Source organism: Kribbella kalugense (assembly GCF_004365875.1).
GTDB lineage: Bacteria > Actinomycetota > Actinomycetes > Propionibacteriales > Kribbellaceae > Kribbella > Kribbella kalugense.
The window spans coordinates 171,294-226,741 of sequence record NZ_SODF01000004.1 but is presented as its reverse complement, the minus strand read 5'-3'; the positions used below and the strand labels follow the sequence as shown (position 1 = coordinate 226,741).

The window sequence follows — 55,448 nt, the reverse complement described above, 5'->3', positions numbered from 1 at the left end:
ATTCCGCTGGTACAACCGGCAGGCCAACTGGGCCCGTCTCGCCTACCGCAGCCTCGGAGTCATACAGCTCGTCGCCGCCCTGCTGATCGCGATCTCGGTCGCCTTCGACGTACCCAGATGGGCGGCGCCCTCGCTCGGCGGCGTGATCGCGCTGGCCGAAGGAATCCGGACGCTGTTCGGGTTCAAGGACTCTTATCCGACCTACCGACGTACCGCCGAAGACCTGCGCAACGAGGCGTGGCTGTACGTCCAGCGCGCCGGGCAGTACGCGACCGCCGAGGACGCCGGCAAGGTGCTGACCCAGCGGGTGGTCGAGATCAGTTCATCGGAGACCGCGAACTGGGAGGAGGCGCTCAAGGCCCGCAGTATCTGAAACTGTCCCAAGGATCTGACAAGGTGCGTGCATGAGATTTCTGGAGCACGTGAAGGGCGAGAGCGCGCGGCTGGGTGAGGTGGCGCGGATGGGGCTCGACGCGCCCGTGCCCAGCTGTCCGGGCTGGACCGTGGACGACGTCGTCCGCCATGTCGCGCAGGTCTACGACCACAAGGTCGAGGTGCTGAAGCTCGGCGCCCGTCCCGACCCGTGGCCGCCGGAGTCCTCCGGCCGGGAAACCCTCCAGTGGTACGACGAAGCGCGGACCGCACTCGTCGCCGCGCTGGAGGCGGCGGGGACCGAGACGCAGACATGGACGTTCGACCCGCGCGACTCGACCTCCGCGTTCTGGTACCGGCGGATGGCACACGAGAGCCTCGTCCACCGCATCGACGTCGAGCAGGCTCATGACGTGATCACGCCGATCGACCCCGAGCTGGCGCTCGACGGTATCGACGAGGTGCTGTACCCGACCCTCGGCGGCCCGTGGTGGGAGGAGGGCGACACCGAGTTCCCGATCGACGCCACGATCCGCATCACCTCGCTCGGCCGGTCCTGGACGATCCGCGCCGACGCCACGACTGTCGACGTACAGCAGGGCGCCGAGGGCGACACGGCGGCGGAGATCTTCGGTGACCCGGCGCCGATCTACCTGTGGCTGTGGGGCCGGGTGGGCGAGGATTCGATCCAGAGCGTCGGCGACCCGAACGTCGTCCGCGCGTTCCGCGGCCGGATCTCGGAAGCCACCCAATGACGATGTCCTCTGCGGGTCAGGCTGTTCGTTCCCTTCTCGAGAGACCACAGTGGTTTCAGCGAGAAGGAGGATTCCGATGCCGCAGTATCTTGCACTGACCTACACCGCGGATGTGGACTGGTGGGCGCCTGAGCAGGCCGAGGAGCTGGCCGAATACCGGAGGTTCGGCGTGGACTTCGCCGGCCAGGTCAAGGCGAGCGCCGTGCTGCACCCGACCTCGACGGCGACCGTCGTCCGGGTCGAGGGGGCACGTGGCGGGCCGGTGATCACCACCGACGGACCGTACGCCGAGACGAAGGAAGCGCTCACCGGCTACTACCTGATCGAGGCCGAGGACCTCGAGGCAGCGGTGAAGATCGCGGCCGAGATCCCGGCCGCGTGGGGCGGGGCCGTCGAGGTCCGCCCGGTCATCATCGCCAAGTAGGTTCCGTGAGCGGGCGGTATGGCGCGGTTGCCGAGACGATCCGGATCGAGGGGACGCGGATCCTCGCCACCCTGATCCGGACCGTCGGCGACGTCCAGCTCGCCGAGGACGCCGTCCAGGAGGCCGCGCTGGCGGCCCTCGGTGCCTGGCCGGTGACCGGCGTACCGCCCGAACCACGCGCCTGGCTGACCGTGACCGCCCGCCGGAAGGCGATCGACATCATCCGCCGCGAGCGCGCCCGCGGCGACAAAGAACGCGACGGCTCAGAGCTGCTCGAGCTCCGCCTGGATCCGCTAGCTCCGGACGACGTTGTGCAAGACGACCTCCTCCGCCTGATCTTCACCTGCTGCCACCCGTCCCTGTCCCCGCCGACCCGGGTGGCACTCGCCCTCCGCACTCTCTGCGGTCTGTCCGCCGCCCAGATCGCCGAGGTCCTGCTCACCACCGAGGTCGCCACCACGAAGCGGCTCGTCCGCGCCCGCCAGAAGATCAAGGCCGCCCACATCCCGTACCGGGTTCCCGCGGAGGCGGATCTCCCCGATCGACTCCCCGCGGTCTGTGCGGTCATCCACAGCCTCTACACCGCGGGCCACGCTCCCTCCGAGGGCGAAGCGGCGTACGACGTCGATCTCTGCGTGGAGGCGATCCGACTGGCCGAGCTCCTGCACACACTCCTGCCCGGCCAACCCACGCCGACCGCGGTCCTCGCCCTGCTCCTCCTCACCGAGGCCCGGCGACCGGCCCGCGTCGACGAGTCCGGCGAGGTGGTGACGCTCGACCTCCAGGACCGATCACGCTGGGACCAGGACCTGATCGCCCGCGGCGTCGAGCTTCTCAACGACTCTCTTGAGCGATCGGACCGCCAGGCCGACGCGTACCAGCTCCAGGCCGCGATCGCGGCCGAGCACGCGCGCGTTCCGAGCTATACCGCCACCGACTGGCGCGAGATCGTCCGCCTGTACGACCTGCTGGTCCAGGTGTCCCCCAGTCCAGCATCCGAGCTGGCCCGAGTCGTCGCCATCGCCGAAACCGGCGAGATCGACGCCGCCCTCAAGCTCCTCGACACGATCCCACCCAGCTCACGCCGGCACGCGATCCGCGGCGAACTCCTCGCCCGCAAGCACCGCTACGCCGAAGCCGTCCGCGAACTGGACCAAGCGCTCGACACAGCACCGCCGAGCCATCCCGAGCGACAACACCGAGAACGCCGCAGGAACTACTTCCAGCAACTCGCCGACGAGGGTTAGTCGTCGGTCCAGTTGCCTCGTTCGCTGTTGAAGATCGACTTGGTGGCGGAGGGAGACGACGAGGGTCGGGCCTGGGGTGCGGTGGTGGTCGTGATCGGCGCCGTAGTCGTAGCGACCTCTTGGGCCGAGTCCATCCCGATCGGGCCGGTGCCGTCGTCGTCGGAGTCCTCGTCACCCTTGAGTACGTCGACACTCGCCGAGGCACGCAGACCGGTGCGCTGGATGACCCGCTGGATGGTCAGGTCGCGGTCGTCGGGCCGGCTGACCCACTTGATCTCGCGGAAGCCTTGGTCCTGCGCGGCCGATTCGAAGACGAAGTGGCCGTAGCCCAGCATCCGCCCGATGATCGGCTTCTTCAGCGTGATGTCCAGGACCCGGGCGATCGGGGTGGTCGCGACGGTCTGGGAGAAGACGCCGCGGATCCGCATGACGCGCATGTTGGTGACCACGAAGCGGTCTCGATGCTGGGTGAGGAACTGCCAGAAGGCGTGCGCGAGCAGCACCAGCACGATCGCCAGCAGCACCGGCTGCCCGCCGATCTTGGTGGTGGCCATCGTCAGCAACAGGGCCGCCGCGAGCACGACCTCGAGCATCGGCACCGTGAACACGACCCAGTGGTGCCGGACCTCGTCGATGACGACCTCGCCCTCGTCCGAGATCAGATGGCGCCGGACCTTCGGGTCGAAGATCCGGAACAGGCCTATTCCGGCCATCCACTCACTCCCCTGACACGCTGTTGTGTGACCCCGTACAGCCAAGTGTCCCGCACGATTGCTCGCAACGGGACACTCAGACGTCTAGATCAGCTGAACAGCGCGGTCAGGAAGGTGATGACGCTCCCGAACGCGTCACCAACGGCCGAGAACGCGCCTCCCACGGCGTTGGCGGCGTTTGCCGGCTGAGTGAACAGATAGAAGCCGGCAAAGGCGATGAGCGACCAGATCAACAGCTTCTTCGGCATGTCGCCACTCCTCGTTCCTAACCACTCGGTCGACTGTGTTGGAATTTGTATCACGGACCGTCACCAATTGTCACTGACTGAACACAGCCCACCGCACAATGCTCACCAGCTACAAGGTCCATTCTGTAACGGATTCGGGGGCATGGCAGCCACCGGCGCGCCGCCCTGAGACACCGATCGGCCGGCACGGCGGAAATCCTGCGGCATTTGCCCGAATTCGGCACAACTTTCCGTGAACGGAAAGCAAAGACACAATGTGACACTGCGTGTTCGGGTGTTCCACAGCGAGACAGATGTCACAAAGCCGCGATCAACTCGTCCGCCGCAGAATACGGGTCGGTGCCCCCGTCCGCGACCTTGGCCGCCAGTACGTCGAGCCGCGCGTCCCCGTGCAGGTGCGCGAACCGCCGCCGCAGCGCCGTCGTCGCGATCGCCTCGATCTCGTCCCGGGCCCGGGACTGCCGGCGCTCGGTGAGTACGCCGTTGCCGCGCATCCAGGTCAGCCGGTCCTCGATCGCCTGCACCACCTCGGCGACCCCTTCGTTGCGGGAAGCAACCGTCTTGAGGATCGGCGGCACCCAGGCGCCTTCAGCCCGCTCGGCCAGCGCCAGCATCGCCCGCAGATCCCGCGTGACCGACTGGACGCCGTCGCGATCGGCCTTGTTCACCACGTAGATGTCGCCGACCTCGAGGATCCCGGCCTTGGCCGCCTGGATCCCGTCGCCCATCCCCGGCGCCAGCAGGATCAGCGTCGTGTCGGCCATACCGGCGATCTCCACCTCGGACTGCCCGACCCCGACCGTCTCGACCAGCACCACGTCGAACCCGGCAGCATCCAGCACGCGCAACGCCTGCGGAGTCGTCCACGCCAGCCCACCGAGATGACCGCGGGACGCCATCGACCGGATGAACACTCCACGGTCGGTCGCGTGGTCCTGCATCCGCACCCGGTCCCCGAGCAGCGCTCCACCGGAGAACGGCGACGACGGATCCACCGCGAGTACGCCGACCCGCTTCCCGGTCTCGCGGTACGCCGAGACCAGCGCCGACGTCGACGTGGATTTGCCGACGCCGGGCGAGCCTGTGATCCCGACGATGTGCGCATGACCGGCGTACGGCGCCAGCGCGGCCATCACCTCGCGCAGCAGCGGGGATTCGTCCTCGACCAGCGAGATCAGCCGGGCGACTGCCCGGGAGTCACCCTCCCGGGCACGCTCGACCAGCTCACCGACCGGCGCGGTACGTCGTGGCATCAGCTCTTCGGGACTCGGACGATCAGAGCATCGCCCTGACCGCCTCCTCCACACAGAGCCGCAGCGCCGGCGCCGCCGCCACGACGACCGAGCTCCAGCGCGAGGTGCAGCACGAGGCGGGCGCCGGACATGCCGATCGGGTGGCCGACCGCGATCGCGCCGCCGTTCACGTTGACCTTGTCGTCGCCGACCTGCAGCTCGCGTGCGGACGCGATGCCGACCGCCGCGAACGCCTCGTTGATCTCGATCAGATCGAGGTCCGCGGGCTGGATGCCTTCCTTCGCGCAGGCCTTGGCGATCGCGTTGGCCGGCTGGCTCTGCAGCGTCGAGTCCGGCCCGGCGACCGAGCCGTGCGCACCGATCTCGGCGATCCAGCTGAGCCCGAGCTCCTCGGCCTTCGCCTTGCTCATCACGACGACAGCACAGCCGCCGTCGGAGATCTGCGACGCCGAACCGGCCGTGATCGTGCCGTCCTTGCCGAACGCCGGCCGCAATCGGGCCAGCGTCTCCACCGAGGTGTCGCTGCGGACGCCTTCGTCGCTGTCGACCACGATCGGGTCGCCCTTGCGCTGCGGCACCTCGACCGGCACGACCTCGTCGGCGAACAGTCCGTTCTTCCAGGCCTCGGCTGCACGCTGATGCGAACGAGCGCTGAACTCGTCCTGCTCCTCGCGGGTCAGCTTCAAGCCGGTGTTGTTCGCCTGATCGGTCAGCGCACCCATGGCCTGATCGGTGAACGCGTCCCACAACCCGTCGTACGCCATCGAGTCGACCAGCGTGGTGTCGCCGTACTTGAAGCCCTCGCGGGACTTCGGTAGCAGGTGCGGCGCGTTCGTCATCGACTCCATGCCGCCGGCCACGACGATCTCGTACTCGCCGGCGCGGATCAGCTGGTCGGCGAGCGCGATCGCGTTCAGCCCGGACAGGCACACCTTGTTGATGGTGATCGCCGGGACGTCCATCGGAATGCCGCCCTTGACCGCGGCCTGGCGGGCGGTGATCTGACCGCCGCCGGCCTGCAGTACCTGGCCCATGATCACGTACTCGACCTGGTCCGGCGCGACGCCGGCTTTGGCCAGCGCGCCCTTGATCGCGAACCCGCCGAGCTCGGCGCCGGTGAAGCTCTTCAGACCGCCCAGCAGCCGCCCGATCGGGGTCCGCGCGCCGGCGACGATGACGGAGGTGTTCCGCGTGTCAGACATATCGTCACGATACCTGCGGCGGCACTGGTACGCCGCTGCTCGAACACGTCAGACGGATCACACGAATGGTGTCGGCTCGACCACTTTCGTTGGCCTTGCGAACCAGGTTTGCGCCAGGCTGGCGGGATGGATCAGCTGTTCGACGCGATCGACCATGTCGGCATCGCGGTGGCCGACTTCGACGAGGCCGTCCGGTACTACGCGGACGTGTTCGGCATGACCGTTGCGCACGAGGAGATCAACGAGGAGCAGGGCGTCCGGGAGGCGATGCTCTCGGTCGGCGACTCCGGTTCCTCGATCCAGCTGCTCGCGCCATTGTCGGACGCGTCGCCGATCGCGAAGTTCCTCGACCAACGCGGCCCGGGCATCCAGCAGCTCGCCTACCGGGTCAGCGACCTCGACGCCGTCTCCGACGTACTGCGTGAGCGCGGCGCGAAGCTGCTGTACGACGAGCCGCGCCGCGGGACGGCCGGATCGAGAGTGAATTTTGTTCACCCTCGCTCGGCCGGCGGCGTCCTGGTCGAACTCGTTGAGCCACCGCCTACGCACGGATAAGTAGCAGTCAACACGGCGTGACGGCGCGCGCTGAGCCCTCCCGGCTTGGGTTCGGCGGACTAGTCTGTGGGAGTGCTGAGGGACAGCGCCACCGACTCCTTGCACGGTGCGCCGGCCGGGTTCAAGCACGACGGCTTCGTCCACGCCACGGACGAGGAGTTCGTGCTGCGCGCGGCGACGTTCGTACGCGAGGGTCTGGCGGCGGGGGAAAAGGTCGTGGCCGTGCTACCACCAGAGCGGCTCGCGGCACTGCGTGATGCCGTCGGACCGGCGTACGACGAGCTGATCGTCGCCGACGAGACCGTTGCCGGGGGCAACCCTGCGCGGCTGATCCCGTACTGGCGGGCCGTCCTCGAGAAGCACTCCGGCGGACCGGTGCGTGGGCTCGAGGAGCTCGCTTATGCCGGCCGGAGCGCGGCCGAGTACGACGAGGTGCTGCTGCACGAGGGCTTGAGCGACATCGCTTTCGCGGCGGACCAGTCGTTCCGGTTGTGCTGCGCGTACGACGCGTCGATCGGAATCGACCCGACCGCGACCCACTCCGGCGCAGAAGCCCTTGCAGAGAAGACATTCCGGACCGCGCTGGTCGACGTACCGAATCGGGCCGAGCGGTGGGAGTTCGGGCCGGCCGAGTTCGGGGACATCCGGAAATGGGTCGGCGGGCGGGCGTCGTCGCACGGGGTGTCGCGGGACCGGCTCGAAGACCTTTCGCTGGCGTTGCACGAGGTCTGCACGAACAGCATCCGGTTCGGCGGCGGCCAAGGGACGCTGGCGGTGTGGATCGCGGACGGCACGCTGATCTGCGACGTGATCGACCGCGGCCGGATCGACGACCTGCTGGTCGGACGGGTCCTGCCGCCGCTGGACGGACTCGGCGGGCGCGGCGTCTGGCTCGCGAATCAGCTATGCGATCTGGTCCAGCTCCGGTCCGGTGACGACTTCACCCAGGTGCGGCTGCACACCCGCCTGCGCTGATAAGACCACTGACAACGGTGGACTACAAAAGTGACGGTCGTCTCACCGGCCGTCCGCTGTGTTACAGGGCACAGCCAGGCGTGCATACTCGACGGTAAGTTCCGCTCACTGACCGCCGCTGCTGGAGGTACGACGTGAAGCAGATCCTCGAAGCGATTCTCGCCGGTGACAGCGCCGCCGTCGGCAAGCTCGACGTACCGGACCATTACCGCGGGATCACCGTGCATGCCGACGAGGCGACGATGTTCGAGGGTCTGGACAGCAAGGAGAAGGACCCGCGCAAGAGTCTGCACCTCGACGACGTGCCGACGCCCGAGCTCGGGCCTGGCGAGGCGCTGGTCGCGGTGATGGCGAGCGCGATCAACTACAACACCGTGTGGACCTCGATCTTCGAGCCGGTCTCGACGTTCTCCTTCCTGAAGCGGTACGGGAAGCTGTCGCCGCTGACGGCCCGCCACGACCTGCCGTACCACGTGGTCGGCTCGGACCTGGCCGGCGTCGTACTGCGGACCGGGCCCGGAGTGAACGCGTGGAAGCCGGGCGACGAAGTGGTCGCACACTGCCTGTCGGTCGAGCTGGAGTCGCCGGACGGGCACAACGACACGATGCTCGACTCGGAGCAGCGGATCTGGGGATTCGAGACGAACTTCGGCGGGTTGGCCGAGATCGCGCTGGTGAAATCGAACCAGCTGATGCCCAAGCCGGCCCACCTGACGTGGGAGGAAGCTGCATCGCCAGGGTTGGTGAACAGTACGGCGTACCGGCAGCTGGTCTCGGCGAACGGCGCCAACATGAAGCAGGGCGACGTGGTCCTGGTCTGGGGCGCGTCGGGCGGTCTCGGTTCGTACGCGACCCAGTTCGCGCTGAACGGCGGGGCGATCCCGGTGTGCGTGGTGTCGTCGCCGGAGAAGGCGGAGATCTGCCGGGCGATGGGGGCGTCGCTGATCATCGACCGGTCCGCCGAGGGGTACAAGTTCTGGAAGGACGAGCACACCCAGGACCAGAAGGAGTGGAAGCGGTTCGGGGCGCGGATCCGCGAGCTGACCGGCGGCGACGACCCGGACATCGTGTTCGAGCACCCGGGGCGGGAGACGTTCGGGGCGTCGGTGTACGTCGCCCGGCGCGGCGGGACGATCGTGACGTGCGCGTCGACGTCCGGGTTCATGCACGAGTACGACAACCGGTACCTGTGGATGAACTTGAAGCGAATCATCGGCTCTCACTTCGCCAACTACCGCGAGGCCTGGGAGGCGAACCGGCTGATCGCGCGCGGGATGGTGCATCCGACGGTCAGCAAGGTCTACGCGCTCGAGGACACCGCGCAGGCGGCGTACGACGTCCACCGCAACCTGCACCAAGGAAAGGTCGGGGTGCTCACGCTTGCCCCCACCGAAGGCCTCGGCGTCCGCGACCCGGCCCTGCGCGCGCAGCACCTCGACTCGATTAATCGCTTCCGGAACAGGTAGTTGTCCACAGCTCCCGATTGGCTGGTTTGTGGTGGGTTCTGACAGGCTTATGGTGGGGGATTCACCGTGAGCCGCCAGAAGGGAATCTCGGGAGATGCCTGACGAGTCGAGCCTGCCGTTCTTCGATCGCACGGCGACCGCGGCCGGGGGCTTCCCGGTCAGCCGCCGTGGGTACGACAAGCAGGCCGTGGACGATTACGTCCGCGCACTGGAGATGCAACTCGGCGAGGCACGCAATCGCGCCGACGAGCTCCAGCACAGCGTCGCGCCGATGCAGCACCAGCTCGAGGAGACCCGGCGCCAGCTCGAGGCCAGCGCCAACCCGTCGTACGCCGGACTCGGCGACCGGGCCGCGCAGATCCTCCGGCTCGCCCAGGACCAGGCGTCCGAGGCGCTCGAGGAGGCCAAGCGCGAGGCCGAGGAGCTGCGCGCGAACGCGGCCAAGGAAGCGTCCGCCGCGCGGGCGACCGGTGACCGTGAGGCCGAGGACATCCGGACCGTCGCGCTGAACGAGGCCGACAGCATGCGCCGTACGGCCGAGGGTGACGCCGCAGAATCCCGGCGTACGGCCGAGACCGAGGCAGCCGAGGTGCTGCAGGCAGCCCGGCGGAAGTCGGAGCAGCTGCAGCTGACGGCCGAGTCGCAGGCGAGCACGCTGAAGAACGGCGCGCTGCACGAGGCGGAGAAGATCCGGACCGCGATCCAGCGCGAGTCGGCGGCGCTGCGGGCGCGGCTGGCGGACGAGCGTGAGCAGCAGGCCAAGGAGCTCGCCGACAAGCACCAGCAGATCGCGGCCGACACCGACAGCCTGACCACCCAGATGAAGGAGGCCGCCGAGGCGTCCGAGCGCCGGGTGGCCGAGGCGACCGAGCAGGCACGAAAGATCCGGGCCGAGGCCGAGGAGTCGGCCGAGCGGACGATCTCGCGTTCCCGGCGGGAGGCCGAGCAGCTGCTGACCACCGCGCGGACCCGCGCCGAGGCCGAGCTGGCGAACGCGGCCGACGAGGCGGAGCGGTCGCGGACCGTCGTCGCCCGCGAGACCGAGCGACTGGCCAAGCGCCGCGACGGCATCCTGACCCAGATCGCCGGGCTGAACGAGATCGCCAGCAACATCGCGCGGCAGGCCGCCGAGCTCGATTCCGAGACTGCCGCAGGGCCTTACGTCAACCCTTTCGCCCGTCCCACCACCGGTCCCACTGGTGGCAGCGGCACTAGCGCCGCCGACGCGGACAGCCTGTCGGCTGCACCGTCTGGGAGTCCCTTCAGCAGCGCGCCGGGCTCTGGTATCGGTAGCCCGTTCGCCGCGGATCCTTCGGACAGCTCTTACGACACCGCTGCTCCGGCCAGCGCGTTCAGCGCCGACGGTCCGGGTAGCTCGTTCAAGGCCGACGGGCCGGGCAGCTCGTACGACACCGCGGCGCCGGGTGGCGCCTTCAACGCTGACGGGCCTAGCGCGCTCGACTCGGATGAGGCTGGCTCGGCGAGCACGGGTTCGGTTTCGGGCTCGGGCGCTGCGAGCCCGGGTTCGGTTCCGGCCTCGGGCTCGGGCTCTGCGAACGGGAGCGCCTTCGCGGCGGTGCCGGGATCGACGACCGACGACAACCCGTTCCCGGGGGCGACGCCGGCGGCCAGCAAGTACGCGTCGCCGAGTTCTTCCGGTGGGAGCTCTTCCGGTGCGAGTTCGCTCGCGGGTGATTCGGCGTACGACGAGGATGGACCGTTCACCGGTTCGAGCCCGTTCGTCGGCATCGGTGCCGGGGACGCGCGCGTCGACGAGACCCGGATCGACACCGACCTGCGGGTCGACCCGAAGGACGCGCCCGACCTGGCCGGCAAGACCGTGAGCAAGACCGCCGGCGGCCCCGCCGACCCCAAGGCCGACTCCCCCGCATCCGCCTCCGGCTCGAAGACCGACTTCCCCGCATCCGCCTCCGGCTCCAAGGCCGCCGCGAAGAGTTCCTCGTCCGCGGCTTCGGACGAGGAGGACGAGCCGAAGGATTCGACCAAGGTGGACGAGTTCCGGCTCGATGACCTCGTCAGCGAGGAGACTCGGGGCCAGACGCGGCCGGCCGCCTCGGCGAAGTCCTCCGACGGCGGGTCGTCCGCGAAGGACGAGAAGACCGATGCGGCTACCTCGAGCGCACGATCCCCGAAGGACAAGATGTGACGCCAGCCGGCGACGACACCTCCACAGCGACCGACCCGGACCTCGCCGAAGCCACCCGCGCAGCGAAGGACGCCGCCGCCAAGGCCGAAGCTGCAGCCGACAAGGCTGACGATTCGGCCGATGACGCGGAGGACGCCGCCGGGCAGGCAGCGGGTTCGGCCCAGGCTGCCGACTCGTCCGCCGACAAGGCGGAGGAATCCGCCGACGAAGCCGACGATGCTGCCGACAAAGCCGCGGCGGCTGCCAAGGACGCGAAGGACGCCGACGAGGACATCGCCGACGAACTGCTGATCGAGGAGCGCCACCCGGACGTCGGCATGGGCCTGCCCGGTCCGGCGATCCGGCGGTCGAACCCGTTCGTCTTCGGGTTCTTCGCGGCCCTCGGCGTACTGGTCGCCTGGGGACTCTGGAACGCGCTCGGCCAGGCCCGCTCGGTGCTGATCCTGCTGCTGGTCTCGATGTTCATCGCCGTCGGCCTGAACCCGCTGGTCGAGTGGTTCATGCGCCGCGGCCTGAAGCGCGGCCTGGCGGTCGGCGTGGTGTTCCTGCTGATGATCCTCGCGGTCACCGGCGTCGGCTTCGCGATCGTCCCGGTCGTCACCGACCAGATCAACGGCCTGATCAAGAACGCGCCCGACTGGCTCGACCTGCTGCAGAAGTCGAAGACCCTGGACGACCTCGACAACCGTTACCACTACATCGACAAGGCGCAGCAGTACATCCAGGACCCGGCCCTGGCGCAGAAGGCGTTCGGCGGCATCCTCGGCGTCGGCAAGGTGGTCGCGGGCGCGCTGTTCAACACGTTCACGATCCTGGTCCTGACGCTGTACTTCCTGGCCTCGCTCCCGACCGTGAAGCGGGCGGCGTACAGCCTGGTCCCGCGCACCCGCCGTACCCGCGTCTCGATCCTCGGCGACGAGGTCCTGACCCGCGTCGGCGGGTACGTCAGCGGCCAGTTCATGGTGGCCCTGTGCGCCGGCGTCTGCATGTTCATCTTCCTGGAGATCATCGGCCTCGGTAACTACGCCGTGGCGCTGGCGATCGTGGTGATGTTCTGCGACTTCATCCCGATGGTCGGCGGCCTGATCGGCGTCGTCGTAGTCGCCCTGATCGGCTTCACCGACGGGGTGGTGACCGGTCTCGCCTGCCTGATCTACGGCATCATCTACCAGCAGGTCGAGAACTACTTCGTAGCTCCCCGCATCATGCGCCGGGCCGTAGACATCCCCGGCGCCGTCACCGTCATCGCCGCCCTCCTCGGCGGCGCCCTCCTCGGCGTAGTCGGCGCCCTCCTAGCCATCCCCTCCGCCGCCGCCATCCTCCTCATCATCAGAGAAGTCTGGGTCCGCAAAGCCGACGCCTCGTAACACCACGTACCAGCCCGCGCAGAACTACGCGGGCTCCTCCGTCGCCGTGCTACGCCCCGCTCCCACCCACCCACCGGCTACCGCCGGCGCATCCGTTCCGGCTACCGCCGGACGCGCGCTACCGCGCATTCGACCGCCACGTGGTGTCGCGTGCTGTGAATACCTCAGCGAGATGTGCGTCCTGCCGCGCGCAGCAACAGGTGCACGTTGACTCGCCGGGCTGTTTGCGCGAGCGGAAGAAGCCGACAACGGCATCAGCCACGCGCCGCTCCACCAGAGAAGTTGATCAAGAACCAAACGGGATATTCCGAGCTCAGAGGCGACGGCCTCGCTGGCGACCAGCAGTGCGTGCTCCTCTCGAGGAACAAGGAAGCCGAGGTTGACAAGCGCACGATGGACTCTGAGGTCCGGCTTGAGTGCGTCCGCGCCACAACGCATTCGCAGGTATGCAAAGAGCGCGGGGCCGATCCCGCTGACCGAACCGACGTACGGGTCGAGCCGGATTGCGTGCACCAGCTCGTCAACGCCGTCTGCCCAGGCCTTGACCGCATCCTCTTCGGCAAGGCCATAGTCGGTGGCAAAGCGCAGCAAACCAGCGGCGACTGCCTGCATGGTCTCAGGCTCACCATGGCGCAGGGAATGACCCTGTCCCGGCCCATTGGCAGCGAGAGAGCTCAGCGTGGGCATGCTCGCCTCATAGCGCTCGACCATCGGAAGCACCCGTTGCAAGTACCTCCGCTGCCGACTGGCTACGACGTCGAACACCATCGCGGCTCGGCGACCGGCGTACACATTCGCGTAGTCCTTGGCCCGTTCCTCCGCCTCTACGCCGTGTTGATCCAGCACGGCCCGCAGGTTGCTCATCCCCGCGGCCCACCAGGAGTTCCTCGTCAGCGCGTCCATATGCACGGATTAGACCAGAAGTGTGTCGCCGGCCGGCTGGTCGAGCTACACACTCTGGTTTCGGGAGGTCGGGGGATTGGCCGCGCCGCTTCCCCGCTTGGCTCCTTGAGAGCGAGCGCCCTTTCGAGTTGGGTGATCACTCTCCTGCGCGGCCTCTCCGGTCCGTGGCTTGTCGGAACGTGCGGTTTTCGGTGGGACCACCTCGACCAGTTGCAGGACCCGTCCGTTGTCCATTCGGATTGCGAGATCGTGGGCGAACTCCTGGCGTGACCTTTGCATCGCCTTGCCCGAAGCGGCTTCCTTACCTTCGACGCCTGCTTGGACCAACTGCGAGACGCGTTGATGGGAGACGCCGAGGACGCTGCTCACGTCGCGGACTGGGACGTTCGCGTCCGTGAGCGCCGATGCGACCTCGCGGGTGAGCTCACCGACCAACGCCTCGAGATCCTTCGCCCGACCACGCAGCGCGTCGACCAAAGTCTTGGCCTCCAGCAGATCCTGCCCATCTGCCTCGATCCCGGAGACCTCGACCGCGACCTTGGAGAGCGGTACGTCGGTCGTCACCGCAACGAACTCCCGAGCCGCCCGCTCAACCTCGTCAAGCCGCCGAGCCTGCGTCAATCCACCCAGCTCAGGAATCGCGATCATCCACCAGCGTCCGTCCCGCCGGACCGTCACGTCGTACGTCTTCACGCTCTCATTCTGTCTACTACGCTAGACATTATCAAGGCAAGCTGGGTAGCCGACTCAGTTGGTGACGTCGAGGAGGAAGTGTTGGGCGGGGGTTAGGCGGTTGTAGGTGTTGAGGCGAATGTAGGTCTGTTGGTCGAGTTGTTGGGGTTGGTGGCGGCGGGCGAAGTAGGAGTGGAGGGCTCGGCGGGGTTTGTCGGTGCGGTTTTGGGTGCCGCCGTGCCAGAGGTGGCTGTTGAAGATGACGACGGTGCCGGCCTTGCCGGTGAGCTGGATCTGGTCGGGGTGGGCGGCGGTGGGGTCGGGCATTTCGTCGCCGGGTAGGGCGTGGCGGCGGTGGGAGCCGGGTACGACGCGGGTCGCGCCGTTCTCCGGCGTGAAGTCGTCGAGCAGCCAGATCGAGTTGCAGACCTCGTACTGACCGGGCTCGACCGGGAGGCCGAAGTCGGCGTGCAGCCCCTGATGACCCTCGCCTGGCAGTGCCGCGCGGCTGTTCAGCGATGACAGCTTGAACTCGCCGAGTACGTGCTTCATCGCAGCCAGCACCCGCGGGTGGCTGAAGCAGATCTCGAACATCGGATCCTTGTTCACCAGGTCCGCCAGCCGGTCTGTGCCCTTCTCCTGATGCACCTCCAGCCCGGCCCGATCGCCCTCGGCCGCGGTCAGTTCCGCCAGTCGCTTGTTGAGCTCGGACACGTCCTCCAACGTGAGGATCCCCTCCAGCGGGAGGAACCCGTCGCGGTCGAGCTGGGCCTTCTCGGCCTCCGTGAGTACGTCGTCAGTCACGCCAAGATCCCGCAATGCAGTCGCCATATCCATCAACGGACTCCTTCCCAAGATGCACGAATCGATGCCAGCATCAATCCGACGTACCTGAGAAACAATGCAGAAGGCGACAGCGCTTATGCACAAATCGCTACGACTGCTCGGCGCCGGCGTACACACGGCCCCGCCCGGCAAGGACTACCCACTGCACGCCCACACCTCGTGGGAGTTGGTGTACTACGTTCGCGGCCGGATCACCTGTCCCGTCGGCGAGGAGACGTACGCCGCCACGCCCGGCACCGTCCTCCTGACCCCACCGAGTACCTGGCACGCCGAACAGAGCCGCACCGGCTACGCCAACCGCTTCCTCCAGGTCGACGCCGCGTCCGCCCACCCCTGGCCGCGCCTCTGCTACGACGACGCCGACCACACTCTGGGCCGGGTCTTCGACGCGCTGGTACGCGAGAACAACGAGGAGCTCCGCGCGCTCCTCTTGTCCGAGCTGGACCTCCGCCTACGCCAGGCGGCAGCCGCCCCGCCCACCAGCCCTGCCGAGCAACTCGTCATCGAAGCAGAACGGATCTTCGAGGAACGCTTCGCCATCGGCCTCCGGATCACTCAAGTAGCCGCCGACCTAGGCATCTCCCCCTCCGGCCTGCGCGCCGCCTTCACCCGCCTCCGCAGTACCAGCCCGCAAGCCGCACTCCAAGCAGTACGCCTACGCCACGCCCTCTCCCACATCCGCAACTCGACCCTCCCCCTCCAAGCCATCGCCGACCTCACCGGCTACCACTCAGTCAGCCACCTAACCCGCCACATCAAGGCCGCCACCGGCTCCCCTCCCGGCGCTCTCCGCAAGTTCATCCTCGAGCAGTGACCCGATCGACGCCGTCTCAACGGAGAAGCGACTCTCGACCGCCGAGTCGTGGCGAAAGGTTCGTGCCCGAAACCTCGAGTCGTGGATCGGGGCTCTCTGTCGGCAACCGATTCCCACGACTCGGCGGCGTTGGGTGTGAACGAGAAGGCAGTGCGGACGGGTGGCAGGTCGATGGAGCACGCATCGATGGTGGGGTAAGAAAATGTCACGGAGCGCCGACTTCTTTCCCCACCGCGGCAGCCGCAGCAGGGCGGCCGCCGAGTCGTGGCGAAAGGTTCGGACCCGAAACCTTGAGTCGTGGATCGGGGCTCCCACGCCCGGCGTGGGAGGCAACCGATTCCCACAACTCGGAGGCGCTGGGTCAGTCAGTCGAGCGAGAAGGCGGCGCGGACCGTCGTGAGCTCGATGCCGCGTTCCTCGATCGCCTTGCGGATCTCGGGGTCGGTGACGAGCTCCTGATCGGACAGCCGGTACTCCTCGGCCCAGCGGTACGTGTACGAACCGGGCTTGTGCAGCGCACCGAGTTCAGGCTCCGCAGCCGCGCAGTGCGTCACCAGCAGATGCACTCCTGGCGTCAACTTGTCGAGGTACTCGAGCAGCCAAGCCCTCTTCACGTTCGCGTCCCGGTCGCTCAACGTCTCGATCGACCCGAACCGCTGCGACTCCACCGCCCCATAGATGAACGGTTTGCCGGCCGCGCTCGACACCTCGTCGTACGCCGCGGGCGTCGCCGACTGCCCCATGTGTACGTCGAGGTAGTCGATCGCCAGCCCTTCCGCCGCGAACTTCGCAACCTGAGCCGTCAACTCACGCACCGCGTCCTCATAAGTCACCGACGCCTGCGCCTCAGCCACCGACCGCAGGAACGTCCCGTCCTCCCCCACCAACGACGCCCCATCGGTCAACGGCCGCCACCGCAGAAAGTCCCACTCACACGTCAACGTCTGATGCACCCCGAGCGGAATCCCGAACTCCCGCCCCAACGCAGCCGCCTCCGTAAACCAAGGACAAGCCGCCATCGTAGAAACCTGCGTCACGATCCCATCCCGGAACGCCTCCACCGTCCCAACGTTGACCGCATGACACATCCCAAAGTCATCCGCTTGCACAACCAGCTGAACCTCAGCCACGCCAACTCCCATCCATCACCAACAGAGCCCTCCACGACCGTACTTCCTGCACGACGTCACGCGCACCGAACAGCAAGTCGCGCACCCCCAGAGCAGCTCTAGTGCAACGCCGACAGATTTACAGTCTGCTCGACGGCACGCGGCAGCACCCACGCCCGCCCGTCGGGTGAGGGCGGCGCGCAGCACCGCGTGGGACTTACGCACCACATCCCCCTCACCCACCACAGCCCACACGACCACGAGGCGGTCGCATGGGTGGGTGGGAGCGGCGCGTAGCACGGCGAGGAACGAGCGGCGCGTAGTGCGGCGAGGAACGAGCGGCGCGTAGTGCGGCGTGGGACGACTACGGTCCGGCGAGTTTGGTGACCTCCGGAGCTTGGTTGGTGTGGAAGGCGCAGGCTCGGGGGTACGACGCCAAGCAGCCGCGGGTCGTCATCAGCGCCGTGTAGTAATCGATGTAGCGGAAGCCGTAGGTTTCGCCGCGGGCGAAGGCCTGGTGGCGGATGGCGGAGACCCAGCGGTAGAAGGCCTCGTCCGGGATCGGGACGTACAGCGACGGCGTGAAGCCCTCCATGTCCTCCCAGTTCTCGGCATGGAGGAAGGAACGTACGCCGTGCCGCGGCAAAGCAGCGAGCTTGGCGACCAGCTCCGGGTACGGCGTGGCGAAATCGTCGGTCGGATCGATGGGCAGCCCGGCCAGGAAACGGGCACGTTCCGACAGAGCGGCGGCGTTCTCGTGGTCGCTGTGGATGGAGTGTTTCCAGTGGGTGATGATCGTGTCGGGCTGCTTCTCGCGGATGATCCGGGCCAGCTCCAGCGCCACGTCGTCGCTGGAGGGCAGGAAGCCGTCGCTCTGGTCGAGGACCATGAAGTCGGCGCCGATCGCCTCCGCGAACGCCGTACCCTCGGCGATCTTCTGCTTCTTGTACTCCGCAGGCGTGAGTCGCGGGTGACCGCGTTCTCCCGGCGTCAGTGCGACGATCGTGGCGGTCGCGCCTTCCAGGATCAGTTTGGCCAGCGTCGGGCCGGCGGTCAGGTCCATGTCGCCGATGTGCGCTCCGATGGCGAGCACTGTTCTGTTCACAACGGTCTCCTCATTTCAGGCCACTGAGTACGACGCCGCGCACGTAGTACTTCTGGAACAGCAGGAACACGACCAGCACCGGCAGCGTGCTGATCACCAGGCCGGCCATCACGATCGGCATCGTGCGATCCGGGTCGAGGAAGCTCTGCAACAACTGGATCCCGACAGGCAACGTCTGCAGGTCGGGATCGGAGGACGAGATCAGCAGCGTCCAGATGTACTCGTTCCAGGCCCCGATGAACGTGATCAGTCCGAGCGTGATCGCCACCGGCTTGGTCTGCGGGAGCACGATCAGCCGCCAGGTCTGCCATTGGTTCGCGCCGTCGATCTTGGCCGCCTCGAGCATCTCGTCCGGCAGCGAGACCATGAACTGCCGCATCAGGAAGATGCCGAACCCGCTGACCGCGAACGGCAGGATCAGCGAGATCAGACTCGTCGTCAGCCCGCCGTCACCGCCGCGGCCGAGGATGTCGTTGCCGCCGGCAAGCGGCCAGTTGAGCATGATCAGGAAGGTCGGGATCAGGAGCAGGAACGGCGGCAGCATCATTGTGGCGAGGATGAACCGGAAGATCACCGCCCGGCCCCGGAACCGAAGCTTCGCCAAGGCGTACCCGGCCATCGACGACGTCACCAACACGGACACGGTCACCGACACCGTGACAATCACGCTGTTCCGGAACAGCCGTCCGAGCTCCAACTGCGAGAAGGCGTCGCGGTAGTTGTCCAAGTTGAACGACGAGGGGAGGAGCTTGTACGGGATCACGCCGTACTCCCCCGGCCCCTTGAACGAGCTCATCACCATGTCGAGGAACGGCATCACCATCGCCACCCCGCCGAGGATCACCACCAGGTACGCGAACCACGGGAACTTGCCGCGCCGCTTCACGAGGTCTCCTCTCCGCGCCGCCGGGCGATCCACAACTGCAGCAACGTGATCGCGAGGATGATCACGAACAGCACCATCGCCATCGCGCTGGCCGTCCCCCAAGCGCCGAACTTGAACGCCCGTTGGTACATCTCGAACGCGGCCACGTTGGTCGCGTTCACCGGCCCGCCGTCACCGGTCATCACGATGATCAGCGCGAACGACTGCAACCCGCCGATGAACTGCGTGATCAGCACGAACAGCAACGCCGGCCGCAGCAACGGCAACGTGATCGACCAGAACATGTGCCACGAGTTCGCCCCGTCCACCTCGGCGGCCTCGTAGTACATCTCCGGGATCGCCTTCAGGCCGGCGGTCAGGATGAGTACGGCGCCACCGATCGAGGCCCACGCGTGTACGACGGTCACCGACGGCAGCGCGTACGACGAATCGGACAGGAAGCCGACGCTGTTCACGCCGAGCTTGTTCAGAACCGCGTTGATCAGGCCGGCGGGCTGGTACATCATCTTCCACACGTTGCCGATGGCCACCACTGTGGCGACCACCGGCAGGAAGTACAGCACCCGCCAGAACCCCTGGAACGACAGCCGATCGATGCAGTAGGCAACCAGCACCGACCCGAACGTTGCCAGGAACACCGATCCGAACGCGAACAGCAACGTGTTCACCAGGATCGGCTTGACGAACGTCCCGTCGAAGCTCAGCACGTCGCCGAAGTTCGAGAAGCCCGCCCATTTCAGCGTGCTCAGGTCGAACCCGCCCCAGTCCGAGAACGCGAGCACGATGGCGAAGATGAACGGCAGGATCAGGAACACGCAGAAGAACAGCAGCGCCGGCGACAGGAACAGGTACGCCGCGGGTCCCTCGCGATGCAGCTTGCCGACCCGCCGGGCCGGTGCCGCGACGGCACCGACCCTGCTGACCGCGGTCGTCATTGCGGCTTGACGGCCTTCGCCGCCTGTGCGAGCGCGTCGTCCGGATTCTTGCCGTCGGCAAGCACGGTCATGATCGCGTTGTGCAGCGCGGTCTTCGCCTCGTACGCACCCGGCTGGTTCGGCTCCGGCATCGCGTACGTCGCCGCCTCGTAGATCGGCGCCAGGTTCGGGTCGGGCAGCGCCTTCTTGTACTCCGCCTGGTCAGCGGTACGCGGCGGGATCAGGCCCTGGTCGGCGAGCCACTTGCCGGTCTCGGTGACCTTGCCGTCCTCGGTCTTGTGCTCGTTCATCCAGGTCAGGAACTTCCAGGCTTCGTCGGCGTGCTTGCTGCGCTGGTTCACGCCCATGAAGAACCCGTACGCCAGCGAACCCTTGCTACCCGCGGTGGGTCCCGGGATCGCGGTCACCCCGACGTCGGAGTACTTGTCCTTCATCTGGGTCTTCAGGCTGCCGATCCACCAGCCGGCCTGGATCGCCATCGCGACGCCGCCGCTGCGGAACTGCTTGGTCGGCGAGATCGAGGTGTTGGTCGCCTTCGCGGCCGCGAGGTCACCCTCGAACTTCAGCGCCGCCTTGCCCTGCTCGTTGTCGAACTGCGCCGTACCGTCCGGAGCCAGGAACTTCCCGCCGGCCGAGTCGAGCAGCGACAGGAATGGGTGCACCGACTTGTTGTCGCCGTCCTGGATCAGGCTCAGCCCCTCGACCTGAATGTTGCCCTTGGCATCGCGCTTGACCGTCTTCTTGGCCGCGTCGGCGAGCTCGGCCCAGGTGGTCGGCGGCTTGTTGATGCCGGCTGCGGCAAGGATCTTCTTGTTGTAGAACAGCACGTAGGTGTTCAGCTCGGTCGGGTAGCCCAGCAGCGTGTCGCCGGTGGTCACCGCGCCGAGCGCCGCCGGGCTGTACTCCGCCTTGATCTTGGTCGCGATGTCGTCCGGCACCTTCGCCACGACGTTGGCCTTCATCAACTGGCCGCCCCACAGGCCGTACGCGCTGACGATATCCGCGCCGCGGCCGCCGGTCTGCCGGACCGTCAGCGTGGTCAGCAGGTCGTCGAACTTGACCACCTGCGCCTTCACCTGGATCTTCGGGTTCTCCTTGTTCCACTCCGAGATCATCTTGTCCAGCCCGTCCTTCGACGGGCCGTCGCTGTAGTGGCTCAGCAGCGTCAGCTCGACCTTGCCGCCGCCGCTACCCGAGTCGCTGCCACCGCCACAGGCAGCGCCGGTGGCGAGCAGTCCCAGCACAACGGCCAGCCGCAAACCCTTGGCAATCCTCATGTCACTCCTTCGCCCCAGCCGGGAGCAACGGCGCCCGGAGGATGGTGAACGTGCGGGTGATCTCAAACCCCGTCTTCAGATACAGCTGTCCGGCGGCAGACTTCTCGCCGGTCCACAGGAACCAGGCGCTGTGGGCGCCGACGGCAACCATCCGCTCGAGCGTCAGGTGCAGCAGCACCTTCCCGAGCCCGGTGCCGCGCGACGCCGGCAGCACACCGAACGGCCCGAAGCGGTCGATCACCCCTTCGTACGTCCCGTGCATCGCCCAGCCGAGGATCGCCCGGCTCGACGGTGTTGGACCAGGACGGCGAGCCACCACGATGCGATCCAATGGCATACCGGAGACGACGCCCTCGCGGATCGCGCGCGCCCAGTCCGGGTTGAACTCCGCGCCGGCGATCGCGATCAGCGCGGTCAGCTCGTCGTCGGTTGGTATACCAAAGCTGTAGCCCTCGGCCGTCAGCGCGTCGATCCGCTTCCGAATCTCGTCGGGAATGGCATACCCGACCAGACCGCGGTCCATCGCCACCGCGTCGTACTGCCGCTCGAAGCCCAGCGCAGCCGTCAACCGAGCCGCCTCGGGATAGCGAGCCGAGTCGAGACCGGGAAGGAAGTAGTTCGGCGTGTACGACGAGAAGAACACCTCGGACCGTCCGTGGGACCGGAGCCAGTCCATCGCCGCCGTGAGCAGGTCCCGGCCGAGACCGCGACCGCGGTACTCCGGATGCACGAAGAAGAACGGGATCCAGCCCGACCCGGGCTCGAGGTCGTCGGCGTCGACCGCGATCAGCCGACGGACCGCGTACGCCGCGCCGACGATCTGATCATTGATCACGGCTACCTGGAGACCGGCCGGGTCGAAGTTGCGATCGAGCAGGAACAGGTCGCGGAAGCGCGGGTAGCTGATCGGGTCGGCCGGCGCGGCGGCCGTCCACACCGCGGCCAGCGCCGGCCCGTCGCCGACCTGGAACGAACGGATCATCAGACAGCCCCTTCGTAGAGCAGTACGCCAGGCCGCACCCACCCGGCGGGAGTGGTTGCCGCCGGCAAGAGTTCGACAGGGTCGTCGCCGGCCTCGAGTGCCTTCCGCAACGAGTCCGAGCCCCACAACTTGTCCAGCGACGGCAGCAGACCGAAGTCATCGGGGTACAGCTCGTTCAGCACCCGAAGCATCACCAGAGCCGTGCGCACCGGCTCGAACGCATCCCGATCAACGACATGCAGTTGTACGCCGGACACCGCCTGGCCCGCGTACTTGCTGAAGACCGGCTCGAACCAGGTCCGCCGGAAGATCACGCCTGGCAGCTCGCAGTCCCGCAACGCCGGCACGAGCCGGTCGTCGACGTACGGCGCCCCGATCGTCTCGAACGGTCGCGTGGTACCGCGTCCCTCGCTCAGGTTGGTGCCTTCGAACAGCCCGGTCCCGGGGTATACCAAAGCTGTCTCCGGCGTCGGCATGTTCGGCGACGGCGGCACCCATGGCATACCAGTCCCCCGCGACGAGCGCGTCCAGCCCTCGACCGGGATAACTGTTGCCTCGCCCAACTGTCGCCCGAGCTCGCCGACGGTGAGCCCGTGTCGCAGCGGGATTGGCGCCCGCCCGACGAAACTCTCGAACCCCGGCTGCAGCATCGGCCCCTCGACCCGGACACCGCCGAGCGGGTTCGGCCGATCCAGCACGACAAATGGCATACCAAGCCGCGCGGCCGCCTGCTGGCAGTCGTACATCGTCCAGACGTAGGTGTAGAACCGCGTCCCGATGTCCTGGATGTCGAAGAGCAGGACGTCGACACCGGAGAACAGATCGTCGAGCTCGCGACCCTTCCGCCGATAGGTGTCGAAGACCGGGAGTCCCGTGTCGGGATCGATGCCTTCACCTTCGCTCGCGCCAGCTTGCGCCGTACCCCGGAGGCCGTGCTCGGGACCGAACAACGCCGTCAGTGGCAGACCGGCCGCACGCAACGCGACCGACGTCGGCGTGAGATCCGGCAGCACGCCGGTGAAGTTCGTGACTAGCCCCAGGCGCCCGTCGGGCACCAACCCCGGGTCCTCGGCCAGACGCTGCGCGCCGGTCCGGACCACCATCGCCACCACCAACCCAGATCATGGATCCTGCAGGAACTGGGTTGAAAACTTACCGATACTAGCCAGCGGAGGTCAATGGATTACGGACAACCGTTTGCCAACGTCAACCAATGAACGGTGTGAGCGCCGCCAGGAAGTCGTCGAGCCGCTCGGCGTGTACCCAATGGCCGGCCTCCGGAACCTCGGCGTACTGGACCTGCGGGAAGTACGCCGCGATGGTGGTGCGATGATCCTGCTGGACGTAATCGGACTTGCCGCCGTAGATGAACAGCGTCGGCCCGTCGTACACCAGACCCTCAGCCTCGGCAGGCCAGCCGGAGATCGCCGGCAGCGCGGCCTCGATTACCGGAAGGTTGGGCCGCCACCGCGCGCCCGCCTCGTCGAGGATCAGATTCTGCAGGAGGAACGCGCGGGTCCCCGGCGTCGGCACCGCCTCGACCAGTTGGGCATCGACGTCCGCGCGACGCTGCACCGCGGACAGGTCAGCGGCCCGCATCGCCTGCGCATATTCGACGAAGGCCGGCGGGTACGCGACCGGCGCCGCGTCCACCACCACGAGCCGCTCGACGACCGAAGGGTGCTGCAGCGCGGTGAGCATCGCGGTCTTGCCACCCATCGAATGCCCGACCAGCGCGACCGGCCCGACCCCGAGCGAGTCGATCGTCTCGCGGACGTCCTCGGCCATCTCGGGGTAGCTCATCGTCTCGACGTGCGGTGAGGTCCCGTGGTTGCGCAGGTCGAACGCGAACACCCGGTGCCGGTCGGCGAGCCGACGGGCGGCGGTCATCCAGTTCCGCCCCGAGCCGAACAGCCCGTGCATCACCACAACCGGCGTACCGGATTCGCCGTACGACGTGACAGGCAGTTTCATCCGAGACCTTTCAGAACGAGACCACTCAGAACGAGACCCTCAGGACGAGACCCTCAGGAGTGCCGCTGCCAGCACGCGGTGTGCCAGTGACGCCGCTCGTCGAGGGACTGGGCACCGCCGATCGCGCCGAGCAGGCTGGGGTTCTCCGGCCAGACCACGACGTGTGGCGTGACGGGCGGGATCAGCTGGTCGCAGCCCGGGCAGCGGTACGACTTCGCCGACGCGGACCCGGACACCCGGCGGACGTTCCAGTCGCCGTCGGACTTCGGCTCGCGGCTCTGGGTACCGCCGAGCAGCGGCCGGTCGCTGACCGGCCGCTGCCACTTGGAAGGCCTTCTGCGCGACATAGCTCTTCAAGGCTAGCGGTATGAGCCAGGTCACTCGGTCAGTTAGCGGCGCGAAGCTCCTGGCCGACCTCGTGCATGTGGCGCAACCCCAGCCGATACGACTCGAGCAGAGTCGTTGACACATAGGGCATTCCGACCCGTTCGCAGTACTCGCGCACCATCGGCTGGGCGAAGCGGAGGTTGGCCCGCGGCATGCTCGGGAAGAGGTGGTGCTCGATCTGGTAGTTGAGCCCGCCCATCATCCAGTCGGTGACCAGACCGCCGTTGACGTTGCGCGAGGTCAGCACCTGCTTCTCCAGGTGACCCCAGTTGGTGTCGTCATCGGGCATCTCCATGCCCTTGTGGTTCGGCGCGAACACGCTGCCGAGGTGCAGCCCGAAGATCATGTGGTGCACCAGCGCGAACACCACCGCCTGCCCCGGCGCCATGATCAGGAACAGCGCGGTGAAGTACAGCACCAGGTGCGCCGCCATCAGGCCGAGCTCGATCTGGTGCGTACGGCGACGAGCCCACAGGAAGCGGATGCTCGAAACCTTGAGGTTGAAGCCCTCCAGGGTGAGCAGCGGGAAGAAGATCCGCGCCTGGTTGCGGCTCAGCCAGCCCTCCAGGCCCTTGCGGCCCTCGGCCTGCTCGAGCGTCCAGACCAGCACGCCGGCACCGACGTCCGGGTCCTTGTCGGTGTGGTTCGGGTTGGCGTGGTGGCGGTTGTGCTTGTCGTTCCACCAGGCGTAGCTCATGCCGAGCACGATGTTGCCGTGCAGCATGCCGATCCAGTCGTGGAGCTTGCGCGAGCTGGCGATCTGCTGGTGACCGGCGTCATGCCCGAAGAACGCCGAGCGGGTGGTCAGAATGCCGAGCGGCAAGGCCAGCAGCAGCACCCACCACGTGGCGCCGACAGTGGCGATTGCCGCCCAAGTGAGGGCCATCAGCCCGACGTTGATCCCGATCGCCATCGCGTAGGCCGCAGTACGGCGCTCCAGCAGGCCGGCGGCCTTGACCTCCCGCAAAAGCGGGGAGAAATCGGAGCCGCGGGTGGCAATAGGTAGCACAGGTGGCTGAGCCATCAGGTCCTCGTCTCGGGTGCGGTTGGGGGCCTAGGCGTACAGCCGCGGCCAGCGTACGGCATCAAGCCTTGCCGCCCTAACGATCGAACACACGAGTGCTACTACCCGGAGTGACCGGGGGTTTGTGCCCCTCGACAGTGGGGGGTTAACTCCACTGAACCGGGTCCTACGCTGCGTCATGATGGGTGCATGACAACCGTGGCTACCACCGAGGCACCGCCGATGCGGTACCCGAAGCTTGCACAGCCGTGGATCGCGCTGTTCCTCGCGATCCTGGCCGAGCTGGGGATCGCCCTGTTCGTGCTCAGCGTGGTATCCGTGCCGCTGATCGCGGTCTGGGTCGGGATCCCGCTACTGCTTGTCGTGGTGCCGTCCGCCCGGTGGTTCGCGAACTGCCACCGGACGATCATGGCCGGCTTCCTCGGTGAGCGAATCCCGCGGCCGTACAAGAAGCCACCGATGCCCGGCATGCTGATGCGGCTGCGGACGATCCTCACCGATCCGCAGACCTGGCGGGACATCATCTGGCTGCTGGTGAACGCAGTGATCGGGTTCACCCTCTGTCTGCTGAGCGCGGTGCTGTTCCTGGCCACTCTCTTCTACCTCGTCTACCCGCTGCTCGTCGGTGTCACGCCGGAGGGCGTGTTCACCGAGCCGTTCGGCGGGCTGGTGACGGTGAACTTCTGGACCAGCTTCCTGGTCATGCCGGTTGCGCTGATCGCCTTCCTGATCTGGCAGGCCGCCGGCGAGCGGCTGCTCAAGGCGAACGCCTTCCTGGCCCGCTCGCTGCTCGGCCCGACCGAGAGCGCCAAGCTGGCGATGCGGGTCCGCGAGCTGGCCGAGTCCCGCGCCGAGACCGTCGACACCCAGGCGGCCGAGCTGCGTCGGATCGAGCGCGACCTGCACGACGGAGCCCAAGCCCGGCTGGCCGCGCTCAGCATGAACCTCGGTATGGCCGAGGAGATGGTCGCCCGCGACCCGGCCCAGGCAGCCGCCCTGCTCACCGAGGCACGCGAGTCCGCGAGTACGGCGCTGTCCGAGCTGCGGGACCTGGTCCGCGGGATCCACCCGCCGGTGCTCGCCGACCGCGGTCTGGACGGCGCGATCAAGGCTCTCGCGATGTCCTGCCCATTCAAGGTCGACGTCACCTACGACGTACCGGGCCGGCCGGCCGCGCCGGTCGAGTCGGCGGCGTACTTCGCAGTGGCCGAGTGCCTCGCGAACGCGGTCAAGTACTCGGCCGCGACCACAGCCTGGATCCAGATCACTCATGAGGACGAGAAGCTGCACATGATCGTCGGCGACGACGGCGTCGGCGGTGCCGTGGTCAGGCCCGGTGGGGGTCTGTACGGTATCGAGCGGCGACTGGCCGCCTTCGACGGTACGTTGACCGTGGTGAGCCCGAGCGCCGGGCCGACCACTGTGATCATGGAGCTACCTTGCGAGTCCTCATCGCTGAAGACCATGCCCTCCTCCGGGACGGCCTGATCCGCCTGCTGGAGGCGCACGACTTCGAGGTCGTGGAGGCGGTCGACAACGGACCCCGGCTGGTGCCCGCTCTGGTGGAGCACCGGCCGGACGTCGCCGTGGTCGACGTCCGGCTGCCACCGACGTTCACCGACGAGGGCCTGAAGGCCGCGATCGAGGCCCGCCGGCAGGTCCCCGGCCTGCCGATCCTGGTCCTCTCGCAGTACGTCGAGCAGCTGTACGCGCGGGAGCTCCTCACCGGCGGTGGCGGCGGGGTCGGGTACCTGCTCAAGGACCGGGTGTCGAACGTCGCCGAGTTCCTGGACGCGGTACGCCGGGTTGCCGCCGGCGGTACTGCGATGGACCCGGACGTGATCGGTCAGCTGCTGGCCCGCAACACCCGGGACGAACCGATCGGCCGGCTCACGCCGCGTGAGTCCGAAGTACTCGGTCTGATGGCCGAGGGTCGCTCGAACGCCGCGATCGCCAGCGCCCTCTTCGTCACCGAGAAGGCGGTCAGCAAACACACCAACAACATCTTCGCCAAGCTCGACCTGCCGCCGTCCGAGGACGACAACCGCCGCGTGATCGCGGTCCTTACCTACCTGTCGTCCCGCTGACCCGGCGGAGGAACTCCCGGGTCCGAGGCTCCTGCGGATCGTCCAGGACCTGAGCGGGCGGGCCGACCTCGAGTGGGCGACCTTGGTGGAGGAAGCAGACCCGGTCGGCGACCTCGCGGGCGAAGGCCATCTCGTGCGTGCAGACGAGCATCGTCATGCCTTCGGACTTGAGTTCGCGCAGCAGATCGAGCACCTCGCCGACGAGCTCGGGATCGAGTGCCGAGGTGACCTCGTCGAGCAGCATCAGCTGGGGTGAGTTCACCATCGCCCGCGCGATCGCGGCGCGCTGTTGCTGACCGCCGGACAGCTCGTCCGGTTTGGCCGACGCTTTGTCGCCCAGTCCGACCCGCTCCAGCATCTCCACAGCACGCGCTCGCGCAACATCCCGCGGCACCCGATGAACGCGGATCGGCGCCAGCGTGATGTTGTCCAGCACGCTCAGATGCGGGAACAGGTTGTACGACTGGAAGACGATCCCGATCCGCGACCGGATCCGGTCCGCGTCCACCCGCGGATCGGTGATGTCGACGCCGTCCAGCTCGATCACGCCGTCGTCCACGACCTCGAGCAGGTTGACGCACCGCAACAACGTGGACTTCCCCGATCCGGAAGCGCCGATGAGTACGACGCACTCCCCCGGCTCGACGTCCAGACCGAAATCGTTCAGTACGACGTTGTCGCCGTACACCTTCCGTATCCCGCGCAACGACAGCAGGCTCATACCGGCCCACCTCCCGCGCCGTACCAGCCCTGCCGGCGAGCGACGTAATCGGTCAGCCGGGTCAGCGGGATCGTCAGCGCGACGAACAGCAGCCCAGCCACGACGTACGGCGTGAAGTTGAAGTCCTCGGCCGTCTCGAGCTGAGCGGCCCGGATCGCGTCGATGACACCGAGGACCGCGATCAGGCCGGAGTCCTTCTGCAGGCTGACGAAGTCGTTCAGCAACGGCGGCAGCACGCGGCGTACGGCCTGGGGAAGTACGACGAAGCGCAGTGTCTGGCGATAGTTCAGCCCGAGCGACCGCGCGGCCGCTCGCTGGGATGGATGCACCGACTCGATGCCGGCCCGGAACACCTCGGCGACGTACGACGAATACGTCAGCACGAGCGCGGCGCCACCCCAGATCACCGCCTGGTTCGGCAGCCCGCGCAACTGCAGAGCCGGTACGCCGAAGCCGAGTAGGAAGATCACCAACAGCAACGGCAGACCACGGAACACGTCGGTGTAGGCAGCCGCGAACACGCGCAACGGAAAGAAGATCGGGCCGCGCAACGTCCGCATGATCGCCAGCGTCATACCGAAGATCACGATCAGCACGGCGCAGATCAGCATCACCCGGACGTTCAGCCAGAGGCCCTGGGCAACGACCGGGAGCGCCTGCCAGCCGCGGTGGACGTCGAAGAACGTCGACCGGACCCGCGGCCAGCCCGGCGTCGAACCGATGCCGACGGCAACCAGCGCGAGCAGCACCACCGAGCTGACCACGGCGATCAGCGTCGACCGCCGGGCCCGCCTGCGCCGGTACGCGATCCGCTCCAGTTGGAGCGGCGATGGTTGCCAGTCGGTCACGAGAGTTCGGGAGCCCCTGACTCGGTCAGGTACTGCTTCTGCAGGTTCGCCAGCGTGCCGTCCGACTTGAGCGCGTCGACCGCCTGGGTGACGCAGCCGGTCAGCTTCGAACCCTTCGCGAGCACGAACCCGAACTGCTCGGTGGTCCCGCTCGACGGCAGCTGACCGACGATCTTGCCGTTGTCGAGCTGCGCCGCGGTCATGTAGAAGGCCGTCGGCAGGTCCACCACGATGCCGTCGATCTGCTTGTTCTTCAGTGCCTGCACGGCCAGGTCGTTGGTGTCGAAGACGGCCGGGGTCTGCTTCGGCTTCACCTGATCGCGCAGGGCGGTGTAGCTCGTCGTACCGACCTGAGCTCCGAGCTTGGCGTCGGCCAGCTCCGCGACCGACTTGGCGTTCGCGATCTTGCTGCCCGCGGTGGTGATCACGGTCTGCCGCACGTCGTAGTACCCGGACGAGAAGTCGACGGCCTTACGCCGCTCCTCGGAGATCGACACCTGGTTCACGTCCAGGTCGAACGCCTTTGTGCCGGGCGCGAAGGCCGTGTTGAACTGCACCGTCAGCCACTTCACCTGTGCCTGGTCGAACCCGAGCTTCTTCGCCACCGCGTAAGTGACGGCCGACTCGTACCCCTTGCCGTTACTCGGGTTGTTGTCGCTGAACCACGGTTCGTACGCCGGTTTGTCGGTGCCGACCGTCAGCGTTCCGGTGGTCTTCACCGCCAGCTTGTCCTTGGCACAGGCATCCGCCCCGGACGGCGTCGAGGACCCTGACGGGCTGTCCTCCGGCGCACACGCCCCCAGCCCCATGGCGACCAGCGCCGCCAGACCCACCACTACACCGGTTCTCATGCGGAGAAGCCTAAGGTCTCCGGCGGTACGCGGTGGGGCTTAATCCGGTGTGTAGACGGAAGCGGGTCGCGAAGTACAGCGGATCGGCGTAGCCGACCTGGGTGGCGACCGAGGCGACGGAGCGGCTTGTCAGTTCCAGGAGCCGGGCCGCGGCGTCGAGGCGGCGGCGTTCGACGAACTGTTGGGGGCTGACGCCGAGTTGGTCGCGGAACAGGTGGGCGAAGCGCGACACCGACAGGTTCACCGCTCGCGCGAGCCGCGGTACGTCGAGGGTCGCGGTCAGGTCCTGGTCGATGAGTTCGATGGCGCGAAGCAGGCGGTCGTCGATCTGGACGGCCTTCGGGTTCTGGGTGTCGCACCAGAGCAGCGCGGCCTCCAGCGAGTTCGCGCTGAGCTGCTCGGCCTGCGGGAGGACGCTGTGCTGATGCCGTACGGCGTCTCGCAGGTGGTCGGCGATCCGATCGAAAGTAGTGCGCGCTGGGGTGAGTTGAACGATGCCGGGTGCAACTTCCGGCCAGTCGAGCAGGGGCAGCCAGTCGGGCTTCGGGTGCACGTGCGCATAGAGGAACTGCCAGCGGTCGCCGACGGTGGCGTAGTCGTGCAGAGTGCCCGGACGGACCAGGGTCACGCTGCCGGGCTCGGCCGGGACATGACCGAATCGTCCCCTGCCGTCGAGCGTCTGCACCAGCAGCCAGTCCGTCGTACCGTGCCGCCGATACGTCGCGTACTCAGGGCCTTCGTCGAACTCACCGGTGATCAGCCGGCGAACCACCGGATGCGGCGACTCAGCAGGATCTCGAAGGTTCACAGCTCAATAGACTATCGCTGGCCAACGCCCCGCCGCAGCATCCTGGACGTATGACAGTCGTGGATGTCTACGAACGGGACGGCATCGTCCAGGTCCCCCAGCTGATCGATTCCGCCGAGGTCGAGCGGATCAAGACCGTGTTCATGGAGCAGGTTGCCGTTGACCACTCGCTCGCGATCGACGACGGCGTACCCGACGACGATCCGCTGTCGCGGTTCCCGCGCTTCGTGCACCCGCACCGCCGCGACGACCTGGCGGTCGGGCAGCTCTCGATGGAGTTGATGCTGGACAGCCGGATCCTCGATGTCGTCCAGGCGCTGATCGGTCCGGCGCTGGGCGCTCAGTCGATGTTCTACTTCAAGCCGCCGGGCGCCCGCGGACAGGCGCTGCACCAGGACAACATGTCTTTGCGGACACATCCCGAGACCTGCCTGGCCGCCTGGATCGCGATCGACGACGTGGACGCGGAGAACGGCGGGCTGGCCGTCGTCCCCGGCTCACACCAGATCGAGCTGCTCTGCCCCGAACCGGCCGACCTGGCCGAGTCCTTCACCGGTGCCGAGGTGCCGATTCCGGACGGGCTGAGCAAGGTGCAGACGAAGATGCGCGCCGGCGACGCTCTGTTCTTCAACGGCAGCGTTGTGCACGGATCGCGGCCCAACACCAGCGCCGACCGCTTCCGCCGTTCGCTGATCTTCCACTACATCCCGGAGGAGAGCGTCGAGATCGCCGCCTTCTACAACCCCCTCGTCAAGCCGGACCGCCGCGAGACAGTCCTCCCCGAAGCCATCGGCGGCGGCCCCTGCGGCGACTACGCAGCCGAAACCTGAGATCAACGCTCTCGCGACTGCCCCGGCGCCGGCCGTCCGCCCGGTCGTCGAGCGTCGTCAGCCGAGTCGGGCGGCGCGATGCCACCGGGTGCGGCCACACCGGAGCCGGTCACGTGCTGGAGCGCCGCCAGCCGGGCGTCGAGTCGTGTCCCGGGCACGGGTTCGCTGCTCGCCGACTGAGCCACCGGGCGCCGGATCTGCCTGCGCATCGCTGCCCGGACCATGTCGCCGACCGGCTCCTCCAGTTGGTCACCACGCGCACGCAGCGAGCGCGCCGTCTCGACGAAGTGCTGGTGCTCCTCGGGTGTCGGCGGGCGGTCGCGCTCGGCAATGAGGGCCGCCTTGGCCCCGAGTGGTGCCTGCATGGTGCCGTCGGCGTTGCGATGGTTCTCGTACAGCACGTTGCCCGCCCGGTCCACGACGTAGATGTCGTCGGCGTATCCTCCTGCCTCGACCGCATGCGCCGCGTCCGGTATGCCCGGGTAGACCCGGTCATGCAGTTCGCGGTCCACCCATCGGCCGCTGCCGGTGGCGTCCTTCGACTGCTGGTAGCGGTTCGCGATCGCCAGCAGGCTGTCGGCCTCGTTCGTGGCGACGTAGACCATCACGGTCCGATGGCCGGCATTGTGGAAGATGTCCGCGGCCTGCTTGGCGCGATCCCCGGTCTCCAGCCACGCGCTGGTCACCACGTCGTACGGCGGGTCGGCGGACAGCAGGCTGTCCAGGCAGCGTTCGCTCAGGTCCGGCGGGAGGTTCCGCACCACGTTGCTGAGGGCATCGATACCGCCGGCCCGCATCGCGGCGTCGTAGCGCGGATGTGCCCCGGCATCGTCGTCGGCCTCGTACGACGCGGCGGTGTCAGGTCCGAGTGCGGCCTGGACGAGGTCCTGGACGGTCGACTTGGCGGCACCCGGCTGACCGCCGATCACGACCGCGATCGGCTGCACACCTGAGCGGCGGTCCGGCCGCCGTGGTGGCGTGATTTCGGTGATCCGCTGGGTGACGACTTCCTCGGACTCGGCCGGGGACAGCGTCAGCGCGGTCATCCGTCGAGGTCGGCGCGCAGGCGTACCAGCAGGTCGGGGTAGGTGTCCAGAATCTCGCGTCGCTCCGCGTCCGACAGCGTCAGCCGGCCACGGAACCGCTCCGTCTGGACGGCGCGTTGCGCCTCGAGCTCGGTACGGCGGACCGGGTCCGTCTCCTCGCTGACGAGCGAGTTGTAGCACGCCAGCACCGCGCGGATCAGGTTGCGAATGCGCTCCTGCTCCGCACGCTGCTCATGCGTCAGCGGCTCGACCAACCGCCCACCGACTGCTTCGGTGAGATGCTTCCTCGGCTCGTCCGGCATGGAGCCAGACTAGCGATCAGCTGGAGTAGTCGCGGAAGCCTCGGCCGGTTTTGCGGCCGAGGTAGCCGGCCGTGACCAGGTGCTCGAGCAGCGGGGCCGGGGCGAAGCCGGGCTCGCGGAACTCCAGGTACAAGGTCCGCTGGATCGCCAGCGACACGTCCAGGCCGACCACGTCGAGCAGTGCGAACGGGCCCATCGGCAGGCGGCAGCCGAGCTTCATCGCGGCGTCGATGTCGTCGACGCCCGCGTAGTGCGCCTCGAGCATCCGGACCGCGTCGTTCAGGTACGGGAACAGCAGCGCGTTGACGATGAAGCCGGCCCGGTCACCGCACCGCACCGGATGCTTGCCAGCGGCAACAGCCACGGCCGCCACGGTGTCGGCGACCTCAAGCGACGTGCTGACAGTGCTGACGATCTCGACCAGCTGCATCACCGGCGCCGGGTTGAAGAAGTGCAGCCCGACCACGTCGGACGGCCGCTTGGTCGCCATCGCCAGATCGATCACCGGCAGCGACGAGGTCGTGGTCGCCAGGATCGCGCCCGGCTTGCAGATCTCGTCGAACGTCTCGAACAGCGCCTGCTTGACGCTCAGCTCCTCGACCACGGCCTCGATCACCAGGTCGACGGACGCCAGGTCGTCGAGTTTCGCCGTACCCGTCACTCGGCGCAGCGCGGAGTCGCGCTCGTCCGAGGAGAGCTTGCCGCGCTGGACGCCCTTCTCCAGTGAGCGTTCCAGGGTGGCGCGGACCTGGTCCACCTTCTCCGTACCGCGGGCGACGTACAACACGTCGTACCCGGCCTTCGCGCAGACCTCGACGATGCCGACCGCCATCGTGCCCGATCCGACCACGCCGACCTGCTTGATCGGGCGGATGGCCGGCGGCTCTCCCGAGGTCGAAGGGGTGTTCTCGTCGTCGACGACGACCGGCGAGTCCGGTCCCTCGTAGGTGTAGAAGCCGCGCCCGGTCTTCCGGCCGAGCAGTCCGGCGGTGACCATCTGCTTCAGGATCGGAGCCGGCGCGTGCAGCCGGTTGCGGCCCTGCTTGTACATCGTGTCGAGGATCTCGTACGCCGTGTCGAGGCCGATCAGGTCGAGCAGCGCCAGCGGTCCCATCGGGTACCCGCAGCCGAGCCGCATCGCCGCGTCGACGTCCTCACGGGTGGCGTAGCGAGACTCGACCATGGACACTGCGTGGTTCAGGTACCCGAACAGCAGTGCGTTGGCGATGAAGCCGGCCCGGTCGGCCGCGACCACCGGGACCTTGTCGAGCCGACGGGCCAGCGCCTGTACGTCGTCCACCACGTCGGGCTCGGTGACGACGGTCTTGATCACCTCGACGAATTCCTGCACCGGCGCCGGGTTGAAGAAGTGCATGCCGACGACGCGCCGCGGGCGCTGGGTGGCGACGGAGATCTCGGTGACCGACAACGACGAGGTGTTGGTCGCCAGGATCGCGTCCTCGCCGACGATCTTGTCCAGCGCGGCGAAGATCTCGCGCTTCAGCTCGAGCCGCTCGACGACGGCCTCGATGACCAGATCGCAGTCGGCCAGCGCCTCCATCGAGGTGGCGAACGTGACCCGGTCGAACAGCGCCTGCTGGTCCTCGACCGACAGCTTGCCGCGCTTCACGGCCCGGTCGGTCGAATGCTGGATGTGGCCGCGGCCGCGCTCGGCGGCCTCGTCATCGCGCTCGACGCCGACCACCGTCAGCCCGTGCCGCGCGAACACCTCGGCGATCCCGGCGCCCATCGTGCCAAGACCCACCACACCCACAGTCGTCAGTTCCCGAGCCATGCTCTGCACTATGCCAGTCCAGGCACTGGTCCGCCCATGAGTTGCGTCACCGGCGAGGCCAAGCTCACACGGTCTCCTCAAACGCAACCGGAGCCGCCAGCCACGCCTGCAACAGACGTCCGGGATCGGGTACGCCGGCCAGCGCAGCCGCGATCGGCTTCGGCCGGATATCCCCGAACCGCTCCGGCGGCAACCACACCGACCGATAAGAACCAGCCTCCGACTCGGCAGGGCTGTCCATCTCCGGCCCGCTTCCGGTGCCGAACTCGCCTCCGACCGATTCGGCGAGGAAGTAGTGCTGCGTGTGCTGGTTGAAGTTCACGACGGCGATCAACCCGTGGATGCGGACCAGGAGTCCGAGCTCCTCGTGCGTCTCGCGGCGCGCGGCCTCGGCCACGGTCTCCCCGTCCTCGACCTGACCGCCGGGCAGAACGTAGTACGTCATCCCGTCCCGCACCCGCTCGATCGCGGCGATCCCTTCATCGGTCAGCAGTACGACGCCGGCCCGGATCATCCGCGGGTCGCCAGCACGTTGAACCACATCCCGAGCTTGCCCTCGCCGCGTTGCAAGCCTTGGACCGCCCAACCGGTGCTCGCGAGCAGTTCACGCAATGCGTCCTCCTGCCAGAGGACGAAGTACCGCGGCAGATCCAGGTGCCGATCGGACCATTCCTCGCCCTTACCTTCGCGCGTCGAGAACGCCAGTACCGGCGCCGATCGCGCAGCCTTCCGCAGAACCTGGGCCAGACCGGTCCTCTCGAAGTGCAGGAACACCGCGTCGGCGAACACCGCGTCGTACGGTCCGCCGAAGTCGTCGGTGAGCGCGTTCAACCGGTCAGCGGCGTACCCGTCGGCCCGCATCATCTCGATGAAGGCCTTCGTCGCGTCGGTACGGCGTACGACGAAGCCGCGGCGTTCCAGCTCGAGCGCATCGCGTCCGGTCCCACTGCCGATCTCCAGCACCCGCGCGCCCGGGCCGACGCGTTCGGCGAGCAGATCGATCAGCGTGTTGTTGGGCTCTGTCGGGATCGAGTCGCGGAACTTGGCAGCGGCCTGCTCGTACGCCGACAACGTCACCTCGTTGTCGCTCGGCAGCCGCGTCCACCCGTCGCCGGTGTGCTCGACGGTCGCCGGCAACTTGAATCCGAGATCGACGCCGAGCACGACGACCGTCTCGCCGCGATGCAGGTCCGCGATCGACTGCAGTTCCTCGTCCGGCCGCTGCGTGAGCTCCGGTACGACGGTCAGCCGAACGCCGAGCCGCTCCGCCAGCCGAGATCCCGCCGCGGCCTCGAACGTCCCGGCGTACACCTGAGCAACCCGATCCCCGACCGCAGCCTCCCCGACATCACCGGGCAGCAGCAGAATGCGGGCGGGACACATGAGGTTCACCCATCCACCCTCCCACTCCGGACGCCCGGTGCACTACGGTGCTTTCTCGTGCGCTTGGTGATTGCTACGTGTTCTGTGGACTACTCGGGGCGGCTGACGGCTCATCTGCCGATGGCGCCGCGGTTGCTGATGGTCAAGGCCGACGGGTCGGTGCTGATCCACGCCGACGGCGGGTCGTACAAACCGCTGAACTGGATGTCGCCGCCGTGCAAGCTGACGGAGGACGAGGGGGTCTGGAGCGTCACCAACAAGGCTGGTGAGGAGCTCCGGATCACGCTCGAGGAGGTGCATAGCGACACCTCGTACGAGCTCGGGGTCGACCCCGGCCTGATCAAGGACGGCGTCGAGGCGCACCTGCAGGAGCTGCTCGCCGAGCACGTCCAGACCTTCGGCGACGGCTGGACGCTGGTACGCCGCGAGTACCCGACCGCGATCGGCCCGGTCGACCTGCTCTGCCGCGACGCCGACGGCAAGCACGTCGCGGTCGAGATCAAGCGCCGCGGCGAGATCGACGGCGTCGAGCAGCTGACCAGGTACGTCGAACTCCTCAACCGCGACCCCCTGCTGGCCCCGGTCCGCGGCATCTTCGCCGCCCAGCTGATCAAGCCGCAGGCCCAGTTCCTCGCCACCGACCGCGGGCTGGAGTGCGTCACGGTCGACTACGACGCCCTCCGCGGGATGGAATCCGACGTACTGCGCCTCTTCTAGCTCCTGACATATCAGGGAATTTGCCCGATTTCGGGCAGATGCTTGGCGTTGACCTCGGAAAGACTGCATTGTGGACGGGTGATCAGTGAGGCGGCGGTGGAGCCTGTCGACGAGCTGGCCGATCAGGTCAGCCGGACGACCGGGCTGTCGGCGGACGTCGCGCGGCGGGTAGTCGCGGACGTGCTGGCCTATTTCACCGAGACGACCGAGGAGTACGTCCGGCGCAGGCACCGTGAGTTGCAGACCTACGGGGCCCGCAACGACGAGATCTTCGCCCGCCTCGGCACCGAGCTCCGGCAGTGGCCGGTCCGCTCACCCGAACTCTCCGCCCGCCAGCTACGACGGATCGTCTACGGCTGACCGGGTCGCTCAACCGAACCTACGAAGGGGCACCACTACATGTGCGGAATCGTCGGGTACGTCGGCACCAAGCCGGCCGCGCCCATCCTGGTGGACGGACTGGCCCGGCTGGAGTACCGCGGGTACGACTCGGCGGGTGTCGCCGTACTCGGGTCCAGCGAGCTGAAGGTGCACAAGGACGCCGGCCGGGTCCGTGAGCTGGAGGCGTCGCTGCCCAAGCGGTTCGGCGGCAAGCTCGGCATCGGCCACACCCGCTGGGCGACCCACGGTGGCCCGAGCAAGGACAACGCGCACCCGCACGCCAGCGGCAACGAGCGGATCGCCGTCGTTCACAACGGCATCTTCGACAACGCCGGCGCGCTCCGCACCCAGCTCGAGGACGCCGGCGTCAAGCTGCGCTCCGAGACCGACACCGAGGTGCTCGCGCACCTGATCGAGCAGTCCGACGGCGCCACCCTCGAGGAGAAGGTGATGGCCGCCCTGCGCCGGATCGAGGGCACCTACGGCATCGCCGTGATCGACCTGGACTTCCCGGACCGGATCGTGGTGGCCCGCAACGGCAGCCCGCTGATCCTCGGCATCGGCGACGGCGAGATGCACGTCGCCTCCGACGCGGCCGCGCTGATCCGCTACACCCGTCAGGTCGTCTACTTGGACGACGGCGAGCTGGCGACCGTGCGCGCCGACGGCTACCGGACCTTCACCCAGGACGCGTCGCCGACCACGAAGACCGCGAAGACGGTCGAGTGGGAGGCCGAGGAGTTCGAGCGCGGCCTGCACGAGCACTTCATGATGAAGGAGATCCACGAGCAGCCGGACGCGGTCGGCCGGGTCATCCGCGGCCGCCTGGACGAGCGTTTCCACACCGTGCACCTCGGCGGCCTGAACATGGACGCCCGCGAGGCGCGGGAGATCAAGCGGGTCAAGATCCTCGGCTGCGGATCGGCGTACTACGCCGGTCAGATGGGCGCCCAGTTCATCGAGGAAGTCGCGCGGATTCCCGCCGACGCCGAGCCGGCCTCGGAGTTCCGGTACCGCAACCCGGTGGTCGAGCGGGACACGCTGTACGTCGCCGTGTCGCAGTCCGGTGAAACCCTGGACACGCTGGTCGCGGTGCAGGAGCTGAAGCGCAAGGGCGGTCGCGTGATCGGCCTGGTGAACGCGGTCGGCTCGAGCATCGCCCGCGAGGTCGACGGCGGCGTGTACCTGCACGCCGGCCCTGAGGTCTCGGTGGCGTCGACCAAGGCGCTGACCAACATGGCGGTCGGGTTCGCGATGCTCGGCATCCACCTCGGCCGGATCCGGGACGTCTCCCCCGCCGACGGCCGGCGGCTGATCGACGGCCTGAAGAAGCTGCCCGAGGACATCGCCTCGATCGTCGCGCAGGAGGAGGAGCTGGCCAAGATCGCCGGCCGGCTCGCCAAGCACGAGAGCCTGTTCTTCGTCGGCCGGTCCCGCGGGTACCCGGTCGCTCGCGAGGGCGCGCAGAAGCTGAAGGAGATCTCCTACCGGCACGCCGAGGCGTACCAGACCTCCGAGCTGAAGCACGGCCCGCTCGCACTGATCTCGCCGGACGTGCCGACGGTCGCGATCGTCCCCGACGACGAGCTGCTCGACCGCAACATCGGCGCGCTGCACGAGATCGGCGCCCGCTCCGGCCCGCTGTACGTCGTCACGCACGCGGGCGTCGAGGTCCCGGACGGGGTCGCCGCGAAGATCGTCGTACCGAAGAACGAGCACGAGCTGGACCCGATCCTGCTGACGATCCCGCTGCAGATCATCGCGTACTACGCAGCCGTTGCCCTCGGCCACGATGTCGACAAGCCGCGCAACCTGGCCAAGTCGGTCACGGTCGAGTAGGCGGATCGCCAGGCCATCACAATCGCAGCACAGCGGCCCCCGTCACGCTCGGCGTGACGGGGGCCGCTGCATTGTGATGGCCTGGGGATCCGGCCCTCAGAGCTGGTGGCCTTGCTGCGGACCTTTGCGCACCGTGGCGGCAGCGTCCTGTGTGCCGCCGAGCGCGGCTGCGGTGCCGGAGCCTGGTCTGGCCATGCCGTCGAAGGCCCGGCTGATCAACTGCGCCATATCGGCCTTGCGGTCCGCCTCGTTCCCTCCGGCCAACTGGGCCGCGCGGCTCCGGCCGGCGCCGAGGTTGCGGTACGGGTTCAGGCCGAAGCGGTCGACCATCTGCTCGCAGACCCTGACACCCCGCACCGAGTTGCCCGCCGGGTCGAGCCGCGGCGAGAACGTCACGATCGCGAACCGGCCCGGCACGACCGCGACCACGTTGCCCGAGACACCGCTCTTGGCCGGCAGACCGACTCTGTTGCGGAAACTGCCGGACCCGTTGTACATGCCGCTGTGATCCATCATCGACAGCACCAGCGCGTTGTTCGCTTCGGTGAACACCTGCTTGCCGGTGAACGGCGACAGTCCCCCGTTCGCCAGCGTCGCGCCGGCCCCGGACAGCCCGTGTGCGTCCATCTCGAGCCCACAGACGATGAAGTACAGCTCGGCCGCTTCCTGTGGCGAGACGAGGCCCCCGCGGCCCGGGTGCAACATGCCCTTGCCGGCCATCTGGTTGGCCAGGCCGATATTGCCGAAGCCGGTTTCGCGCTCCCCCAGGAAGGTCGTCGTGTCGGAGCCGGGGGGCAGCCCCATCATCGAGGTCCACATGTCCTTGACCTTTTCGAACCGGGCATCGATGCGCAGCTCCGGCTCGACCAGAGCGAGCGTCGCGATCGCGCCGGCGTTGATCATCGGGTTCTGCGGTTTGCCGTCGATGGTCAGCGACAGCCTCGGGTCGTTGAACACCCCGCCGCTCTGCTCCTCGCCGACCCAGCCATGCACCGACCGCGGATCCGATCCTTCGAGCGCCAGTCCGTAGGTGAACGGCTTGGACGTCGACTGCACGCTGAAGGGGATGTTCGAGTCGCCGATCGAGTACCGCTGACCGTCGACCGTGCAGATCACGATGCCGAAGGCGTCCGGATGAGGCACGTCCGCCAGGCTCGGGATGTAGTCGGCGACCTCGCCGCCGTGCTCGTCGAGCAGTCCGGCGTAGATCTCCTGGGTCCCCGCGACGAGCTCACGAAACTCGTCCGGCGAGACCGCGAGATCGCCTTGCAGGGCTCGCTGGACGATCCCGTCGCCGTGCTCCGCAACCTCGACGAACTGCGAGTAGTCGATCTGGATCGGCTGCCCGTACGGATCCTGCAGACCCGCCATCGCCGACCGGATCCGCGGGTCGTCGGGCTGGATCCCGTTCTGTCCCAGGGTGCTGAGCAGCTGCCAGGTCCAGATGCCGCGGTCCGAGTCCCCGCCGAGCTGCTCGAACATCCGGCGATGCGCCAACTCCGACACAGCCATCGCTGAACCCCTTCCAGATAACCGGCGAAAGAGCAGCTTCTCCGGCTTGTGTTTCCGTGCCGGTTCTGTGGTGTTACGGCAGCGTCAAACGCCCGTTGGCCGACGCGTGGACAGTTGTTGTCGGACAAGTTGAGCACTTGTACGATGACTGGATGGATCGCATCCGGCAGGTGAAGCTCTCGTCCGTCGTGCTTCCGCTCGACCAGCCGATCAGCGATGCCAAGGTGCTGACCGGGCGGCAGCGGCCGATGACCGAGATCGTCTTCCTGTTCGCGGAGATCGCAACGACGGACGACCAGCACGGGATCGGGTTCAGCTACTCGAAGCGGGCCGGCGGTCCGGCGCAGTACGCGCACGCTCGAGAGGTCGCGGCCGGGGTGATCGGCGAGGACCCGTCGGACATCGGGAAGGTGTACGACAAGCTGCTCTGGGCGGGTGCGTCGGTTGGGCGGTCCGGGGTCGCGACGCAGGCGATCGCGGCGATCGACATCGCGCTGTGGGACCTGAAGGCCAAGCGGGCCGGGCTTCCATTGGCCAAGTTGCTCGGGTCCTATCGCGACTCGGTGCGTGCGTACAACACCTCCGGCGGCTTCCTGCACGCGCCGATCGAGGAGGTCAAGGAACGCGCCTCGAAGTCGCTGGCCGACGGGATCGGCGGGATCAAGATCAAGGTCGGGCAGCCGGACACGCGGATCGACCTCGAGCGGGTCCGCGCGGTCCGCGAGTACCTCGGCGACGACGTACCGCTGATGGTCGACGCTAACCAGCAGTGGGACCGCCCGACGGCGTTGCGGTTCGGCCGGGTGCTCGAGGAGTTCGACCTGGTCTGGATCGAGGAGCCGCTGGACGCGTACGACGCTCTGGGACATGCGGAGCTGGCTGCGGCATTGGATACGCCGATCGCGACCGGCGAGATGCTGTCTAGCGTCGGCGAACATGTCCGGCTGATCGAGGCTCGGGCGGCCGACATCATTCAGCCCGACGCGCCACGCATCGGCGGCATCACGCCGTTCCTCAAGCTGGCAACGCTTGCCGACCACAACGGTCTTCAGTTGGCGCCGCACTTCGCTATGGAGATCCACCTGCATCTCGCGGCCGCTTATCCACGCGAACCTTGGGTCGAGCACTTCGAGTGGCTGAATCCCTTGTTCAACGAGCGTCTGGAGACGGTGGACGGCCGCATGCTCGTCCCGGATCGCCCCGGTCTCGGCTTCACGCCCAGCGAGCAGTGCGCGCGGTGGACCGTCGACAGCTGCGAGTTCCCGTGACCGAGCGGAGCGAGAGCACCAAAACAACACAGTGCGCTCGTGCCTCATCGGCGCCCGGAGCGAAGTGAGGACGCCGATGAGTGGTTTGGCATACCAATTGGTGGAGGACTTGAAGCAGCGGATCCTCAGTGGAGAGATCGCGCCGGGCGAGAAGCTGCCTGGCGAGAACAGTCTGGTCGAGGAGTTCGGTGTCAGCCGGACCGTGGTGCGCGAGGCGGTCTCGCGGCTGCAGGCGGCCGGGCTGGTGGAGACGTTCCAGGGCCGTGGTTCCTTCGTGCTGGAAGTGCCGGAACGTACGTCGGGACTGCGTGAGGTCCGCTCGCACCGCGACGTGCTGGACCTGATGGACTTCCGGATCGGGGTCGAGAGTGAGGCGGCCGGTCTGGCTGCGGGGCGTCGTACGGATCATCAGCTGAAGGGCATCGAACGGGCGCTGGACGACTTCCGTCGGGTCGGTGACGATCCGAGTCGCTCGGTGGAGGCCGACTTCGCCTTCCACCTCAAGGTTGCTGTTGCTTCCGGCAACCGGTTCTACAGTGACCTGATCGCGGAACTCGGGCCGATGATGATCATGCTGCCGCGTACTCGGCTCGATCCGGCGTACGAGATGTCGGACCCGGAGCACTTGACCCGCGTGGTGCACGAGCACGAGAACATCCATGCCGCGATCGCACGCTCTGACAGCGAGGCGGCTCGCGCGGCGGTGCGGGTGCATTTGGCCAACACTCGCGACCGGCTCCGGTGATGTTCTCGCTCGAGCAGTTGAACGTGTTCGTCGCGGTCGCCGAGGAGTTGCATTTCCGGCGCGCGGCCGAGCGGCTGAACATGACGCAGCCGCCGTTGAGCCGGCAAGTGCAGAAGCTGGAGCAGGCGGTCGGCGCGCGGCTGTTGGAGCGGGACAACCGACGCGTTGAACTGACTGCCGCCGGGCGGGCGTTCCTGACCGAGGCTCGGCGGCTGCTGGCGTTGGCCGAGACCGCGGGTGATCTTGCCCGTCGGATCGACCAAGGCGCCGCGGGCACGCTGCGGCTCGGGTTCACCGCCGCTTCGGCGATCCGCACTCTCGGGCCGCTGCTCCAGCGGCTCGCGACCGAGCTGCCGGACGTCGACGTGATCCTGCATGAGCGCGTCACGCCTTCGCAGCTGGACGGGCTGCTGCGAGGCGAGCTGGATCTCGGCCTCGGCCGGCCTCCGTTCGACACCGACGTACTGGACTCCCGGGTCGTGTTCCGCGAACCGCTGTGTGCCGTTGTCCCTGGCAACCATCGGCTCGGGGCGCTCGGCCGGCCGCTGCGGGCGGCTGACTTTGTCGGCGAGCGAGTGATCAGCTACGACCCGGATCGGGCGCGCTACTTCCACGAGCTGACGGTTCGGTTCCTCGCCGAGTCGCATCCCCGGATCGAGCAGCGGGTTCATCAAATCCTCACCGTGGTCCTGCTGGTCGCAGCCGGCCGCGGCGTCGCACTCGTCCCGGCGTCGGCCCGCGGCCTCGGCCTCGAAGGCGTGCAGTACTGCGAACTCGAAGGTGCCGGTGACTCGGTCGAACTGCACGCGATCTGGCGGCGGAACGCGGCCGGCCCTGTTCTCCAGCGCGTCCTCACGATGCTCCCAGAGCATCGTTAGATCCAAAAACGATCTTGGACAGGTATCCCTCGACCTTCTTACGCTGGCCAACGTGACCCACTATTCCCCCGCCGAGCTCGCCGCTCAGCTCAAGACCGGTCTGCTCTCGTTTCCCGTCACGCATTTCCACCCGGACCTGAGCTTCAACGAGACCGCGTACCGCGAGCACCTCTCCTGGCTCAGCCAGTACGACGTCGCGGGCCTGTTCGCCGCGGGCGGGACCGGCGAGGGGTTCTCGCTCACCACGGCCGAGATCGACACCGTCGTACGGGCGGCTGTTTCGGAGGTCGACGGCCGCGTTCCGGTGATCGCGCCGGCGACCGGTGGGACCGCGACTGCTGTCGCCGGAGCGCAGGCGGCCGAGGCGGCTGGTGCTGATGGGGTGTTGCTGCTTCCGCCGTACCTGACCGAGGCTGGGCAGCGTGGGCTGATCGAGCATGTGTCGGCGGTATGCCGGAGTACGAGCCTCGGCGTGACCGTGTACAGCCGGGCGAACGCGATCCTGACCGATGTCAGTGTCGCCGAGCTCGCCGACCGGAACCCGAACCTGGTCTGCCTGAAGGACGGCGTCGGGAACGTCGAGATGATGACGCGGACGTACGCACGGGTGGGCGAACGGCTCACGTACATCGGTGGGCTGCCGACGGCCGAGACCTTCGCGCTGCCGTTGCTGCAGCTCGGGTACAGCACCTACTCGTCGGCGATCTTCAACTTCGTCCCCGAGTTCGCGCTCGACTTCTACGCGGACGTGGTCGCGCAGGACCGCACTTCGGTATACCAAAAGCTGAACGAGTTCGTGCTGCCGTACCTGGACATCCGCGACCGGACGAAAGGGTATGCCGTTTCGATCGTCAAGGCCGGCGTGAAGGCGATCGGGCGGTCGGCCGGGCCGGTGCGGCCGCCGTTGCAGGACTTGACGGATGACGAACTGGCGCAGCTGACCGAGTTGATCGGGAAGATTAAGTGAGGCCGACCGTCGCGTCCGTCGAGGTCGTACCTGTCGCCGGGTACGACAGCATGCTGCTCAACCTGAGCGGCGCACACGGTCCGTTCTTCACCCGCAACGTCGTGATCGTCACCGACAGCTCGGGCAATACCGGGTTGGGCGAGGTCCCCGGCGGCGAGAAAATCGCCGCCACGATCCGCGAGGCCGCGGGGCTCCTGATCGGCCGGAACCTCGCAGAGCATCGGAGCCTCCTCCGCTCGATCTCTTCGACCTTCTCCGACCGCGATGCGGGTGGCCGCGGCCTGCAGACCTTCGACCTCCGGACCACGGTCCACGCCGTGACCGGGCTCGAGTCCGCACTCCTTGACCTCCTCGGCCAACACCTTGGTATACCAATCGCTGAGCTGCTGGGTGATGGACAGGAACGCACGACCGTCCCGGTGCTCGGCTACCTCTTCTACGTCGGCGACACCTCAAGCACCGATTTGCCTTATGCGACGGATCAGGGTGACGATCGGTGGTCGCAGTTGCGGCGGCAGCCGGCGATGACAGGCGAGGCGGTCGTGGCGTTGGCGGAGGCCGCGCAGGAGCGGTACGGGTTCGCGGACTTCAAGCTCAAGGGCGGGGTCTTCGATCCGCACGTGGAGATCGACGCGGTCCGCGCGCTGCACGAACGCTTCCCGGCCGCCCGCATCACGGTCGACCCGAACGGCGCCTGGCTGGTCCGCGAAGCGATCGCGGTCTGCTCGGGGCTGGACGACGTACTCGCGTATGTCGAGGATCCGTGCGGCGCCGAGTCCGGGTTCTCCGGGCGGGAGACGATGGCCGAGTTCAAGCGGTATACCGGCCTGCGGACGGCGACCAACATGATCGCGACCGACTGGCGCGAACTGGCGCACGCGATCCGGATGAACGCGGTCGACATCCCGCTCGCCGACCCGCACTTCTGGACGATGGCCGGCTCGGTGCGGGTCGCGCAGCTGTGCAACGACTTCGGGCTGACCTGGGGTTCGCACTCGAACAATCACTTCGACATCTCGCTGGCGATGTTCACCCAGGTCGCGGCGGCCGCGCCCGGTGACATCACCGCGCTCGACACGCACTGGATCTGGCAGGACGGTCAGGCGCTCACCAAGGAGCCACTCCAGATCGCCGGCGGCCAGATCGCCGTACCCACGCATCCCGGTCTGGGTGTCGAACTCGACCGCGAAGCTCTGGCCGCGGCACACGAGCTCTACCTAGAGCACGGTCTCGGCGCGCGCAACGACGCGATCGCGATGCAGTACCTGATCGAGGACTGGGAGTTCGACCCGAAACGGCCATGTATGGTGCGCTAGATGAAGGTCTTCTTGTCAACAGACATGGAGGGTACGGCGGGGGTCGTCGACTGGAGTCAGTGTCGCGGGCCTGGCCAGGAGTACGAGTACTACCGCGGGCAGCTGCAGGCCGAAGTGAACGCCGCGATCGACGGCGCGCTGGCCGCGGGCGGGACCGAGTTCCTGGTCAACGACTCGCACTCGACGATGCAGAACCTCCGCCCCGACGAGCTGCACGGTCGCGCGAGCTATCTGTCCGGCAAGCACAAGCCGCTGTACATGATGCAAGGTCTGGACGACTCGTTCGACGCAGCCTTCTTCGTCTCGTACCACGGGTCGGCAGGGTCGACCGGGTCCGTGCTGCATCACACGTACAACATGCGGGCGATCGCCGAGGTCCGCCTGAACGGCACGATCACCGGTGAGGCCGGCGTCAATGCGCTCGTCGCGCTGGCTCATGGCGTTCCCGTCGTACTGATCTCGGGCGATCGGGTCACGATCGACGAAGCGCAGCCGTTCTGCCCGGAGATCGAGTCGATCGTCGTGAAGGACTCGGTATCCCATAACGCCGCGTTGTCGGTGCATCCGGAGCGCGCCCGCGAGCTCATCCACGACGGTGCCCGGCGGGCGCTGGCGAGGCTGAGTGACATCAACGTGCCAAGCATCGCGCTGCCGGCCGAGCTGACCGTACGGTTCCACAGTCGGGCGTTCGCCGAGCTGGCCTGCGAGCTCCGCACCGTCGAGCGGCGCGAGGAGAAGGTCGTTGCCCTGCGCAATGATGACCCGCTGCAGTTGTTCCGTACCTTCATCGCGATCGTGCTGCTGAGTCGCGGCGTGAGCGAGTAACCGGGCGTTCAACTGCTGTTGTGCGGGATGGGTTTTGATCGGAGCCGTCGTCTCTTGCTAGGAGCCTGAAATGCGTTGGCAGAAGCCGTTCGCCGCTGCAGTAGTTCTGACCGCTCTCACCACGACGCTGACGGCGTCGGCCACGACCCCCAAGCACGGCAGCGGAAGCGCGTGCTCGCCGGACGCGTCGTTCCTCGGATTCAGCGACGCGCTGGACAAGACGACGTTCGACGGCCAGCCGGTGGCCGGCTTGTCGGCACTCAACGTCACCGGACCGCACAGCGCGCTCGCACTCGTCGACAACGTCGCGACCACGCCGGCCCGGGTGTTCGACCTCAAGGTGAACAGCAAGCCGACCTCGGTCCGCGTCGACGGGATGACGATCCTCAAGCGCCCGGACGGTACGCCGTACAACGGTGGCGACTTCGACGGTGAGGGACTCGTCGTCGAGCGCGGCGACCGGACCATCCTCGCGACCTCCGAGCGGGAGCCGTCGATCCGGCGCTTCCGGCTGTCGGACGGCAAGCAGATCGGCGAACTGCCGGTGCCGGCCCGCTTCCAGGTCGCGCCCGCCGGTGAGGCGACCAGCAACGCGACCTTCGAGTCGCTGGCGGTCAGCCGGGACGGCTTGTCACTGTTCGCCGGGATGGAGGGCCCGCTCGCCCCGGACGGCACCGACGCCGACGGCCGCACCCGGAACCGCATCATCCGGTACTTCGGTCTGCCCGGCCACGCGTACCGGCCGATCGCGCAGTACGCCTACAAGCCGGACCCGGGACTCGCCCTCGTCGAGCTTGCGTGGGTAAGCCCGACGGAACTGGTGTCGATGGAGCGGACCTTCACAGCCGGCGTCGGCAACACGATCCGGGTCTTCACCGTCTCGGTACGCCGACCGACGGACGTGACCAAGCTGGCCTCGCTGGCGGACGCCCCGGACAAGGCGTTCCTGCAGAAGAAGCTGCTGTTCGACCTGGTCAACTGCCCGCCGTCCGGTGCCGTTGCCAAGCAGCCGCAGCCGAATCCGCTGCTGGACAACGTCGAGGCGCTCGCGCTCGGTGGCTACCTGCCCGGTGGCCGGCGGCAGCTCTACCTGATGTCGGACGACAACAACGGCGCCACGCAGATCACCCGCTTCTACTCGCTGGCAGTCCGCCTGGCGTGATCACAGTGGTTGCGTAACACTGTGTGAATGCGCGTGATCGTGGTCGGTGCCGGCGTGATCGGGCTGAGCTGTGCCATCCGGCTCGCCGAGGGCGGGTACGAGGTGGCCGTGTTCGCCCGGGACCTGCCGTTGGAGACGACGTCGTCGGTGGCGGCCGCGATCTGGTACCCGTACCTGTCGGCACCGGAGGACCGGGTCGCCGACTGGTCCCGGACGTCGTACGAGGAGTTCTCGAAGCTGGCGGAGATCGAGCCGTCGGTGCGGCTGCGGCACGGGCGCGAGTTCCTGACCGAACGGACGCCGGATCCACGATGGGCCGACGTACTGCCTGATCTCACCCGGCTGGGGTCGCCGCCGGCCGGGTTCGTGGACGGGTGGTCGTTCACGGCGCCGGTGATCGACATGCCGGCGTACCTGCCCGCGTTGGTGAAGCGGCTCGAGCAGGCCGGCGGGACGTTGACGCGGGCGGCGTTGTCCGCGCTGCCGACCGGCGCCGATCTGGTCGTGAACTGCACCGGGCTCGGTGCGCGGCTGACGGCGAGCGACCCGACGGTGACGCCGGTCCGCGGTCAGGTGATGACGGTCGAGCCGTGCGGTCTGACCGACTGGCTGCTCGCGGATCGCACGCCCGAGGAGCTGACGTACGTGATCCCGCGGGAGAACGACGTGGTCGTTGGCGGCACCAAGCAATCGGACGACTGGAACCTGGCTGTCGACCCCAAGACCTCGGAGCAGATCCTCGCCCGTGCCTCCGAGCTGGTTCCCCAACTCCGCAAGGCGAAGATCATCCGCCAGCGCGTTGGCCTCCGCCCGGCTCGGCCGACGATCCGTTGCGAACTCGTCCGTACCCGGACCGGCGAACCAGTCATCCATTGCTACGGCCACGGCGGCTCCGGCGTCACCCTCTCCTGGGGCTGCGCCGACGAGGTCTTCGAACTCGTCCAGAACCTCTAAACGCCGAGGACCTGGCAGAGCAGGTCCAGTGCGCCGGGGTAGGCGTGGTCGGGTGGAGTGCCGTAGCCGACGATGACTGCCTGGCGGGTCGCTGGCGTCGGGTTGAAGTGATAGGTGGAGAGGCTGGCCAGGCCGAGTCCCTGGCGGGCGGCGCGGGCGACCATGTCCTCGGCGTCGCCTGGTACGTCGAGCAGGACGTGCAGGCCGGCCGAGATGCCGGCGACCTCGACGTTTGGGGCGCGGACAGCGAGGAGTTCGACCAGGCGGTCGCGGCGGCGCCGGTAGTGCAGGCGGGAGCGACGGACGTGCCGGTCATAGTGGCCGGAGGCAATGAATTCCGCGAGTACCAGCTGGTCCAGCGTCGCAGTCTGGAAGTCCGCGGTCCGCTTCGCTGCGACGACCGCCTCGATCAGCCTTTGCGGCAACACCATCCAGGCCAGCCGGAGACCGGGCGCCAGACTCTTGCTCGCCGTCCCTGTGTACACGACACGCTCCGGATCGAGCGCCTGCAACGCCCCCACCGCCTGCCGGTCGTACCGGAACTCGCCGTCGTAGTCGTCCTCGATCAGCACCGCCCCCGACTCCCGCGCCCACTCGACGGCAGCGGTGCGACGCTCTGGCGCCAACGGCACGCCCGTCGGCATCTGGTGCGCCGGCGTCAAGAGCACCCCCTGCCCGGTGAGCTTGGAAGTCTCCGCGCCCAACTCGTCCACCGGCACGGCGACCGCTTCCAGCCCACGCGCCCGGATCACGTCCCGGTGCAGGTCGTACCCGAACTCCTCCACCGCCATCGTCGTACCGCCGAGCGACTTGATCGCCTCGCTCAGCAGACTCAACGCCTGCACGTACCCCGAGCAGATCAGGATCCGCTCCGGATCCGCGCGTACGCCGCGAGCCCGGGCCAGGTAGTCCGCGAGCACCCGCCGCAGCTCGATCCGGCCGCGTGGATCGCCGAGCCCGAACGCCTCGTTCGGTGCCGCGAGCAACGCCTTCCGGGCCGCGGCCAGCCACTCACCCCGCGGGAACGTCGACACATCGGGCGACCCCGGCATCAGGTCGTACCGAAAATTCCTTGCCTCAGGCAACGCCGGTACGGCGGTCGCCGGTGTGTTGACCCGGTTGGCGACGACCGTGCCGGACCCCTGTCGAGCGGTCAGCCAGCCCTCGGCGACCAACTGCCCATAGGCGTCCGCGACCGTGTTCCGGGCGATGCCCAGGTCCTTCGCCAGCGACCGCGACGACGGCAATCGCGTCCCGGCCGGCAACCGGCCGGTCCGGATCGAGTCGTGCAAGGCCTCGACCAGCTCGTTCCGTCCCCGCGCCGCGGCCAGATCGAGATGAAGATCCGCCCCGACCGCATCGGAATCCTCCATAAGACCGGACTTTATCGCGGGCCTGCAACCAGTTCGTCGCTGATCTCCCAGAGCCGCCTCGCGTCGCCCTCGTCGTAGCTGCGCGCCGAGGACGCCCTGGGCTTGCCGTTGACGAAGTACTGTCCGGACACCCGAGCGAGACTCGGCCCCGACGCGAGCTGGATCGAGGTGACGGCACCCCTACCCGGCGACTTCAGGAAAGGCCGCAGTACCGGCACGATCACTCGTTGCACGCCACTCGGGTCCTCGGCGCCGAAGGACGTGCGCACCACGCCGGGATGCAGCGCGTTGGCGGTGACGGAGGTTCCCTTCAACCGCCTGGCCAGCTCGTTGCTGAACAGAACGTTGGCGAGCTTGGACTGGCTGTAAGCGCGTTCACCGGAGTAGGACCGCTCCCCCTGCAGATCCTCGAAGTCGATGCGGCCGGCGGTGTGTGCGTTCGAGGACACCGTCACCACGCGAGCCGGCCCGCTTTCGCCGAGCCGATCGAGCAGGAGCCGGGTGAGCAGGAACGGCGCCAGATGGTTGACCGCGAAGGTCCGCTCGAAGCCGTCGGCGGTGAGGTGCCGAGTGTTCCAGTAGCCGCCGACGTTGTTGATCAGTACGTCGATCCGGGGCAGGAGCGCGAGTACGTCGGCGGCCAATCGCCGTACCGCTGCCTGTGAGGACAGGTCCGCGACGAACACGTCCACCTGGCCGCCGGTCGTCGCACGGATCTCGGCTGCGGCAGCTTCGGCCCGCCCGCGGTCGCGACCGGTGATCGCGACACGGGCGCCGAGGACAGCGAGGCCGGCGGCGGTCGCCTTGCCGATGCCGCCGGTGCCGCCCGTGACCAGCACGGTCCGGGCGGCCATCGCACCTTTGTGTTTGGGAGTCACTTGACCTCTGCCCGCATCACCATTCGGAGCCCGATCAGCAGTGGGATGACGAGCCAGACGATCCCGGTGACGCCGATGTTGGCCCACTGCTCGCCGGTCAGCGACTTGTCGAAGACGAACAGGCCGCTCTGCGCGAACTGGATGTCGACCCAGGGCTGTACGTCGTGGAACCAATGCGATCCGGCCGCCAGCAGGCTGAAGATCGTGGGCAGCAGGAAGGTGAGGACGAAGTACGTCACCACCGCGCCGATCGAGGCCCGGATCAGGACGCCCAGCATGAACCCGATCAGCAGACTCAGGACCATGCCGAGGACGTAGTACAGACATTGGGTGATCGTCACGTCCCACACCAGCGGGCTGCTGGTGACGGCGGCGCCGAGAAGGTTGCCGAGGGCACCGACCGCGAAGGTCAGCGCCATCGCCGCGATCGCGATGACGACCGACGAGATCGCCTTGGCGGTGATGATCCGGCCGCGGTGTGGGATCAGCGTGAACGTGGTCAGGCCGGTGCGCTGGCTCCATTCGCTGGTGACAGCCAGGATCGCGACCAGCGGCAGGATGATCACCACCGGGAAGCGGATCGCGGTCGCGAAGGTGGAGTAGGTGAGTTGGCCGTCCGCGGCGAACAGGATCACGCCGACGGCGGCGAGTACGGCGGTGATCGCGATGCTGGCGATCAGCCAGAAGCCCGATCGAGTGTCGAACATCTTGCGCAGCTCGACGGCAATGATCCGGGTCATCGGGACCGGGCGTACGCCGACTCGTCGAGGCTGGACTGCTTCTACTGCGACGGCGGTCATGCCGGTGCTCCTTCGCGCTGGGTCGTGGAGGTGAGCTCGAGGAACATCTCCTCCAGGCCGGCGCCTTCTGCGGCCCGCAGTTCGGTGAGGGCAATACCCGATTCGAGCGCCACCGTCCCGACGAGTGCGGCGTCGGCGTCGGTCCACAGCGCGCCGTCGCCGGTGGGGCTGACAGTCAGACCCCAATCCGTCAACGCTTGCTCGAGCCGGGCCAGGTCCACGGCGCGAACGAGGGTGCCCGCCGCGTGCAAGAGCTCGGTCTTGGCGCCTTGGGAGACGATCCGGCCGTGGCCGATCATCACGATGTCGTCGGCGATGACCTCGATCTCATGCAGCAGATGCGAGGACAGCAGGACGGTTCCGCCACGATCAGCGTACCCGCGGAGCAGGTCGCGCATCCAGCGGATGCCGGCCGGGTCCAGCCCGTTCGCGGGCTCGTCGAGGATCAGTACCTCCGGGTCGCCGATGAGGGCGGTGGCGATGCCGAGCCGCTGACGCATGCCGAGCGAGTACTCCCCCACTCGCCTCGAAGCTTCGTCCGGAGTGAGGCTGACGGCTTCCAGCATCTCCTCGACCCTGGCCTTCGGCAGACCCATCAGGCGCTGCGCCAGAGTCAGGATCTCGCGGCCGGACCGGCCGGCATGTTGTGCGGACGCGTCGAGCAGGACGCCGACTTCGAGTCCCGGGTTGGGCAGGTCGGCGAACTTCCGCCCGGAGATCGTGACGGTTCCGGCGGTGGCCCGGGTGAGGCCGACCATGATCCGCATCGTGGTCGACTTGCCGGCCCCGTTCGGCCCGAGGAATCCGGTCACCCGGCCCGCGGCGGCGGTGAAGGTGATGTCGTCGACCGCGAGCGTGTTGCCGTACTTCTTCGTGAGTCTCTCAACGGTGATCATGCGGTGATCGCGATCTTGCCGCGAGCCTGGCCGCTGGTCAGGTGGCGCATCGCGTCCGGGACCTGGTCCAGCGAGTAGGTGCGATCGATGCTCGGGGCAACCTTGCCGGTCTCGATCAGCGTGGTGAGTCGTTCGAGGTCGGCGGCGCGTTCCTTGTTGATGAAGAACGTGAACCGCTGGCCGACGAACAGCGAGAGGATCAGTCCGCGGAACTGCCGGTTCATGCCGCCGCTGAAGCTGCCGCCGTCCTCGCCGCCGGTGATGACGGCCGTCCCCTTGGGCGTGAGCGCGCGCCGCAGCCGGGCCAGCGTGGGCCGGCCGGCGATGTCGATGATGAGGTCGTAGCGAGTGCCGGTCTGCGCGAAATCCTCGTGCGTGTAGTCGACGACGTGATCGGCACCAAGCGCCCGTACGAGATCGAGCTTGGGAGTGCTTGCGACTCCGGTCACCTCAGCCCCGAAGGCTTTGGCCAGTTGTACGGCGTAACTGCCGACGCCACCCGATGCGCCGATGATCAGAACGTGCTGGCCGGACTCGACCCGGCCGGTGGTCAACGCATCCAGTGCGGTGAGCGCCGAGACCGGGACAACGGCAGCCTGCTCGAAGGAGAGGTTGGCCGGCTTGTGGGCAAGCTTGTCCTCACCAGTCACGGCGTACTCGGCGAACGATCCGGGCGCGACGCCGTACACCTCGTCGCCGACGGCGAACTTGGTCACCGCAGACCCGACGGCCTCGACGGTGCCGGCGACATCTCGTCCGGGCACAGGGTTCTTCGGGCCGCGCAGTCCGAACGCGAGGCGGAGCAGGTACGGCGTACCCGTCATCACGTGCCAGGTGCCGCGATCGAGACCGGCTGCGTGCACGTGGACGAGTACTTCGTTCGCGGCCGGCTCGGGCCGGGCGATCTGACGGAGTTGCAGGACGTCGGCCTCGCCGTACCTGTCCTGCACGATCGCCCGCATGGTGGTCGTGGTGGTGATGGCCATTGGTGTTCCCCCCTGTTGATGCTGGAGCGTCTGCTGGATCTCGGAGCCCCCAGCGCCGATGGCCTTTCACACTTTCGCACTTTCGTACTAAGTACGGCCAAGGTAACGTACTTTGTACGAAAGTGCTACGGTCCGGGAGTGCGAATGGTTGAGCCCACCAACGGACGCCCACGGCTGAGCCGCGAGCGAGTGCTGACCGCCGCGGTCGAAGTGGCCGATGCGGGCGGGATCGGGGCACTCACGATCCGCTCGCTCGCCCAGGAGCTCGGCGCGAAGCCGATGTCGGTCTACTACCACGTGGCCGGCAAGGAGGCGATCCTCGACGGCATCGTCGATGTGGTCTTCAGCGAGATCGACCTGCCGTCACCCGACGGCGACTGGCGCATTGAGTTGCGCCGGCGCGCTGCCTCGGCCCGGCAAGTACTGCGGCAACACCGCTGGGCGATCGGGCTGATGGAGTCGCGCACCAGTCCCGGCCCGGCGACCTTGCGCCACCACGACGCAGTACTCGCGACCTTGCGAGCAGCCGGCTTCTCGCTCGAGATGACCGCCCACGCCTACGCCCTGATCGACAGCTATACGTACGGGTTCGCACTCCAGGAAGCCGGACTCCCGTTCGATGGCCCGGACACAGTAGCGCCGGTCGCGGAGTCGATCATGGAGCAGTTCACCACCGGCGACTACCCGCATCTCGCCGAGATGACCACCGACTTCTACTCCAAATCCGGCTACGACTTCGGCGACGAATTCGACTTCGGCCTCAACCTCATCCTCGATGCCCTCAGCGCATCCCTGACCTAGTCGGACGGCGCTTTCCGGTCCAGACAGGCGTACTGTGGCCGTAGCTCCGGAAACGACGACATCCCACCTCGTGGTGCAGCCAAACCGGCCCTCCCAATAGGGAAACGTCATGTCCGTACCTGAGACTCCTGTCGAGCCGCCGTCGCCCGTCGACGAGCTGATGAAGCCGCTGAAGAAGCGGGCGCCGCGCACGATGCGCAGCACCTGGACCCAGCTGCGCAATCTGGTACGCCGCAACCGGGCCTGATCGCATTGGCCCACGGATCTCTGTGGGAAGTGGACCAGGTGGCTGGGCCGATCCGGTCATAGCGTAGAGGCATGAGTTCAACGACGCGGCGAGTGAAGCTCGCCACCCTGGTCCCGGATTTCTACAAGGCGATGATCGAGCTGGACCGGGTGTCCGACGAGGGGCTGGACCCCAAGTTGGCGCACCTGGTGCGGATCCGGGCCTCACAGATCAACGGCTGTGCGTACTGCACCGACATGCACTCGCTCGACCTGCTGCAGTTCGGCACCGACCAGCAGCAGCGCATCACCTTGCTCCCGGTCTGGCGCGAGGCGAAGAACTTCTACACCGACCAGGAGAAGGCGGCGCTGCAGCTCGCCGAGGCGATCACGCTGGTGAGCGTCGACCACGTGCCGGACGACGTGTACGAGGTCGCGGCGCAGGCTTTCGAGGAGAAGGAGCTGGCGCAGCTCATCGCCCTGATCATCACCATCAACATGTGGACCCGGGTCGGGGTCAGCGGAAAGATGGAACCCGGCCACTACAAGCCGTGAGGTCACAGCGATGACTGCCGAACTGTTCAGAGCGCTGCACC

Annotated in this window: 60 protein-coding genes (2 of these 60 cut by a window edge); 28 read left to right on the top strand and 32 right to left on the bottom strand. The window is 67.7% G+C overall.

The genetic code is table 11. The features are described from left to right. The 4 genes from EV650_RS38425 to EV650_RS38410 form a co-directional block, all read left to right on the top strand. Positions 1–373: the 3' portion of a DUF4231 domain-containing protein gene (locus EV650_RS38425; RefSeq protein ID WP_134124158.1), read on the top strand. 74 nt of this gene lie to the left of the window's left edge; only the last 373 of its 447 coding nucleotides appear in the window; its start codon lies off the left edge, out of view; the stop codon is at positions 371–373. A gap of 31 nt (positions 374–404) precedes the next feature. Then, positions 405–1,127 (top strand): maleylpyruvate isomerase family mycothiol-dependent enzyme, encoded by a 723-nt coding sequence (locus tag EV650_RS38420; RefSeq protein ID WP_134124157.1) that lies wholly within the window; start codon positions 405–407, stop codon positions 1,125–1,127. 76 nt (positions 1,128–1,203) lie between these two features. Next, positions 1,204–1,551, top strand: a complete 348-nt coding sequence (locus tag EV650_RS38415) for a YciI family protein (RefSeq protein WP_134124156.1) — start codon at positions 1,204–1,206, stop codon at positions 1,549–1,551. Positions 1,552–1,556: 5 nt separating this feature from the next. Continuing rightward, positions 1,557–2,798 carry an RNA polymerase sigma factor gene (locus EV650_RS38410; RefSeq protein WP_238174752.1) on the top strand — a complete coding sequence of 414 codons (1,242 nt, stop codon included), beginning with the start codon at positions 1,557–1,559 and terminating at the stop codon, positions 2,796–2,798. Here the strand turns inward: EV650_RS38410 and EV650_RS38405 are convergent. The 4 genes from EV650_RS38405 to EV650_RS38395 all read right to left on the bottom strand — a co-directional run bounded on the left by EV650_RS38405 (position 2,795) and on the right by EV650_RS38395 (position 6,214). Then, on the bottom strand, positions 2,795–3,511 hold the full coding sequence (locus EV650_RS38405; RefSeq protein ID WP_134124155.1) for a PH domain-containing protein: 717 nt from the start codon (positions 3,509–3,511) through the stop codon (positions 2,795–2,797). The two genes, EV650_RS38410 and EV650_RS38405, sit on opposite strands and share 4 nt — an antisense overlap. Before the next feature lie 89 nt (positions 3,512–3,600). Further along, positions 3,601–3,759: a hypothetical protein gene (locus EV650_RS40590; RefSeq protein ID WP_166678426.1), complete on the bottom strand. Its 159-nt coding sequence runs from the start codon at positions 3,757–3,759 to the stop codon at positions 3,601–3,603. A gap of 296 nt (positions 3,760–4,055) precedes the next feature. Then, the gene (gene meaB / locus EV650_RS38400) at positions 4,056–5,012 is read right to left on the bottom strand and encodes a methylmalonyl Co-A mutase-associated GTPase MeaB (protein ID WP_134124154.1); all 957 of its coding nucleotides are present in this window, start codon (positions 5,010–5,012) and stop codon (positions 4,056–4,058) included. Continuing rightward, positions 5,012–6,214: an acetyl-CoA C-acetyltransferase gene (locus EV650_RS38395; protein ID WP_134124153.1), complete on the bottom strand. Its 1,203-nt coding sequence runs from the start codon at positions 6,212–6,214 to the stop codon at positions 5,012–5,014. The genes meaB and EV650_RS38395 overlap by 1 nt, the downstream gene beginning before the upstream one ends. A 126-nt stretch (positions 6,215–6,340) precedes the next feature. On the opposite strand from EV650_RS38395, the gene mce reads away from it, so the two are divergent. From mce to EV650_RS38375, 5 genes are all read left to right on the top strand, one after another. Further along, positions 6,341–6,769, top strand: coding sequence for a methylmalonyl-CoA epimerase (gene mce, locus EV650_RS38390; RefSeq protein WP_134124152.1), 429 nt, complete (start codon positions 6,341–6,343; stop codon positions 6,767–6,769). A 72-nt stretch (positions 6,770–6,841) separates the two neighbouring features. Continuing rightward, positions 6,842–7,744, top strand: coding sequence for a sensor histidine kinase (locus EV650_RS38385; RefSeq protein ID WP_134124151.1), 903 nt, complete (start codon positions 6,842–6,844; stop codon positions 7,742–7,744). Positions 7,745–7,878: 134 nt separating this feature from the next. Next, entirely contained in the window at positions 7,879–9,210 is a 1,332-nt protein-coding gene (gene ccrA, locus EV650_RS38380) for a crotonyl-CoA carboxylase/reductase (protein ID WP_134124150.1), read from the top strand. 94 nt (positions 9,211–9,304) lie between these two features. Continuing rightward, complete coding sequence (locus tag EV650_RS40585; RefSeq protein ID WP_166678412.1) at positions 9,305–11,377, top strand: coiled-coil domain-containing protein; 2,073 nt, start codon at positions 9,305–9,307, stop codon at positions 11,375–11,377. Then, positions 11,374–12,744 (top strand): AI-2E family transporter, encoded by a 1,371-nt coding sequence (locus EV650_RS38375; RefSeq protein WP_134124149.1) that lies wholly within the window; start codon positions 11,374–11,376, stop codon positions 12,742–12,744. Before EV650_RS40585 ends, EV650_RS38375 begins: the two co-directional genes overlap by 4 nt. Before the next feature lie 24 nt (positions 12,745–12,768). On the opposite strand, the gene EV650_RS38370 is transcribed toward EV650_RS38375, so the two are convergent. From EV650_RS38370 to EV650_RS38360, 3 genes are all read right to left on the bottom strand, one after another. After that, positions 12,769–13,608, bottom strand: coding sequence for a hypothetical protein (locus tag EV650_RS38370; RefSeq protein ID WP_134124148.1), 840 nt, complete (start codon positions 13,606–13,608; stop codon positions 12,769–12,771). An 84-nt stretch (positions 13,609–13,692) separates the two neighbouring features. Further along, entirely contained in the window at positions 13,693–14,340 is a 648-nt protein-coding gene (locus EV650_RS40815) for a hypothetical protein (protein ID WP_202875307.1), read from the bottom strand. A gap of 54 nt (positions 14,341–14,394) precedes the next feature. Beyond that, entirely contained in the window at positions 14,395–15,156 is a 762-nt protein-coding gene (locus tag EV650_RS38360; protein WP_134124147.1) for a phytanoyl-CoA dioxygenase family protein, read from the bottom strand. Between the two features lie 85 nt (positions 15,157–15,241). Here EV650_RS38360 and EV650_RS38355 point away from each other — a divergent pair, with 85 nt between their 5' ends. Then, on the top strand, positions 15,242–15,979 hold the full coding sequence (locus tag EV650_RS38355) for an AraC family transcriptional regulator (RefSeq protein WP_166678425.1): 738 nt from the start codon (positions 15,242–15,244) through the stop codon (positions 15,977–15,979). Between the two features lie 365 nt (positions 15,980–16,344). On the opposite strand, the gene EV650_RS38350 is transcribed toward EV650_RS38355, so the two are convergent. The 10 genes from EV650_RS38350 to EV650_RS38305 form a co-directional block, all read right to left on the bottom strand. Beyond that, positions 16,345–17,121 carry a carbohydrate deacetylase gene (locus EV650_RS38350; protein ID WP_134124145.1) on the bottom strand — a complete coding sequence of 259 codons (777 nt, stop codon included), beginning with the start codon at positions 17,119–17,121 and terminating at the stop codon, positions 16,345–16,347. Positions 17,122–17,452: 331 nt separating this feature from the next. After that, positions 17,453–18,193 carry a PIG-L deacetylase family protein gene (locus EV650_RS38345; protein ID WP_134124144.1) on the bottom strand — a complete coding sequence of 247 codons (741 nt, stop codon included), beginning with the start codon at positions 18,191–18,193 and terminating at the stop codon, positions 17,453–17,455. A gap of 10 nt (positions 18,194–18,203) precedes the next feature. Next, the gene (locus EV650_RS38340) at positions 18,204–19,079 is read right to left on the bottom strand and encodes a carbohydrate ABC transporter permease (protein ID WP_202875306.1); all 876 of its coding nucleotides are present in this window, start codon (positions 19,077–19,079) and stop codon (positions 18,204–18,206) included. After that, positions 19,076–20,014, bottom strand: coding sequence for a carbohydrate ABC transporter permease (locus EV650_RS38335; RefSeq protein WP_134124143.1), 939 nt, complete (start codon positions 20,012–20,014; stop codon positions 19,076–19,078). The genes EV650_RS38340 and EV650_RS38335 overlap by 4 nt, the downstream gene beginning before the upstream one ends. Further along, positions 20,011–21,291: an ABC transporter substrate-binding protein gene (locus tag EV650_RS38330; protein ID WP_134124142.1), complete on the bottom strand. Its 1,281-nt coding sequence runs from the start codon at positions 21,289–21,291 to the stop codon at positions 20,011–20,013. Before EV650_RS38330 ends, EV650_RS38335 begins: the two co-directional genes overlap by 4 nt. Before the next feature lies 1 nt (position 21,292). Continuing rightward, on the bottom strand, positions 21,293–22,273 hold the full coding sequence (locus EV650_RS38325; RefSeq protein ID WP_134124141.1) for a GNAT family N-acetyltransferase: 981 nt from the start codon (positions 22,271–22,273) through the stop codon (positions 21,293–21,295). After that, a complete protein-coding gene (locus EV650_RS38320) occupies positions 22,273–23,376 on the bottom strand; it encodes an exo-beta-N-acetylmuramidase NamZ family protein (protein ID WP_134124140.1) in 1,104 nt (367 codons plus the stop codon). The genes EV650_RS38325 and EV650_RS38320 overlap by 1 nt, the downstream gene beginning before the upstream one ends. 103 nt (positions 23,377–23,479) lie before the next feature. Continuing rightward, positions 23,480–24,247 (bottom strand): alpha/beta fold hydrolase, encoded by a 768-nt coding sequence (locus tag EV650_RS38315; protein WP_134124139.1) that lies wholly within the window; start codon positions 24,245–24,247, stop codon positions 23,480–23,482. A 53-nt stretch (positions 24,248–24,300) separates the two neighbouring features. Beyond that, positions 24,301–24,594, bottom strand: coding sequence for an Rv1322 family protein (locus EV650_RS38310; protein ID WP_134124138.1), 294 nt, complete (start codon positions 24,592–24,594; stop codon positions 24,301–24,303). A gap of 38 nt (positions 24,595–24,632) precedes the next feature. Beyond that, a complete protein-coding gene (locus EV650_RS38305; RefSeq protein WP_134124137.1) occupies positions 24,633–25,658 on the bottom strand; it encodes a fatty acid desaturase family protein in 1,026 nt (341 codons plus the stop codon). A gap of 189 nt (positions 25,659–25,847) precedes the next feature. On the opposite strand from EV650_RS38305, the gene EV650_RS38300 reads away from it, so the two are divergent. Both EV650_RS38300 and EV650_RS38295 read left to right on the top strand, forming a co-directional pair. Next, a complete protein-coding gene (locus EV650_RS38300; protein ID WP_134124136.1) occupies positions 25,848–27,146 on the top strand; it encodes a sensor histidine kinase in 1,299 nt (432 codons plus the stop codon). Beyond that, positions 27,098–27,745, top strand: coding sequence for a response regulator (locus tag EV650_RS38295; RefSeq protein ID WP_134124135.1), 648 nt, complete (start codon positions 27,098–27,100; stop codon positions 27,743–27,745). Before EV650_RS38300 ends, EV650_RS38295 begins: the two co-directional genes overlap by 49 nt. Here EV650_RS38295 and EV650_RS38290 read toward each other — a convergent pair. Genes EV650_RS38290 through EV650_RS38275 form a run of 4 tightly spaced genes read right to left on the bottom strand, consistent with a single transcriptional unit; the run spans position 27,723 to position 30,973 of the window. Next, entirely contained in the window at positions 27,723–28,466 is a 744-nt protein-coding gene (locus EV650_RS38290; RefSeq protein WP_134124134.1) for an amino acid ABC transporter ATP-binding protein, read from the bottom strand. The genes EV650_RS38295 and EV650_RS38290 overlap by 23 nt on opposite strands. Then, complete coding sequence (locus EV650_RS38285; protein ID WP_134124133.1) at positions 28,463–29,314, bottom strand: amino acid ABC transporter permease; 852 nt, start codon at positions 29,312–29,314, stop codon at positions 28,463–28,465. Before EV650_RS38285 ends, EV650_RS38290 begins: the two co-directional genes overlap by 4 nt. Then, positions 29,311–30,165, bottom strand: a complete 855-nt coding sequence (locus EV650_RS38280; RefSeq protein WP_134124132.1) for an ABC transporter substrate-binding protein — start codon at positions 30,163–30,165, stop codon at positions 29,311–29,313. The genes EV650_RS38285 and EV650_RS38280 overlap by 4 nt, the downstream gene beginning before the upstream one ends. A gap of 10 nt (positions 30,166–30,175) precedes the next feature. Continuing rightward, positions 30,176–30,973, bottom strand: coding sequence for a helix-turn-helix domain-containing protein (locus tag EV650_RS38275; protein WP_238174751.1), 798 nt, complete (start codon positions 30,971–30,973; stop codon positions 30,176–30,178). A gap of 50 nt (positions 30,974–31,023) precedes the next feature. On the opposite strand from EV650_RS38275, the gene EV650_RS38270 reads away from it, so the two are divergent. Next, positions 31,024–31,803, top strand: a complete 780-nt coding sequence (locus EV650_RS38270) for a phytanoyl-CoA dioxygenase family protein (RefSeq protein WP_134124131.1) — start codon at positions 31,024–31,026, stop codon at positions 31,801–31,803. A 2-nt stretch (positions 31,804–31,805) separates the two neighbouring features. Here EV650_RS38270 and EV650_RS38265 read toward each other — a convergent pair whose 3' ends face one another. The 5 genes from EV650_RS38265 to EV650_RS38245 form a co-directional block, all read right to left on the bottom strand. Beyond that, on the bottom strand, positions 31,806–32,849 hold the full coding sequence (locus EV650_RS38265; protein WP_134124130.1) for a zeta toxin family protein: 1,044 nt from the start codon (positions 32,847–32,849) through the stop codon (positions 31,806–31,808). Next, on the bottom strand, positions 32,846–33,151 hold the full coding sequence (locus tag EV650_RS38260; RefSeq protein WP_134124129.1) for a hypothetical protein: 306 nt from the start codon (positions 33,149–33,151) through the stop codon (positions 32,846–32,848). Before EV650_RS38260 ends, EV650_RS38265 begins: the two co-directional genes overlap by 4 nt. A 16-nt stretch (positions 33,152–33,167) precedes the next feature. Continuing rightward, positions 33,168–34,946, bottom strand: coding sequence for a 3-hydroxyacyl-CoA dehydrogenase family protein (locus EV650_RS38255; RefSeq protein ID WP_134124128.1), 1,779 nt, complete (start codon positions 34,944–34,946; stop codon positions 33,168–33,170). Between the two features lie 64 nt (positions 34,947–35,010). Continuing rightward, entirely contained in the window at positions 35,011–35,487 is a 477-nt protein-coding gene (locus EV650_RS38250) for an NUDIX domain-containing protein (RefSeq protein ID WP_134124127.1), read from the bottom strand. Next, entirely contained in the window at positions 35,457–36,329 is an 873-nt protein-coding gene (locus EV650_RS38245) for a class I SAM-dependent methyltransferase (protein WP_238174781.1), read from the bottom strand. Before EV650_RS38245 ends, EV650_RS38250 begins: the two co-directional genes overlap by 31 nt. Positions 36,330–36,386: 57 nt before the next feature. Here EV650_RS38245 and nucS point away from each other — a divergent pair, with 57 nt between their 5' ends. From nucS to glmS, 3 genes are all read left to right on the top strand, one after another. Then, positions 36,387–37,046: an endonuclease NucS gene (gene nucS / locus EV650_RS38240; protein ID WP_134124125.1), complete on the top strand. Its 660-nt coding sequence runs from the start codon at positions 36,387–36,389 to the stop codon at positions 37,044–37,046. Between the two features lie 78 nt (positions 37,047–37,124). Beyond that, on the top strand, positions 37,125–37,406 hold the full coding sequence (locus EV650_RS38235; RefSeq protein ID WP_238174750.1) for a hypothetical protein: 282 nt from the start codon (positions 37,125–37,127) through the stop codon (positions 37,404–37,406). A gap of 39 nt (positions 37,407–37,445) precedes the next feature. Then, positions 37,446–39,266 (top strand): glutamine--fructose-6-phosphate transaminase (isomerizing), encoded by a 1,821-nt coding sequence (gene glmS, locus EV650_RS38230; RefSeq protein ID WP_134124124.1) that lies wholly within the window; start codon positions 37,446–37,448, stop codon positions 39,264–39,266. Between the two features lie 96 nt (positions 39,267–39,362). Here glmS and glsA read toward each other — a convergent pair whose 3' ends face one another. Next, positions 39,363–40,778 carry a glutaminase A gene (glsA, locus tag EV650_RS38225; protein WP_134124123.1) on the bottom strand — a complete coding sequence of 472 codons (1,416 nt, stop codon included), beginning with the start codon at positions 40,776–40,778 and terminating at the stop codon, positions 39,363–39,365. Positions 40,779–40,930: 152 nt separating this feature from the next. Here glsA and EV650_RS38220 point away from each other — a divergent pair, with 152 nt between their 5' ends. The 8 genes from EV650_RS38220 to EV650_RS38185 all read left to right on the top strand — a co-directional run bounded on the left by EV650_RS38220 (position 40,931) and on the right by EV650_RS38185 (position 48,893). Then, positions 40,931–42,046, top strand: a complete 1,116-nt coding sequence (locus EV650_RS38220) for an L-talarate/galactarate dehydratase (protein WP_134124122.1) — start codon at positions 40,931–40,933, stop codon at positions 42,044–42,046. Between the two features lie 76 nt (positions 42,047–42,122). Beyond that, a complete protein-coding gene (locus tag EV650_RS38215) occupies positions 42,123–42,791 on the top strand; it encodes a FadR/GntR family transcriptional regulator (protein ID WP_134124121.1) in 669 nt (222 codons plus the stop codon). Next, positions 42,791–43,669, top strand: coding sequence for a LysR substrate-binding domain-containing protein (locus tag EV650_RS38210; RefSeq protein ID WP_134124120.1), 879 nt, complete (start codon positions 42,791–42,793; stop codon positions 43,667–43,669). The genes EV650_RS38215 and EV650_RS38210 overlap by 1 nt, the downstream gene beginning before the upstream one ends. A gap of 52 nt (positions 43,670–43,721) precedes the next feature. Next, entirely contained in the window at positions 43,722–44,636 is a 915-nt protein-coding gene (gene kdgD / locus EV650_RS38205) for a 5-dehydro-4-deoxyglucarate dehydratase (RefSeq protein ID WP_134124119.1), read from the top strand. Beyond that, a complete protein-coding gene (locus EV650_RS38200) occupies positions 44,633–45,952 on the top strand; it encodes an enolase C-terminal domain-like protein (RefSeq protein ID WP_238174749.1) in 1,320 nt (439 codons plus the stop codon). The genes kdgD and EV650_RS38200 overlap by 4 nt, the downstream gene beginning before the upstream one ends. Further along, complete coding sequence (locus EV650_RS38195; RefSeq protein ID WP_134124118.1) at positions 45,953–46,777, top strand: M55 family metallopeptidase; 825 nt, start codon at positions 45,953–45,955, stop codon at positions 46,775–46,777. Between the two features lie 70 nt (positions 46,778–46,847). Beyond that, positions 46,848–47,939, top strand: coding sequence for an esterase-like activity of phytase family protein (locus EV650_RS38190; RefSeq protein ID WP_134124117.1), 1,092 nt, complete (start codon positions 46,848–46,850; stop codon positions 47,937–47,939). 27 nt (positions 47,940–47,966) lie between these two features. Beyond that, on the top strand, positions 47,967–48,893 hold the full coding sequence (locus EV650_RS38185) for an FAD-dependent oxidoreductase (RefSeq protein ID WP_134124116.1): 927 nt from the start codon (positions 47,967–47,969) through the stop codon (positions 48,891–48,893). Here the strand turns inward: EV650_RS38185 and pdxR are convergent. The 5 genes from pdxR to EV650_RS38160 are packed head-to-tail and all read right to left on the bottom strand — an operon-like array spanning position 48,890 to position 53,826. Next, positions 48,890–50,266 (bottom strand): MocR-like pyridoxine biosynthesis transcription factor PdxR, encoded by a 1,377-nt coding sequence (gene pdxR / locus EV650_RS38180; RefSeq protein WP_134124115.1) that lies wholly within the window; start codon positions 50,264–50,266, stop codon positions 48,890–48,892. The genes EV650_RS38185 and pdxR overlap by 4 nt on opposite strands. An 11-nt stretch (positions 50,267–50,277) precedes the next feature. Then, positions 50,278–51,120: an SDR family oxidoreductase gene (locus tag EV650_RS38175; protein WP_134124114.1), complete on the bottom strand. Its 843-nt coding sequence runs from the start codon at positions 51,118–51,120 to the stop codon at positions 50,278–50,280. Positions 51,121–51,140: 20 nt separating this feature from the next. Then, the gene (locus EV650_RS38170) at positions 51,141–51,944 is read right to left on the bottom strand and encodes an ABC transporter permease subunit (RefSeq protein WP_134124113.1); all 804 of its coding nucleotides are present in this window, start codon (positions 51,942–51,944) and stop codon (positions 51,141–51,143) included. After that, positions 51,941–52,840 (bottom strand): ABC transporter ATP-binding protein, encoded by a 900-nt coding sequence (locus EV650_RS38165; RefSeq protein WP_134124112.1) that lies wholly within the window; start codon positions 52,838–52,840, stop codon positions 51,941–51,943. Before EV650_RS38165 ends, EV650_RS38170 begins: the two co-directional genes overlap by 4 nt. After that, positions 52,837–53,826 carry an NAD(P)-dependent alcohol dehydrogenase gene (locus EV650_RS38160; protein WP_238174748.1) on the bottom strand — a complete coding sequence of 330 codons (990 nt, stop codon included), beginning with the start codon at positions 53,824–53,826 and terminating at the stop codon, positions 52,837–52,839. Before EV650_RS38160 ends, EV650_RS38165 begins: the two co-directional genes overlap by 4 nt. Before the next feature lie 144 nt (positions 53,827–53,970). On the opposite strand from EV650_RS38160, the gene EV650_RS38155 reads away from it, so the two are divergent. From EV650_RS38155 to EV650_RS38145, 4 genes are all read left to right on the top strand, one after another. Continuing rightward, on the top strand, positions 53,971–54,627 hold the full coding sequence (locus EV650_RS38155) for a TetR/AcrR family transcriptional regulator (RefSeq protein ID WP_134124111.1): 657 nt from the start codon (positions 53,971–53,973) through the stop codon (positions 54,625–54,627). A gap of 109 nt (positions 54,628–54,736) precedes the next feature. Further along, positions 54,737–54,874 carry a hypothetical protein gene (locus EV650_RS40580; protein ID WP_166678423.1) on the top strand — a complete coding sequence of 46 codons (138 nt, stop codon included), beginning with the start codon at positions 54,737–54,739 and terminating at the stop codon, positions 54,872–54,874. A gap of 71 nt (positions 54,875–54,945) precedes the next feature. After that, positions 54,946–55,407 (top strand): carboxymuconolactone decarboxylase family protein, encoded by a 462-nt coding sequence (locus EV650_RS38150; protein WP_134124110.1) that lies wholly within the window; start codon positions 54,946–54,948, stop codon positions 55,405–55,407. A gap of 10 nt (positions 55,408–55,417) precedes the next feature. After that, a protein-coding gene (locus EV650_RS38145) for an isocitrate lyase/PEP mutase family protein (protein WP_134124109.1) crosses the window boundary here: on the top strand, positions 55,418–55,448 show its start. 677 nt of this gene lie beyond the right edge of the window; 31 of the gene's 708 nt are visible here — the first part of the coding sequence; the start codon lies at positions 55,418–55,420; its stop codon lies off the right edge, out of view.

Bases quoted from the DNA above. Each gene is read 5' to 3' on its own strand.
- EV650_RS38420 (WP_134124157.1), top strand. From the start codon at position 405: ATGAGATTTCTGGAGCACGTGAAGGGCGAGAGCGCGCGGCTGGGTGAG.
- EV650_RS38415 (WP_134124156.1), top strand. From the start codon at position 1,204: ATGCCGCAGTATCTTGCACTGACCTACACCGCGGATGTGGACTGGTGG.
- EV650_RS38405 (WP_134124155.1), bottom strand. From the start codon at position 3,511: ATGGCCGGAATAGGCCTGTTCCGGATCTTCGACCCGAAGGTCCGGCGC.
- EV650_RS40590 (WP_166678426.1), bottom strand. From the start codon at position 3,759: ATGCCGAAGAAGCTGTTGATCTGGTCGCTCATCGCCTTTGCCGGCTTC.
- meaB (WP_134124154.1), bottom strand. From the start codon at position 5,012: ATGCCACGACGTACCGCGCCGGTCGGTGAGCTGGTCGAGCGTGCCCGG.
- EV650_RS38395 (WP_134124153.1), bottom strand. From the start codon at position 6,214: ATGTCTGACACGCGGAACACCTCCGTCATCGTCGCCGGCGCGCGGACC.
- mce (WP_134124152.1), top strand. From the start codon at position 6,341: ATGGATCAGCTGTTCGACGCGATCGACCATGTCGGCATCGCGGTGGCC.
- EV650_RS40585 (WP_166678412.1), top strand. From the start codon at position 9,305: ATGCCTGACGAGTCGAGCCTGCCGTTCTTCGATCGCACGGCGACCGCG.
- EV650_RS38370 (WP_134124148.1), bottom strand. From the start codon at position 13,608: ATGAGCAACCTGCGGGCCGTGCTGGATCAACACGGCGTAGAGGCGGAG.
- EV650_RS38360 (WP_134124147.1), bottom strand. From the start codon at position 15,156: ATGGATATGGCGACTGCATTGCGGGATCTTGGCGTGACTGACGACGTA.
- EV650_RS38355 (WP_166678425.1), top strand. From the start codon at position 15,242: ATGCACAAATCGCTACGACTGCTCGGCGCCGGCGTACACACGGCCCCG.
- EV650_RS38350 (WP_134124145.1), bottom strand. From the start codon at position 17,121: ATGGGAGTTGGCGTGGCTGAGGTTCAGCTGGTTGTGCAAGCGGATGAC.
- EV650_RS38335 (WP_134124143.1), bottom strand. From the start codon at position 20,014: ATGACGACCGCGGTCAGCAGGGTCGGTGCCGTCGCGGCACCGGCCCGG.
- EV650_RS38330 (WP_134124142.1), bottom strand. From the start codon at position 21,291: ATGAGGATTGCCAAGGGTTTGCGGCTGGCCGTTGTGCTGGGACTGCTC.
- EV650_RS38325 (WP_134124141.1), bottom strand. From the start codon at position 22,273: ATGATCCGTTCGTTCCAGGTCGGCGACGGGCCGGCGCTGGCCGCGGTG.
- EV650_RS38320 (WP_134124140.1), bottom strand. From the start codon at position 23,376: ATGGTGGTCCGGACCGGCGCGCAGCGTCTGGCCGAGGACCCGGGGTTG.
- EV650_RS38315 (WP_134124139.1), bottom strand. From the start codon at position 24,247: ATGAAACTGCCTGTCACGTCGTACGGCGAATCCGGTACGCCGGTTGTG.
- EV650_RS38310 (WP_134124138.1), bottom strand. From the start codon at position 24,594: ATGTCGCGCAGAAGGCCTTCCAAGTGGCAGCGGCCGGTCAGCGACCGG.
- EV650_RS38305 (WP_134124137.1), bottom strand. From the start codon at position 25,658: ATGGCTCAGCCACCTGTGCTACCTATTGCCACCCGCGGCTCCGATTTC.
- EV650_RS38300 (WP_134124136.1), top strand. From the start codon at position 25,848: ATGACAACCGTGGCTACCACCGAGGCACCGCCGATGCGGTACCCGAAG.
- EV650_RS38290 (WP_134124134.1), bottom strand. From the start codon at position 28,466: ATGAGCCTGCTGTCGTTGCGCGGGATACGGAAGGTGTACGGCGACAAC.
- EV650_RS38280 (WP_134124132.1), bottom strand. From the start codon at position 30,165: ATGAGAACCGGTGTAGTGGTGGGTCTGGCGGCGCTGGTCGCCATGGGG.
- EV650_RS38270 (WP_134124131.1), top strand. From the start codon at position 31,024: ATGACAGTCGTGGATGTCTACGAACGGGACGGCATCGTCCAGGTCCCC.
- EV650_RS38265 (WP_134124130.1), bottom strand. From the start codon at position 32,849: ATGACCGCGCTGACGCTGTCCCCGGCCGAGTCCGAGGAAGTCGTCACC.
- EV650_RS38260 (WP_134124129.1), bottom strand. From the start codon at position 33,151: ATGCCGGACGAGCCGAGGAAGCATCTCACCGAAGCAGTCGGTGGGCGG.
- EV650_RS38255 (WP_134124128.1), bottom strand. From the start codon at position 34,946: ATGGCTCGGGAACTGACGACTGTGGGTGTGGTGGGTCTTGGCACGATG.
- EV650_RS38245 (WP_238174781.1), bottom strand. From the start codon at position 36,329: ATGTGTCCCGCCCGCATTCTGCTGCTGCCCGGTGATGTCGGGGAGGCT.
- glmS (WP_134124124.1), top strand. From the start codon at position 37,446: ATGTGCGGAATCGTCGGGTACGTCGGCACCAAGCCGGCCGCGCCCATC.
- glsA (WP_134124123.1), bottom strand. From the start codon at position 40,778: ATGGCTGTGTCGGAGTTGGCGCATCGCCGGATGTTCGAGCAGCTCGGC.
- EV650_RS38220 (WP_134124122.1), top strand. From the start codon at position 40,931: ATGGATCGCATCCGGCAGGTGAAGCTCTCGTCCGTCGTGCTTCCGCTC.
- EV650_RS38215 (WP_134124121.1), top strand. From the start codon at position 42,123: ATGAGTGGTTTGGCATACCAATTGGTGGAGGACTTGAAGCAGCGGATC.
- EV650_RS38210 (WP_134124120.1), top strand. From the start codon at position 42,791: ATGTTCTCGCTCGAGCAGTTGAACGTGTTCGTCGCGGTCGCCGAGGAG.
- EV650_RS38195 (WP_134124118.1), top strand. From the start codon at position 45,953: ATGAAGGTCTTCTTGTCAACAGACATGGAGGGTACGGCGGGGGTCGTC.
- EV650_RS38190 (WP_134124117.1), top strand. From the start codon at position 46,848: ATGCGTTGGCAGAAGCCGTTCGCCGCTGCAGTAGTTCTGACCGCTCTC.
- EV650_RS38185 (WP_134124116.1), top strand. From the start codon at position 47,967: ATGCGCGTGATCGTGGTCGGTGCCGGCGTGATCGGGCTGAGCTGTGCC.
- pdxR (WP_134124115.1), bottom strand. From the start codon at position 50,266: ATGGAGGATTCCGATGCGGTCGGGGCGGATCTTCATCTCGATCTGGCC.
- EV650_RS38175 (WP_134124114.1), bottom strand. From the start codon at position 51,120: ATGGCCGCCCGGACCGTGCTGGTCACGGGCGGCACCGGCGGCATCGGC.
- EV650_RS38170 (WP_134124113.1), bottom strand. From the start codon at position 51,944: ATGACCGCCGTCGCAGTAGAAGCAGTCCAGCCTCGACGAGTCGGCGTA.
- EV650_RS38165 (WP_134124112.1), bottom strand. From the start codon at position 52,840: ATGATCACCGTTGAGAGACTCACGAAGAAGTACGGCAACACGCTCGCG.
- EV650_RS38160 (WP_238174748.1), bottom strand. From the start codon at position 53,826: ATGGCCATCACCACCACGACCACCATGCGGGCGATCGTGCAGGACAGG.
- EV650_RS38155 (WP_134124111.1), top strand. From the start codon at position 53,971: ATGGTTGAGCCCACCAACGGACGCCCACGGCTGAGCCGCGAGCGAGTG.
- EV650_RS40580 (WP_166678423.1), top strand. From the start codon at position 54,737: ATGTCCGTACCTGAGACTCCTGTCGAGCCGCCGTCGCCCGTCGACGAG.
- EV650_RS38150 (WP_134124110.1), top strand. From the start codon at position 54,946: ATGAGTTCAACGACGCGGCGAGTGAAGCTCGCCACCCTGGTCCCGGAT.